55 protein-coding genes and 2 tRNA genes (2 of these 57 only partly in view) are annotated in these 54,763 nt (G+C 69.2%); 28 read left to right on the top strand and 29 right to left on the bottom strand.

The features are described 5' to 3' along the window. Positions 1-1,322 carry the 5' portion of an aspartate aminotransferase family protein gene (locus H4W30_RS13235; protein ID WP_192743116.1) on the bottom strand. Its footprint begins 16 nt before the window's first position, so only the first 1,322 of its 1,338 coding nucleotides appear in the window; it begins with the start codon at positions 1,320-1,322; the stop codon falls past the left edge of the window. A gap of 86 nt (positions 1,323-1,408) precedes the next feature. On the opposite strand from H4W30_RS13235, the gene H4W30_RS13230 reads away from it, so the two are divergent. Beyond that, a complete protein-coding gene (locus H4W30_RS13230; RefSeq protein ID WP_192743115.1) occupies positions 1,409-2,305 on the top strand; it encodes a LysR family transcriptional regulator in 897 nt (298 codons plus the stop codon). On the opposite strand, the gene H4W30_RS13225 is transcribed toward H4W30_RS13230, so the two are convergent. Then, complete coding sequence (locus H4W30_RS13225; RefSeq protein WP_192743114.1) at positions 2,226-3,452, bottom strand: MFS transporter; 1,227 nt, start codon at positions 3,450-3,452, stop codon at positions 2,226-2,228. The genes H4W30_RS13230 and H4W30_RS13225 overlap by 80 nt on opposite strands. Before the next feature lie 64 nt (positions 3,453-3,516). On the opposite strand from H4W30_RS13225, the gene H4W30_RS13220 reads away from it, so the two are divergent. Together H4W30_RS13220 and H4W30_RS13215 are read left to right on the top strand one after the other, a co-directional pair. Continuing rightward, positions 3,517-3,888: a MerR family transcriptional regulator gene (locus tag H4W30_RS13220; RefSeq protein ID WP_192743113.1), complete on the top strand. Its 372-nt coding sequence runs from the start codon at positions 3,517-3,519 to the stop codon at positions 3,886-3,888. A gap of 88 nt (positions 3,889-3,976) precedes the next feature. Beyond that, complete coding sequence (locus H4W30_RS13215; RefSeq protein WP_192743112.1) at positions 3,977-5,116, top strand: Gfo/Idh/MocA family protein; 1,140 nt, start codon at positions 3,977-3,979, stop codon at positions 5,114-5,116. On the opposite strand, the gene H4W30_RS13210 is transcribed toward H4W30_RS13215, so the two are convergent. Further along, positions 5,113-5,856, bottom strand: a complete 744-nt coding sequence (locus H4W30_RS13210; RefSeq protein WP_192743111.1) for a GAF and ANTAR domain-containing protein — start codon at positions 5,854-5,856, stop codon at positions 5,113-5,115. The two genes, H4W30_RS13215 and H4W30_RS13210, sit on opposite strands and share 4 nt — an antisense overlap. A 294-nt stretch (positions 5,857-6,150) precedes the next feature. On the opposite strand from H4W30_RS13210, the gene H4W30_RS13205 reads away from it, so the two are divergent. The 6 genes from H4W30_RS13205 (at position 6,151) to H4W30_RS13180 (ending at position 13,381) form a co-directional block, all read left to right on the top strand. Further along, positions 6,151-9,717, top strand: coding sequence for a discoidin domain-containing protein (locus H4W30_RS13205; protein ID WP_192743110.1), 3,567 nt, complete (start codon positions 6,151-6,153; stop codon positions 9,715-9,717). A gap of 88 nt (positions 9,718-9,805) precedes the next feature. After that, positions 9,806-10,732, top strand: a complete 927-nt coding sequence (locus H4W30_RS13200; RefSeq protein ID WP_192743109.1) for an NAD(P)/FAD-dependent oxidoreductase — start codon at positions 9,806-9,808, stop codon at positions 10,730-10,732. A 29-nt stretch (positions 10,733-10,761) separates the two neighbouring features. Then, positions 10,762-11,361 carry a TetR/AcrR family transcriptional regulator gene (locus tag H4W30_RS13195; RefSeq protein ID WP_192743108.1) on the top strand — a complete coding sequence of 200 codons (600 nt, stop codon included), beginning with the start codon at positions 10,762-10,764 and terminating at the stop codon, positions 11,359-11,361. Beyond that, positions 11,351-12,232, top strand: coding sequence for a crotonase/enoyl-CoA hydratase family protein (locus H4W30_RS13190; protein WP_192743107.1), 882 nt, complete (start codon positions 11,351-11,353; stop codon positions 12,230-12,232). Before H4W30_RS13195 ends, H4W30_RS13190 begins: the two co-directional genes overlap by 11 nt. Then, complete coding sequence (locus tag H4W30_RS13185; RefSeq protein WP_192743106.1) at positions 12,229-13,119, top strand: AurF N-oxygenase family protein; 891 nt, start codon at positions 12,229-12,231, stop codon at positions 13,117-13,119. Before H4W30_RS13190 ends, H4W30_RS13185 begins: the two co-directional genes overlap by 4 nt. Positions 13,120-13,135: 16 nt before the next feature. Further along, positions 13,136-13,381 (top strand): hypothetical protein, encoded by a 246-nt coding sequence (locus tag H4W30_RS13180; RefSeq protein WP_192743105.1) that lies wholly within the window; start codon positions 13,136-13,138, stop codon positions 13,379-13,381. Between the two features lie 266 nt (positions 13,382-13,647). On the opposite strand, the gene H4W30_RS13175 is transcribed toward H4W30_RS13180, so the two are convergent. Continuing rightward, positions 13,648-13,720 (bottom strand) — tRNA-Lys (locus H4W30_RS13175). Positions 13,721-13,914: 194 nt separating this feature from the next. On the opposite strand from H4W30_RS13175, the gene H4W30_RS13170 reads away from it, so the two are divergent. Next, entirely contained in the window at positions 13,915-15,135 is a 1,221-nt protein-coding gene (locus H4W30_RS13170) for a L,D-transpeptidase (protein WP_192743104.1), read from the top strand. A gap of 46 nt (positions 15,136-15,181) precedes the next feature. Here the strand turns inward: H4W30_RS13170 and H4W30_RS13165 are convergent, their stop codons facing one another. The 3 genes from H4W30_RS13165 to orn all read right to left on the bottom strand — a co-directional run bounded on the left by H4W30_RS13165 (position 15,182) and on the right by orn (position 16,448). Further along, positions 15,182-15,571 (bottom strand): hypothetical protein, encoded by a 390-nt coding sequence (locus H4W30_RS13165; protein ID WP_192743103.1) that lies wholly within the window; start codon positions 15,569-15,571, stop codon positions 15,182-15,184. A gap of 114 nt (positions 15,572-15,685) precedes the next feature. Then, a tRNA-His gene (locus H4W30_RS13160) sits at positions 15,686-15,761 on the bottom strand. A 78-nt stretch (positions 15,762-15,839) separates the two neighbouring features. Then, positions 15,840-16,448 (bottom strand): oligoribonuclease, encoded by a 609-nt coding sequence (orn, locus tag H4W30_RS13155; RefSeq protein WP_126732813.1) that lies wholly within the window; start codon positions 16,446-16,448, stop codon positions 15,840-15,842. Between the two features lie 112 nt (positions 16,449-16,560). On the opposite strand from orn, the gene H4W30_RS13150 reads away from it, so the two are divergent. Both H4W30_RS13150 and H4W30_RS13145 read left to right on the top strand, forming a co-directional pair. Further along, a complete protein-coding gene (locus H4W30_RS13150; RefSeq protein ID WP_192743102.1) occupies positions 16,561-18,087 on the top strand; it encodes a helicase HerA-like domain-containing protein in 1,527 nt (508 codons plus the stop codon). A 47-nt stretch (positions 18,088-18,134) separates the two neighbouring features. Continuing rightward, positions 18,135-18,512, top strand: coding sequence for a DUF3224 domain-containing protein (locus tag H4W30_RS13145; protein WP_192743101.1), 378 nt, complete (start codon positions 18,135-18,137; stop codon positions 18,510-18,512). An 85-nt stretch (positions 18,513-18,597) separates the two neighbouring features. Here H4W30_RS13145 and H4W30_RS13140 read toward each other — a convergent pair whose 3' ends face one another. The 3 genes from H4W30_RS13140 to H4W30_RS13130 all read right to left on the bottom strand — a co-directional run bounded on the left by H4W30_RS13140 (position 18,598) and on the right by H4W30_RS13130 (position 21,715). Further along, positions 18,598-19,539, bottom strand: coding sequence for a S1C family serine protease (locus tag H4W30_RS13140; protein ID WP_192743100.1), 942 nt, complete (start codon positions 19,537-19,539; stop codon positions 18,598-18,600). A gap of 80 nt (positions 19,540-19,619) precedes the next feature. After that, positions 19,620-20,948, bottom strand: a complete 1,329-nt coding sequence (locus H4W30_RS13135; RefSeq protein ID WP_192743099.1) for a M20 family metallopeptidase — start codon at positions 20,946-20,948, stop codon at positions 19,620-19,622. Then, complete coding sequence (locus H4W30_RS13130) at positions 20,945-21,715, bottom strand: class I SAM-dependent methyltransferase (RefSeq protein WP_192743098.1); 771 nt, start codon at positions 21,713-21,715, stop codon at positions 20,945-20,947. Before H4W30_RS13130 ends, H4W30_RS13135 begins: the two co-directional genes overlap by 4 nt. A gap of 142 nt (positions 21,716-21,857) precedes the next feature. Here H4W30_RS13130 and H4W30_RS13125 point away from each other — a divergent pair, with 142 nt between their 5' ends. From H4W30_RS13125 to H4W30_RS13115, 3 genes are read left to right on the top strand one after another with little or no spacing between them, the layout of a single operon-like run. Further along, positions 21,858-22,799 carry a DNA-3-methyladenine glycosylase family protein gene (locus tag H4W30_RS13125; RefSeq protein ID WP_192743097.1) on the top strand — a complete coding sequence of 314 codons (942 nt, stop codon included), beginning with the start codon at positions 21,858-21,860 and terminating at the stop codon, positions 22,797-22,799. A gap of 35 nt (positions 22,800-22,834) precedes the next feature. Continuing rightward, positions 22,835-23,548 carry a M50 family metallopeptidase gene (locus H4W30_RS13120; RefSeq protein ID WP_126732820.1) on the top strand — a complete coding sequence of 238 codons (714 nt, stop codon included), beginning with the start codon at positions 22,835-22,837 and terminating at the stop codon, positions 23,546-23,548. 52 nt (positions 23,549-23,600) lie between these two features. Next, positions 23,601-24,833 carry an aldehyde dehydrogenase family protein gene (locus tag H4W30_RS13115; protein ID WP_192743096.1) on the top strand — a complete coding sequence of 411 codons (1,233 nt, stop codon included), beginning with the start codon at positions 23,601-23,603 and terminating at the stop codon, positions 24,831-24,833. A gap of 284 nt (positions 24,834-25,117) precedes the next feature. Here H4W30_RS13115 and H4W30_RS13110 read toward each other — a convergent pair whose 3' ends face one another. From H4W30_RS13110 to ccrA, 4 genes are all read right to left on the bottom strand, one after another. Further along, entirely contained in the window at positions 25,118-26,266 is a 1,149-nt protein-coding gene (locus tag H4W30_RS13110; protein ID WP_192743095.1) for an adenylate/guanylate cyclase domain-containing protein, read from the bottom strand. Continuing rightward, positions 26,266-26,715 carry a universal stress protein gene (locus H4W30_RS13105; RefSeq protein WP_007031721.1) on the bottom strand — a complete coding sequence of 150 codons (450 nt, stop codon included), beginning with the start codon at positions 26,713-26,715 and terminating at the stop codon, positions 26,266-26,268. Before H4W30_RS13105 ends, H4W30_RS13110 begins: the two co-directional genes overlap by 1 nt. A gap of 105 nt (positions 26,716-26,820) precedes the next feature. Next, complete coding sequence (locus H4W30_RS13100; RefSeq protein WP_126732882.1) at positions 26,821-27,930, bottom strand: coiled-coil domain-containing protein; 1,110 nt, start codon at positions 27,928-27,930, stop codon at positions 26,821-26,823. A 104-nt stretch (positions 27,931-28,034) separates the two neighbouring features. Beyond that, a complete protein-coding gene (gene ccrA, locus H4W30_RS13095) occupies positions 28,035-29,375 on the bottom strand; it encodes a crotonyl-CoA carboxylase/reductase (RefSeq protein ID WP_192743094.1) in 1,341 nt (446 codons plus the stop codon). Between the two features lie 204 nt (positions 29,376-29,579). On the opposite strand from ccrA, the gene H4W30_RS13090 reads away from it, so the two are divergent. Beyond that, a complete protein-coding gene (locus H4W30_RS13090; protein WP_192743093.1) occupies positions 29,580-29,948 on the top strand; it encodes an SPW repeat protein in 369 nt (122 codons plus the stop codon). A gap of 16 nt (positions 29,949-29,964) precedes the next feature. Then, a complete protein-coding gene (locus tag H4W30_RS13085; RefSeq protein WP_192743092.1) occupies positions 29,965-30,528 on the top strand; it encodes a TetR/AcrR family transcriptional regulator in 564 nt (187 codons plus the stop codon). Here the strand turns inward: H4W30_RS13085 and mce are convergent. Further along, positions 30,522-30,971: a methylmalonyl-CoA epimerase gene (gene mce / locus H4W30_RS13080; RefSeq protein WP_093937501.1), complete on the bottom strand. Its 450-nt coding sequence runs from the start codon at positions 30,969-30,971 to the stop codon at positions 30,522-30,524. The two genes, H4W30_RS13085 and mce, sit on opposite strands and share 7 nt — an antisense overlap. A 131-nt stretch (positions 30,972-31,102) precedes the next feature. On the opposite strand from mce, the gene H4W30_RS13075 reads away from it, so the two are divergent. Beyond that, the gene (locus H4W30_RS13075) at positions 31,103-32,284 is read left to right on the top strand and encodes an acetyl-CoA C-acetyltransferase (protein WP_126732825.1); all 1,182 of its coding nucleotides are present in this window, start codon (positions 31,103-31,105) and stop codon (positions 32,282-32,284) included. Between the two features lie 5 nt (positions 32,285-32,289). Then, a complete protein-coding gene (meaB, locus tag H4W30_RS13070) occupies positions 32,290-33,258 on the top strand; it encodes a methylmalonyl Co-A mutase-associated GTPase MeaB (protein ID WP_192743091.1) in 969 nt (322 codons plus the stop codon). Positions 33,259-33,261: 3 nt separating this feature from the next. On the opposite strand, the gene H4W30_RS13065 is transcribed toward meaB, so the two are convergent. Then, positions 33,262-33,849 (bottom strand): hypothetical protein, encoded by a 588-nt coding sequence (locus H4W30_RS13065; RefSeq protein WP_192743090.1) that lies wholly within the window; start codon positions 33,847-33,849, stop codon positions 33,262-33,264. 146 nt (positions 33,850-33,995) lie between these two features. Here H4W30_RS13065 and H4W30_RS13060 point away from each other — a divergent pair, with 146 nt between their 5' ends. After that, entirely contained in the window at positions 33,996-34,676 is a 681-nt protein-coding gene (locus H4W30_RS13060) for a peptidylprolyl isomerase (RefSeq protein WP_126732883.1), read from the top strand. Here the strand turns inward: H4W30_RS13060 and pdxR are convergent. Beyond that, the gene (gene pdxR / locus H4W30_RS13055) at positions 34,673-36,052 is read right to left on the bottom strand and encodes a MocR-like pyridoxine biosynthesis transcription factor PdxR (protein WP_192743089.1); all 1,380 of its coding nucleotides are present in this window, start codon (positions 36,050-36,052) and stop codon (positions 34,673-34,675) included. The two genes, H4W30_RS13060 and pdxR, sit on opposite strands and share 4 nt — an antisense overlap. 46 nt (positions 36,053-36,098) lie before the next feature. Here pdxR and H4W30_RS13050 point away from each other — a divergent pair, with 46 nt between their 5' ends. Continuing rightward, positions 36,099-36,563, top strand: coding sequence for a carboxymuconolactone decarboxylase family protein (locus tag H4W30_RS13050; RefSeq protein ID WP_016336647.1), 465 nt, complete (start codon positions 36,099-36,101; stop codon positions 36,561-36,563). Next, entirely contained in the window at positions 36,560-37,303 is a 744-nt protein-coding gene (locus H4W30_RS13045) for an isocitrate lyase/PEP mutase family protein (RefSeq protein ID WP_192743088.1), read from the top strand. Before H4W30_RS13050 ends, H4W30_RS13045 begins: the two co-directional genes overlap by 4 nt. Before the next feature lie 57 nt (positions 37,304-37,360). Here H4W30_RS13045 and H4W30_RS13040 read toward each other — a convergent pair whose 3' ends face one another. The 6 genes from H4W30_RS13040 to H4W30_RS13015 all read right to left on the bottom strand — a co-directional run bounded on the left by H4W30_RS13040 (position 37,361) and on the right by H4W30_RS13015 (position 43,285). After that, positions 37,361-38,989, bottom strand: coding sequence for a solute symporter family protein (locus H4W30_RS13040; RefSeq protein WP_192743087.1), 1,629 nt, complete (start codon positions 38,987-38,989; stop codon positions 37,361-37,363). Beyond that, positions 38,986-39,327 (bottom strand): DUF485 domain-containing protein, encoded by a 342-nt coding sequence (locus H4W30_RS13035; protein ID WP_063272717.1) that lies wholly within the window; start codon positions 39,325-39,327, stop codon positions 38,986-38,988. Before H4W30_RS13035 ends, H4W30_RS13040 begins: the two co-directional genes overlap by 4 nt. Before the next feature lie 67 nt (positions 39,328-39,394). Next, positions 39,395-41,128, bottom strand: a complete 1,734-nt coding sequence (locus H4W30_RS13030; protein WP_192743086.1) for a sodium/solute symporter — start codon at positions 41,126-41,128, stop codon at positions 39,395-39,397. Further along, positions 41,128-41,475: a hypothetical protein gene (locus tag H4W30_RS13025; protein ID WP_192743085.1), complete on the bottom strand. Its 348-nt coding sequence runs from the start codon at positions 41,473-41,475 to the stop codon at positions 41,128-41,130. The genes H4W30_RS13030 and H4W30_RS13025 overlap by 1 nt, the downstream gene beginning before the upstream one ends. Beyond that, positions 41,472-42,242, bottom strand: a complete 771-nt coding sequence (locus H4W30_RS13020; protein WP_034315468.1) for a LytR/AlgR family response regulator transcription factor — start codon at positions 42,240-42,242, stop codon at positions 41,472-41,474. Before H4W30_RS13020 ends, H4W30_RS13025 begins: the two co-directional genes overlap by 4 nt. Then, complete coding sequence (locus H4W30_RS13015) at positions 42,239-43,285, bottom strand: sensor histidine kinase (protein ID WP_192743084.1); 1,047 nt, start codon at positions 43,283-43,285, stop codon at positions 42,239-42,241. Before H4W30_RS13015 ends, H4W30_RS13020 begins: the two co-directional genes overlap by 4 nt. A gap of 71 nt (positions 43,286-43,356) precedes the next feature. Here H4W30_RS13015 and H4W30_RS13010 point away from each other — a divergent pair, with 71 nt between their 5' ends. Then, positions 43,357-43,839: a hypothetical protein gene (locus H4W30_RS13010; protein ID WP_225949312.1), complete on the top strand. Its 483-nt coding sequence runs from the start codon at positions 43,357-43,359 to the stop codon at positions 43,837-43,839. A gap of 27 nt (positions 43,840-43,866) precedes the next feature. Here H4W30_RS13010 and H4W30_RS13005 read toward each other — a convergent pair whose 3' ends face one another. The 5 genes from H4W30_RS13005 to H4W30_RS12985 are packed head-to-tail and all read right to left on the bottom strand — an operon-like array spanning position 43,867 to position 48,743. After that, complete coding sequence (locus H4W30_RS13005) at positions 43,867-44,856, bottom strand: ABC transporter substrate-binding protein (RefSeq protein ID WP_192743083.1); 990 nt, start codon at positions 44,854-44,856, stop codon at positions 43,867-43,869. A gap of 29 nt (positions 44,857-44,885) precedes the next feature. Next, positions 44,886-45,947: an ABC transporter permease gene (locus H4W30_RS13000; protein ID WP_073848166.1), complete on the bottom strand. Its 1,062-nt coding sequence runs from the start codon at positions 45,945-45,947 to the stop codon at positions 44,886-44,888. Continuing rightward, positions 45,944-46,708, bottom strand: coding sequence for an ATP-binding cassette domain-containing protein (locus tag H4W30_RS12995; RefSeq protein WP_192743082.1), 765 nt, complete (start codon positions 46,706-46,708; stop codon positions 45,944-45,946). The genes H4W30_RS13000 and H4W30_RS12995 overlap by 4 nt, the downstream gene beginning before the upstream one ends. Beyond that, complete coding sequence (locus H4W30_RS12990) at positions 46,705-47,760, bottom strand: class I mannose-6-phosphate isomerase (RefSeq protein ID WP_192743081.1); 1,056 nt, start codon at positions 47,758-47,760, stop codon at positions 46,705-46,707. Before H4W30_RS12990 ends, H4W30_RS12995 begins: the two co-directional genes overlap by 4 nt. Next, entirely contained in the window at positions 47,757-48,743 is a 987-nt protein-coding gene (locus tag H4W30_RS12985; RefSeq protein WP_034315485.1) for a LacI family DNA-binding transcriptional regulator, read from the bottom strand. Before H4W30_RS12985 ends, H4W30_RS12990 begins: the two co-directional genes overlap by 4 nt. A gap of 195 nt (positions 48,744-48,938) precedes the next feature. Between H4W30_RS12985 and H4W30_RS12980 the strand changes: the two genes are divergently transcribed. The 4 genes from H4W30_RS12980 to H4W30_RS12965 all read left to right on the top strand — a co-directional run bounded on the left by H4W30_RS12980 (position 48,939) and on the right by H4W30_RS12965 (position 53,978). Beyond that, positions 48,939-49,544, top strand: coding sequence for a TetR/AcrR family transcriptional regulator (locus H4W30_RS12980; RefSeq protein WP_192743080.1), 606 nt, complete (start codon positions 48,939-48,941; stop codon positions 49,542-49,544). Positions 49,545-49,626: 82 nt separating this feature from the next. After that, a complete protein-coding gene (locus H4W30_RS12975) occupies positions 49,627-50,916 on the top strand; it encodes a flavin monoamine oxidase family protein (protein WP_192743079.1) in 1,290 nt (429 codons plus the stop codon). 105 nt (positions 50,917-51,021) lie between these two features. Continuing rightward, entirely contained in the window at positions 51,022-53,409 is a 2,388-nt protein-coding gene (locus tag H4W30_RS12970; RefSeq protein WP_192743078.1) for a GH92 family glycosyl hydrolase, read from the top strand. A 203-nt stretch (positions 53,410-53,612) separates the two neighbouring features. Further along, on the top strand, positions 53,613-53,978 hold the full coding sequence (locus tag H4W30_RS12965) for a DUF3817 domain-containing protein (RefSeq protein WP_034315490.1): 366 nt from the start codon (positions 53,613-53,615) through the stop codon (positions 53,976-53,978). Positions 53,979-54,043: 65 nt separating this feature from the next. Here the strand turns inward: H4W30_RS12965 and H4W30_RS12960 are convergent, their stop codons facing one another. Next, a complete protein-coding gene (locus H4W30_RS12960) occupies positions 54,044-54,544 on the bottom strand; it encodes a MarR family winged helix-turn-helix transcriptional regulator (protein WP_034315493.1) in 501 nt (166 codons plus the stop codon). Between the two features lie 87 nt (positions 54,545-54,631). On the opposite strand from H4W30_RS12960, the gene H4W30_RS12955 reads away from it, so the two are divergent. Further along, a protein-coding gene (locus H4W30_RS12955; RefSeq protein ID WP_192743077.1) for a thiamine-binding protein crosses the window boundary here: on the top strand, positions 54,632-54,763 show its beginning. It continues 171 nt past the right edge of the window; only the first 132 of its 303 coding nucleotides appear in the window; its start codon is at positions 54,632-54,634; its stop codon lies beyond the right edge, outside the window.

The following is a 54,763-nucleotide window of genomic DNA, read 5'->3' as shown; positions in this document are numbered from 1 at the left end:
CTGGAGTCCCCGATAGCCTGGTCCAGCACGGCCAGCCCTTCGGCCAGTTCGTCCTCGGTCGCGGTCAGCGGGGGAGCGATCCGGAAGACCCCGCCCATCCCCGGCAACTGAACGATGTTCATGTGCAGCCCCAGTTCGAGGCACCGCCGCGTGACCAGGGCGCCCAGCTCGTCGGAGCTGCGTTTCGTGGCCCGGTCGACGACGAGTTCCACGCCGACCAGCAGGCCCCGTCCGCGGATGTCGCCGACGACGGGATGACGCGCGGCGAGGTCGTCGAGGCCCCGGCGGAGGAAGGCGCCCAGTTCGGTGGCGCGTTCGTCGAGCCGGTCGCGGGTGAGGACGTCGAGCACGGTGTTCCCGACGGCCGCCACCAGCGGGTCCGCGACGTGCGTGGTGAAGAACAGGTAGCCGCGGTCGTGCGCTTCCTGCTCGATCTCGGCGCTCGTGATCACCGCCGCGAGCGGGAGGCCGGCGCCCAGCGTCTTGGACAGCGTGAGGATGTCGGGGACGACGCCGTCGCGTTCGAACGCGTACCAGTTCCCCGTGCGGCACAAGCCGGTCTGTGCCTCGTCGAGGATCAGCAGCATCCCGCGTTCGCGGCACTTCTCCTGGAGGGCGGCGAAGTAACCCGCGGGCGGCTCGATGATCCCGCCCGAGCTGAGGACCGGTTCGACGATGCACGCCGCGAGGCTGCCGACGGACTGCGCGTCGATCATCTCGAACCCGAAGTCCAGCTGCCGCCTCCAGTCCAGTTCTCCTTCCGGAGTAAGGAAATCCGGCCGATAGGAGTTCGGCGCGGGAATGGCGAAGTTGCCGGGCGCGGTCGGTCCGTAGCCCTTCCGGCCCGCGCTGTAGGTCGCGTTCGCGGCCGCTTGCGTCATCCCGTGCCACGACCGGGCGAACGACACGATCTCGTGCTTCCCGGTGACGAGTTTCGCCATCCGGATCGCGGCCTCGTTCGACTCCGCCCCGGTGGTCAGCAGCAGCGCCTTTTCCAGCGGTGACGGCAAAGTCCCGGCCAGTCGTCGCGCGAGGTCGACGACGGGGCGGCTCAGCATCCCGCTGAACAGATGGTCGAGCGAGCCGATCTGCCGTCGGACGGTCTCGACGATCTCGGGATGCGAATGCCCGAGGATCGCGCTCATCTGTCCCGAAGTGAAGTCGAGGATCCGCCGCCCGGATTCGGTGAACAGGTAGCTCCCGGCGGCGTGGTCGATGATCTCGCGGGTGAAATCGCCGGCCCCGGCGTAGCGCACGAGGTGCCGGTCGGCGTCGGCCCAGAAACGGTCGGCGGTGGACAGGTCGGTGATCGGAGCAGCCATGTCCCGACGGTAAGTCGCCTTCGAGCGACACGTCCAGCTCACGATTCCGGCTGTGCTGTTCGGCCGATCCGTACAACAATGGCCCCATGCTCAACCCCTGGAGGCTCAGCCTGCTGAGCAGGCTCGACACGCTCGGCACCGTCCGCGCCGTCGCGAAAGCGGCCAACCTGAGCGCGTCGAGCGTGTCCCAGCAGCTCGCGGTCCTCGAAGCCGAGACGCGGACGCGGCTGCTGGAGCGCACCGGCCGCCGCGTCCGGCTGACCCCGGCCGGGCGGATGCTGGCCCGCCGCGCGAGGGAGATCCTCGACCACATGGACACCGTCGAGGCCGAGTTGCGCGGTCTCGGCGAGGGCCCGGCGGGCCTGGTCCGCCTCGGCGCCTTCCAGAGCGCGATCCACACCATCGCCGTCCCCGCGGTGAACCGGCTGGCACGCTCGCATCCGCGCCTGCAGATCGAACTCCTCGAGCTCGAACCGCATGTGAGCATGCCCGCGCTCCGCGTCGGCGACGCCGACGTCATCGTCACCACCACGGACTTCGTCGAACAGCCGCTGGGCCCCGACATCGACCTGGTGCCGCTCGCGACCGACCCGATCGTGCTCGTCGTCCCGCCCGGGCACCCGGCGGCGGGCCGCGGGCCCGCCGACCTCGCTGCCTACGCGAGCGAGCCCTGGGCGTTCGACGTCCCCCAGTCGTACATGGCCAATCTCGCCACCCGGCTCTGCCGCGAAGCCGGTTTCGAGCCGCGGGTGATCGCCCGGTTCAGCAATTACATGATGACCTTGCAGCACGTCGAGGCCGGGCTTTCGATCGCGCTCCTGCCCGGCCTCGCCGTCGACCGGCGCTACCGCGTCACCACCCGTGAGCTCGCGACGCCGGTCGACCGCTCCATCACCGCGGCGATCAGGCGCGGGTCCGCGCCTCGCGCCGCGGTCGACCTGGTTCTCGAGGCGATCCGGAGTCATCCGGAACTGCCGCTGTGAACCCGTGCCGCCGCGCCACGAGCACCACGGCCAGCGTCGGCACGAGCAGCACCAGGACACTCCAGGGGAACGACTCCGCGCCGAAGCCGTCGAGGAGGACGCCGCCGGCGATCCCGCCGCCCGCCATCGCCGCGTTCCACAGGGTGACCAGCATGGCCTGCGCGATGTCCGCCGCGCCGCCCTTGTCGCCGGCCTGCGCGGCGGCGGTCTGCAGCAGCGTCGGGATCCCGCCCCAGCCGAGCCCCCACAGGGTCACCGCGACATAGACCAGCGCCGGATTTTCGCCCAGCAGCGCCAAAATCGTCGCTCCGAGCGCCACGAGAAGGGTCCCGGCGACGGTCAGCGGACGCAGCCGCCGGTCGATGAGGAGACCGACGAGCCAGATGCTGACCATCGACGCGAGGCCGAACACCAGCAGGATCCGATCCACCGAGCCGCCCATCGACACGTGTTCGAGGAAGGTGGCGATGTAGGTGTAGAGGATGTTGTGCGCCAGCACGAACGTCAGCGTCACGAACAGGACCGCGGCGACGCCGGGCACGGCGAGCGTCCTGCGCACCGGGAGCCTGCCGCCCTTGTCCTGCCCGGGAAAGTCGGGGACGCCCAGCGCGATCCAGCCCAGCAGGCCGAGCGCGAGCGCCGACATGAGCGAGAACGTCACCTGCCAGCCGAAGAGGCCGCCGAGGAAGGTGCCTGCCGGGATGCCGAGCGAGAGCGCGAGCGGGATACCGGTCATCACGACGGCGATCGCCTTGCCCCGCACCGGTTCCGGCGCCAGCCGCCGGGCGTAACCGGCCAGCAGCGCCCAGACGACGCCCGCCGCGATCCCGGCGACGAACCGCGCGCCGAGGGTCAGGGGATAGTTCGTGGACAGCGCCGTGACCGTGTTGGCGACGGCGAACCCGGCGACTCCGGTCAGGAGCAGACGTTTGCGACGCCAGCCCGCGGTCGCGGCGGAGAGCGGGATCGCGGTCAGCGCGGTACCGATCGCGTACACCGTCACCAGTTGCCCGGTCGCCGCTTCGCCGACGCCGAGCCCGGCGCTCATCGCGGGCAGCACACCGGCGGGCAATGCCTCGGTCAGGACGGTGACGAACGCCGCCGTGGTCAGCGCGAGCAGCGCGCCGAGTGGGAGTTTCGCAGTCATGCTCCGTATGCTCGAACCATCACATAGATGTGAAGGTCAAGTCGGCCGGGGTGAGGTGGCGCACATGCGGATCGGGGAGTTGTCGGAGCGGACGGGCACGTCGCGCCGTCTGCTGCGGTATTACGAGGAGCAGGGTCTCATCGTCTCGGAGCGGCTGCCCAACGGCTACCGCGACTACGCCGAATCGTCGGTCGACCGGGTCATTCAGGTCCGCGGCCTGCTCGACGCCGGGCTCCCGACCAGGATCATCAAGCAGATCCTGCCGTGCCTGGACAAACCCCGGCAGATCTACTTCCCGGACGCGACGCCGGAGATGCTCGAAACCCTGGAGGCCGAACGCGACCGGATGACCCGGCGCGCCGAATGCCTGCTCCGCAACCGGGACGCCATCACCGAGTACCTCGACGCGGTCCGCGCCTACGACCCGGCTTCCTGAGCCGGAGGGACTTTCCTCGCACCGGCCTTGACAGGGTGAGAAAGCGCTTTCAGGATGTGGGCAGGAAAGCGCTTTCAAAGGAGAACGGATGACCACGCGGAAACTCGGCGTCGTGATGAACGGCGTCACCGGGCGGATGGGCTATCGGCAGCACCTGGTGCGCTCGGTCCTGGCGATCAGGGAGGCCGGCGGGGTCGAGCTGGCCGACGGTTCCCGGGTCCAGCTGGAGCCGGTCCTGGTGGGGCGCAACGCGGACAAGCTCGAAGAGATCGCCACCCGGCACGGCCTGACCCGCTGGACCACCGACCTCGACGCCGCGCTCGGCGACGACGACCTCCCGCTCTACTTCGACGCGCAGCTGACCGCGGTCCGCGAGAAGTCGATCGTCCGTGCCATCGACGCCGGAAAGCACATCTACACCGAGAAGCCGGTGGCGGAGTCGGTCGAAGGCGCGCTCGCGCTGGCACGGCACGCCGAAGCTGCCGGGGTCAAGAACGGCGTCGTCCACGACAAGCTGTACCTGCCCGGCCTGCTCAAGCTGAAGCGCCTGATGGACAGCGGCTTCTTCGGCCAGGTGCTGTCGGTGCGCGGCGAATTCGGCTACTGGGTCTTCGAGGGCGACTGGCAGTCGGCGCAGCGTCCCAGCTGGAACTACCGCGCCGAAGACGGCGGCGGCATCGTCGTCGACATGTTCTGCCACTGGAACTACGTGCTGGAGAACCTGTTCGGCGCCGTCAACGCCGTGACCGCGAAGGCCGTCACGCATATCCCGGAGCGCGTCGACGAGAAGGGCGACCGATACACCGCCACGGCCGACGACTCCGCGTACGCGATCTTCGAGCTCGAAGGCGGGGTCATCGCCCAGCTCAACTCGTCCTGGTGCGTGCGGGTCCACCGCGACGAACTGGTCGAGTTCCAGGTCGACGGCACCAAGGGCAGCGCGGTCGCGGGCCTGCACAAATGCGTCATCCAGCCGAGGGAGGCCACCCCGAAGCCGGTGTGGAACCCGGACCTCGCCGAGACGCGGTCGTACCGTTCGCAGTGGCAGGAAGTGCCGGACAACGAGGACTTCGGCAACGGTTTCCGCGCCCAGTGGGAGCAGTTCGTCCGTCACGTCGTGGAGGGTGCGCCGCATCCTTACGACTTCATGGCGGGGGTGCGCGGCATCCGGCTCGCGGAAGCCGGCCTGGAGTCCTCGCGCGAGGGGCGCCGGATCTCGCTGACCTAACGGCCGAAAACCGCTCGGGGGTCTTCCGCGATCAGCACCGAGATCTCCCGGATCTTGCGGTTGGTGTGCTGTGACGCCTCGGTGAGCCAGCGGAAGGCTTCCTCGGCGTTCAGCTCCAGACGTGCCATCACGATCCCCTTCGCGGTGGCGATGGCGTCCCTGGTCTCCAGTGCGGCGACCAGGGTCTCCGCCTGCCGTTCGGCGGCGGCCCAGCGGGACGCGGTCAGGATGATCGCCGAGATCGCCGAGGTGAACATCGCGACCAGGGCCGCCTCCACCGGGTCGAAGGCGTTTTCCTCGAAGCTCCAGACATTGAGCGCGCCGGACAGCGGCTCGGTCTCCCGCCGCTTGAAGTGCGACTCGTCGGGGACGAACAACGGGCAGGACAGCGAGGTCCGCACGCCGAGCAGTTCGGCGGTGGTCGTGAAGTCCGGCCAGCGCGCGGCCGCGTCGGCGTCCAGCAGCGTCCGGACGATCGTCCCGGTCTCGGCGGCCTTGAGACAAGGGCCCTCGTCCGCGCTGTACTGCGCCTTGTCCAGGGGTAGCACGGACTCGTCGGTGGCGGCGACGGTGCTCGGTTCGTTGTCGGTGTACAGCGTCACCGTGGCCGCGTCCGCTCCGGGCAGCAGCCCGACCACCTTCTTCGCCACCCGTTCCAGCAACTCGTCGCGGGGCTCGTCGAGCCGCATCGACTCGGTGAGCTCCCGCAACGCCGAAGCGGTGTCGCGAAACTGATCCATCGTGGCCCTTTCCCTCGGACGGCGGGTTTCGCCGTCCACCAAGAACGTACTCGTTCCGGCTGGCCGGGCATTGACCGATTCGGGCTAACCCGTGGCCGGTGGGCCGCCGGTTCGGAGGTCATGAGGCCTTCGCCACAGGGGACACCGGCGCGGGAAAGCACCTGGTCAGGCGATTTGGCGCCGGGCGTTGACTTGTGGCGCTCCGTGGGCTGTAATTCTTGAACATTTCAGCGCAAGAACATGACAAGAGTCAGGAAGATTCCGCTCAGTCCCCTCCCGGAACAGAGGAATGTCATGAGAACGAAGCGCCCACTGACGTGCGCGGTGGTGTTCGCCACCCTGTCCCTTCTCTTCACGCCACCCGCCATCGCGGCGAACGACGCCCCGGCATCAGCCGCCGCCGAAGCCGCCGACGCGACCTACACCGCCAGCAGTCAGCTGGCCGGCTACGCCGTTTCGAACGTCGGGGACGGCAATCAGGCCACCTACTGGGAAAGCACGAACAACCAGTTCCCGCAATGGATCCAGGCCGACCTCGGCGCGGCCACGAACATCGCCCGGCTCGTGCTCAAGCTGCCATCGGGCTGGGAAGCCCGCACCCAGACCTTCTCGGTGCAGGGCAGCGCGAACGGCACGAGCTTCAGCGACCTCGTGCCGTCGGCAGGCCACCGGTTCGACCCGGCGACCGGCAACACGGTCACCCTCGACGTCACGGGGAACACCAGGTTCGTACGGCTGAACATCACCGCCAACACCGGCTGGCCCGCGGCCCAGCTCTCGGAGTTCGAGGTGCGCGGTCCCGCGGGCGGTGACACGCAGCCACCGTCCGCGCCGGGGAACCTCGCCTACACCGAGCCGTCGAGCGGCAAGATCCGGCTCACGTGGTCGGCGTCGGCCGACAACACCGGAGTCACGGGCTACGACGTGTACGCCAACGGGCAGCTTCGCGGCAGCGTCGCCGGTGACGTCCTGACCTACACCGACGACCAACCCGAGAGCGCGACGATCGCCTATTCCGTGCGTGCCCGCGACGCCGCGGGCAATCAGTCGCCGAGCAGCGGCACGGTGACCAGGACCGGTACGCGGGCGGGGACGAATCTCGCGCTGGGCAAGCCGATCACGGCGTCTTCGGTGCAGCACTCCTACGTCGCGGCCAACGCCAACGACGACTCCACGACCACTTATTGGGAAGGCGCGGCGTATCCGAACCTGCTGACCGTCGCGCTCGGGTCCAACGCCGATCTCGACCGGATCGTCGTCAAGCTCAACCCGGATCCCGCGTGGGCACAGCGCACGCAGACGATCGCCGTCGAAGGGCGTGACCAGGGTGCGGCCGCGTTCACCACGCTGGTGCCCGCGCAGACGTACACCTTCACCCCGTCGAGTGGCAACACCGTCACCATCCCGGCCGGTGGCCGCGCCGCCGACGTCCGCCTGCGGATCACCGCCAACTCCGGTGCCCCCGGCGGACAGGCCGCGGAGTTCCAGGTCTTCGGTGTTCCCGCGCCGAACCCCGACCTGACGGTCTCGGGTGTTTCGTGGTCACCGCAAAACCCGGTGGAAACGGACGCGATCACCGTGTCGGCCACCGTCCGCAACGCCGGAACGGCGGCCTCGGGTGCGACGAACGTGAATCTCTACCTGGGCACCGCGAAGGTCGGCACTGCACCCGTCGGTGTGCTCGCGGCCGGAGCGTCGGCGACGGTGTCGGCGGACATCGGCACCAGGGAGACGGGCAGCCACCAGCTCACCGCGAAGGTCGACGAGGGCAACGCCGTCGTCGAACAGGACGAGGGCAACAACTCCTACACCGGTGCGACGGCACTCGTCGTCAGCCCGGTGGCCAGCTCCGACCTCGTCGCGGCCACCGCCTGGTCGCCGAACAACCCGACGGCGGGTGACACCGTGACGTTCTCCGCCACGGTGCGCAACCAGGGAACGGTCGCTTCGGCCGGCGGCGCGCACGGCGTCACGGTGACGATCACCGACCAGAACGGCGCCGTCGTCAAGACCCTCTCCGGCTCGTACACCGGCGCGATCGCGGCCGGGGCCACGGCACCGCCGGTGAACGTCGGCACCTGGACGGCCGGGAACGGCCGGTACACGGTCAAGACCGTCGTCGCGAACGATGCCAACGAGTTGCCCGCGAAGCAGGGCAACAACACGAGCACGCAAGCGTTGTTCGTCGGTCGCGGCGCGAACATGCCCTACGACATGTACGAGGCCGAAGACGGCGTGGTCGCCGGCGGCGCGTCGGTGATCGGCCCGAACCGGAAGATCGGCGACCTCGCGGGCGAGGCATCGGGCCGCAAGGCCGTGACGCTGAATTCGACCGGCTCCTCGGTCGAGTTCACCACGCGCGCGGCCACGAACACCCTGGTGACCCGGTTCTCGATGCCGGACGCCGCGGGTGGCGGCGGGCAGAACTCGACGCTGAACGTCTACGTCGACGGCACGTTCCTGAAAGCCATCGACCTGACTTCGCGCCACGCGTGGCTGTACGGCCCCGAAGCCTCTCCGCAGAACTCCCCGGGAGCCGGGCCCCCTCGCCGCATCTACGACGAGGCCAGCATGCTGCTCGGCACGACCGTGCCCGCCGGGCACAAGATCAAGCTGCAGAAGGACGCCGGGAACGGCTTGAACTACGCGATCGACTTCGTGAACTTCGAGCTGGCCACCGCGGCCGCGAACCCCGACCCGGCGCGTTACGCCGTCCCGGCCGGGTTCACCCAGCAGGATGTGCAGGCCGCGTTGGACAAGGTCCGCCAGGACCCGAACCTCACCGGTGTCTTCCTGCCGCCGGGGCAGTACCCGATGACGAGCAAGGTCACCGTGTACGGCAAACCGGTCACGGTGCTCGGCGCCGGGCCGTGGTTCACGAGGTTCACCGCGCCCGCCGGACAGGAGAACACCGATATCGGGTTCGACGCGCAGGCGAGTGCGAGCGGTTCGACGTTCGGCGGGTTCGCCGTGTTCGGGAACTACACGTCCCGGATCGACGGTCCCGGCAAGGTCTTCAACTTCACGAACGTCACGAACATGACGATCGACAACATCTGGGTGGAGCACCAGATGTGCCTCCTGTGGGCGACCAATGTGGACAACACGACGGTGAAGAACTCCCGGATCCGCGACATGTTCGCCGACGGGCTCAACTTCACCAACGGCAGCACGGGGAACCGGGTCACCAACAACGAAGCCCGCTCCACCGGTGACGACAGTTTCGCGCTGTTCGCGGCCACGGACCTCAACGCGGGCAACCAGTACGACAACGTGTTCGAGAACCTGACCGTGCTGCTTCCGTGGCGCGCGGCCGGGCTGGCGGTGTACGGCGGGTACAGCAACACCTTCCGGAACCTCTACATCGCGGACACGCTGACGTACTCCGGGATCACGATCAGCTCGCTCGACTTCGGCTACCCGTTCCTCGGGTTCGGCCCGCAGCCGACGACCGTCCAGAACGTGTCACTGGTCCGCGCCGGTGGCCATTTCTGGGGGCAGCAGACGTTCCCGGCGATCTGGATGTTCTCCGCCTCCAAGGAGTTCCGCGGTATCCGGGTGTCCGATGTGGACATCCAGAGCCCGACATACAGCGGCATCATGTTCCAGACCAAGTACACCGGGAACCGGCCGGAGAACCCGGTCGAGGACACGGTGCTGACGAACGTGTCGATCACCGGGGCGCACCGCAGCGGTGACGAGTTCGACGCGAAGTCAGGGATCGGGATCTGGGTCAACGAGCTGCCGGAACCGGGGCAGGGCCCGGCCGTCGGCTCGGCGACGTTCACCGGGCTCACCCTGAGCGACAACGCCGAGGACATCCGGAACACGACGAGCACGTTCACCATCAATCGGAATTGAGCGCGTGGCGCCCGCCGGGAGCAGGTTTCCCGGCGGGCGGCCCGGGTATGCGGGTGCTGCCCCGACTCCCGGACAGAGAGGCCATGCCGTGCGCGATACCGGTTATGACGCGGTGATCGTCGGTGCCGGACCCGCCGGGTTGAGCGCCGCGCTGGTGCTCGGCCGGTCCCGGCGCAGTGTGCTCGTGATCGACGGGGGCGCGGGCCGTAATTCCACGGCCGCGGGCGTGCACGGGCTCCTGGCCTGCGACGGGATGAACCCGGACGCGCTGCGGGCCACCGGTCGCGAGCAACTGGCGGAGTACCCGGAGGTCCGCCTGCGCGAGGGCCGGGTCCTGACCGTCGACGGCGAACGCGGCAGGTTCACCGTCGCGTTCGAGGACGGCGGCCGGGTGAACGCGCGCCGGATAGTGCTGGCCACCGGCGTGATCGAGGACCTGCCCGGGATCGCGGGGCTGGCCGAGCGCTGGGGGAAGAGCGTGCTCGGCTGCCCGTACTGCCATGCCTGGGAATTCCGGGATCGGCCCTTGGCCGTCCTGGCCACCGAGGGGCGGCAGGACGCGATGTTCGCCGCCCAGCTGACCCGGTGGAGTTCGGATGTCACCTTGTGCACCAACGGTTTTACCTTGTCCGCGGACGATCAGGCGCTCCTGCGCAAACGCGCTGTTCGCGTGCGCCAAGAGCCGGTGCGCAGTGTGGAGGGACCCGAGGGCGAGGTCGAACGGATCACGTTCCGAGAAGGCGGCCCGGTGGAATGCGCGGCGGTGTTCCTGCACGCCACCACGCGGCAGGCCGACTCGCTGGCAGAGGAACTGGGCTGCGTGCTCCAGGACGACGGCACCGTGCGGATCGACGACGTCGGCTTCACCGGCGTACCCGGTGTTTACGCCGCGGGTGACCTGGCCCGGCGGGAATCGTGCCCGCCGGGCATGACGTTCGTGGTGACCGCGGCCGCCATGGGTTTCGTGACGGCCACCGCGGTGGATCACGAGCTGTTTGAGGAAGAGCTGGACTGAAGAGCGGAATCCGTGCTTCACTCCTTGGCATGCCCTACCGACGGACCCCGAAGACGCAGGCAAGACTGGACTCGCAGCGAGGCGAGATCCTCGCCGCGGCCGTCGCGCTGCTGGCCGAGACCGGGTACGCGGGCTGCTCCATGGCCGCGGTCGCCGCGCGGGCGGGCGTGGGCACCGGCAGCGTGTACCGGCAGTTCCCGTCCAAGGCCGACCTGGTCGTCGAGGTCTTCCGCGAGGTGGTCTCCCGGGAGGTCGACGCCGTCGAGGCCGCCGCCTCCCAGGGTGACGTCCGCGAGCGGGTGGTCGCCGTGATCGAGACCTTCGCCGGGCGGGCGCTGAAGGCGCCGAGGCTCGCGTATGCGTTGCTGGCCGAACCGGTCGACGCCGTCGTGGAGGCCGAACGCCTGGTGTTCCGCCGCGCGTTCCGCGAGGTCATCGCCAGGAACATCGCCGACGGCGTGACGAGGGGGCTGCTGCCCCCGCAGGACGCGGAAGCGACCGCCGCGGCGCTGGTCGGCGCGGGCGCGGAAATGCTGGTCGGCCCCTTGGCGGGCGAAAGCGGACCGGACACGATCCCGCAGCTGGTCACGTTCACCCTTCGCGCGCTGGGAGGTTCCGATGGCGTTTGAGACGCTCACCTACCGCGTCGAAGACCGGAAGGCGTACCTGACCTTGAACCGCCCCGAGCGGCTCAACGCGATCAACGACGTCATGCCGCGCGAGATCCGGCAGGCCGTGGAGCTGGCGAACGAGGACGACGCGGTCCGGGTGATCGTGGTGCGCGGCGAAGGCCGGTCGTTCTGCGCCGGATACGACCTCAAACAGTTCGCCGAGGACGACGCCGAAGGCCGCTGGAACCAGGGCCCGGTCTGGGATCCGGTCAAGGACTACCGGGTGATGAAGCGCAACACCGACGACTTCTTCAGCCTGTGGCGATCGCTGAAACCCACCCTCTGCCAGGTGCAGGGCCACGCGATCGCCGGCGGCAGCGACATCGCGCTGTCGTGCGACGTGCTGATCATGGCGACCGACGCGCGCATCGGCTATCCGCCCGCACGGGTGTGGGGCTGCCCGACGACCGCGATGTGGGTCTACCGCGTCGGCGCCCAGCGCGCGAAGCGGATGCTGCTCACCGGCGACACCATCGACGGCGCCACCGCGGCCGAATGGGGGCTCGCGCTCGAGGCGGTGGAACCCGGACGGCTCGAAGCGGCCGTCGAGGAACTGGCGGACCGGATGGCGGGCGTGCCGACGAACCAGCTGGTGATGCAGAAACTGATGATCAACCAGGCCTACGACAACATGGGTCTTTCCGGCACCCAGACGCTCGCGACTCTTTTCGACGGCATCACCCGGCACACCCCGGAAGGCCGCTGGTTCCGCGAGTTCGCCGAACGCGATGGTTTCCACGAGGCGGTGGCCTACCGCGATTCCGGACAGGTCATCCCCGACGGCGGCGGACCGCTGCCCGAGCACAAGGATCCAAGGAGGTCGTCATGACCGCGAACACCGAAAGCGAACGCGTCGCCGAGCGCCTGCAGCGCTCCTCCGCGCGGCTGTCCTACGACCCGGACGTCGACGTCGACTGGCTGGCACCGCTGGTCGACGGGGCGTACGGCAAGGCGCCGGAGCGATGTTCCTTGTACGGCACGGAACTCTGGGAACGTCTCGACGAAGGCCAGCGCGCCGAGCTGAGCCGCCAAGAGGCCGCGGCCGCGGCGGCGTCCGGTATCTGGTTCGAGCTGATCCTCATGCAGGGCCTCGTGCGTCACGTCTACAACAGCGACCCGACGACGCACAACGCCCAATACGCGCTCACCGAGATCGCCGACGAATGCCGTCACAGCACCATGTTCGCCCGCTCGATCGAGAAGAGCGGCGGAGTCGTCCGGCGCCCGAGCCGCACGGCACACCGCTCGGGCAAGATCTTCGGCGCGATCTGCGGCCCGGCGCTGCTGTTCGCCGGCGCCATCTACGTCGAAGAACTCGCCGACGGCATGCAACGCGAGATGATGCGCGACGACAGCCTGCAGCCGATGATCCGGATGATCTCACGCATCCACGTCATCGAAGAGGCTCGCCACATCAGCTTCGCCAAGGACGAACTGGGCCGCGCCTGGGCCCGCCACGGCCGGATCGGCCGCGAACTGATCCGCTGGGCGATCGCCGGGATGGCCTACGTCGCGACGTCGGAGCTGTTGCACCCCAAGGCATACACCGCTGTCGGACTCGACCCGCGCGAAGCCCGCCAGGTCGCCACAGCGAACCCGCACTGGCGCCGCACCAAGGCGGCGTGGGCGGCCAAGGCCGTCGAACACTTCACCGAGATCGGCCTCATCGGCGGCCCGAGCCGCCGGCTCTGGCGCCGCGCCGGCGTCCTCGACTGAACAAGGAAGGCACTCCATGTCCAAGCTCCTCGGCCTCGGCATCGCCGCGACCGGCCTCGCCCACTTCGCCGCCCCGGCGGCCTTCGAACCGGTGACGAAGATGGCCTTCGCCGACGACGTCCGCAACTGGACCTACCGCAACGGCGCCACCGAACTCGCCATCGGCCTGGCGATCGCGGCCGCTCCCACGCGGAAGGCCGGGTTCGCGGGTCTGGCCGTCTACGCGGGCTGGCTGGGCAAGCGCGTCCTCGCCCGGCGCTAGTCAGGCGTCGTGCACCACGCGGACTTCGAGACGAAGTCCGCGTGGTGCTGAAAGAAACCGCCGGGTGTTCGGCACTTGGCGTCGAATACCCCTTCGCACACGGCGGCCGGCGTAGGGAAGCGTGACGCCAAGGGGGGGGGGTGTCCCGGCAGTGCCGCAGGCGCGGCTGATGGCGGTCGGTAACTGAACCCGCGCATACGAACAAAGCCCACCGACGGCACCCGGAAACCGGGATAAAACCGTTGGTGGGCTTCGTATCGGAACTGTGCGCCATCAGGGACTCGAACCCCGAACCCGCTGGTTAAGAGCCAGCTGCTCTGCCAATTGAGCTAATGGCGCCTGCTTGTTCCGCCGCTTTGGTGTTCCCCTCGGCGACGTGGAAAACATTAACACAGGGTTGCTGGGGCCCGTTTCAGGGGGTCCCCTAACGACGGACCGGGACGTATTCGGCCATCCGGCCGCGAGCGTTGCGGCCGGTCAGGCAGACTATAGCCAGACGTTGGGGTTGGTACCACGCGAAACGGGCGGTGTGCATGAGGGTCTGGGGAGCGACGGGGCGGTCGCGGGTGGCTGTGGTGGCGCTGGTGGCTGGGTTCACACTGGCCGCGTGCAGCAGTACACCGTCGGGTGAATCGCCGTCGCAGGGTGGTGCTCCTGGGGGTTCGCAGCAGAGCGCCGCGCCCGCGCCGGAGCCGAAGCCGGCCGTGGTGACGCTGACCCCGGCGCAGGGTGCGGCGAACGTGGCGCCCGGCGAGCCGGTCACGGTGGCCGTGGCCGACGGCAAGGTGGGCGAGGTCAAGCTGACCGGTGCCGACGGCAAGGTCGTCGCGGGCAAGCCGAAGGAAGACGGTTCGGGCTGGGAGTCGGCGGAGCCGCTCGGCTACGGCAAGACCTATACCGTCACCGCGGCCGCGACCGGCACCGACGGCAAGCCGGTCACCTCGACCTCGACGTTCTCCACGGCCAAGCCCGGCCGTCAGATCGGCGTCTCGATCAACCTGGTCGAAGGGGAGACGGTCGGCGTCGGCCTGCCGTTGATCTTCACCTTCACCGGCAACGTGCCGGACAAGGCGGCGACCGAGAAGATGCTGAAGATCGTCACCGAGCCGCAGGCCGAGGGCGCGTTCCACTGGTTCGGCGAGAAGACCGTGATGTGGCGGCCCAAGGAGTACTTCAAGCCGGGCACGAAGATCTCGGTCAACGCGGCGATCTACGGCAAGAACCTCGGCAACAACACCTTCGGCCGCGAGGACAAGCCCGCCAAGGTGGTCGTCGGCGACAAGCTGGTCGCGACCGCGGACGGCGGCACGCACCAGATGAAGGTCGTGGTGAACGACCAAGAGGTCAAGCAGATGCCGATCTCGATGGGCAAGCCGTCGAGCAGCACCCCGGCCGGGACCTACACGGTGATGAGCGAGCACAACGGGTACACGATGGACTCCAGCACGTACGGCGTCCCGACGGACAGCAAGGCCGGCTACCGGACGTTCGTGAAGTACGCGGTGCGGATGTCGAACAGCGGCATCTTCTACCACTCGGCGCCGTGGTCGGTCGGTTCCCAGGGCAAGCGGAACGTGAGCCACGGCTGCATCAACCTGTCGACCGAGAACGCGAAGTGGCTGATGGACACTTCGAAGAAGGGCGACATCATCACGGTCACCAACTCGGGCCCGCAGGTGCTGGAGCCGACCGACGGCTGGTCGGTGTGGCAGATGTCGTGGGACGACTGGAAGACCGGCGGCGACCGGAACTGACTCGTAGCCCATGAGGGGTCTCGTTAGGACGTCCTAACGAGACCCCTCATGGCGTTTCCAGGGGCCCGTAGTGGTGTTCCCACTGCACTTCGCCGCTGGTCTTGTAGCGGCACTTCTGGGTGCCGGTGTCCCAGATCTTCGCTGGATCGCGTAGACACCGCTGGTACTCGAGTTCGGCGAGGTACTTCTGAGACTGGGACTTGGTGCAGTTCGGGTAGCCGGGCTCGCAGCGCCACGGTGACTTCTTGGCCGAAGTGGCCGAAGGCTTGGGTGGGCTCACCGTCACGGTCACCGGCGGCGGTACCGAAGTGGACGGCGTCGCGGTCACGGTCGTGACCGGGGTCGACGTGATCGCCGGTACGGGCACTTGGCTCGGTGGAGACGTCGTGCAGGCGCCGGCCGCCACGAAGACTCCCAAGACCAGCCAGCGTCTCATGGCACCCTCCGCGCGAGTTACTTCCTGAACTCGCGCGAGGGCCACGCCGCGTTACCGATACCCGGAAAAAGCGAAACCCCAGCCTGCCGGAAGAACCGGCCGAACTGGGGTTGATGGGGTGAGCGACGGGTTTCGAACCCGCGACCTCCTGGACCACAACCAGGTGCTCTACCAGCTGAGCTACGCCCACCATCGCCGGGCTCGGGGAACTCCCCATCACCTCGGCCGCACTATATTAGCGTGCCCCTTTTCGGGGGCTCGCAACGGGTTACCCTTGGTGGCGTTCCTGCACTTCAGCGGCCGCGGCCTTGGCTTGTTCGGTGGTCGGGCCGGGCTGCGGGACGAAGGCGGCGCGACGGTAGTAGTCGAGCTCCCCGATCGATTCCTTGATGTCGGCGAGCGCGCGGTGCGCGAGGCCCTTCTCGGGCTTGGCGTAGTAGATCCGCGGGTACCAGCGGCGGACGAGTTCCTTCACCGACGAGACGTCGACCATGCGGTAGTGCAGGTGCGCGTCGAGCAGCGGCATGTCCCGGGTGATGAAGCCGCGGTCGGTGGCGATGGAGTTGCCGGCGAGCGGGGCGACATTGGCCTCGGGCACGTGCGCGCGGACGTACTCGAGCACGCGCTGCTCGGCTTCTTCCATGGTCACGGTGGAGCGCCGGACCTCTTCGGTGAGGCCGGAGCGGGCGTGCATTTCGCGGACGACCTCCGGCATGCCGTCGAGGGCTTCGTCGTCGGCGTGGATGACGATGTCGACGCCTTCGCCGAGGACGTTGAGCTCGGCGTCGGTCACCAGCGCGGCTATTTCGATCAACGCGTCCTTGCCGAGGTCGAGCCCCGTCATCTCGCAGTCGATCCAGACTAGGCGGTCGTTCACCCCGAAACCCTAACCCGACCCGGGGATTCGTGGCGCGCGACGTGCGGGTTCGGCGCGTTGCTGGCACCGTGTGCATCCTCAGGTGAGTCATGTCACAGATCGGGGAGCGACAGTGGCCGAACAGGGTCCAGCCCAGGAGATCGCGCAGGGATACGTGAGCGAGGGGGCGGCGGTCGAGCTCGGCGCCGTCGTGATCGATGGCAAGGCCGACGCCGGCGCGGCGGTCCGCTTGCCGCTCGCGACGCTGAACCGGCACGGGCTGGTCGCGGGCGCGACCGGTACCGGCAAGACGAAGACCCTGCAGCTGATCGCCGAACAGCTGTCGGCCGCGGGGGTGCCCGTGGTGCTGGCGGATGTGAAGGGCGACCTGTCCGGGCTCGCCGCGCAGGGCGAGAGCAACGACAAGATCGCCAAACGCGCGGAAGAACTGGGCGACTCCTGGGAGCCCGCCGCGTTCCCGGTGCAGTTCCTGTCGCTCGGCACGGGCGGCAAGGGGTCGCCGATCCGGGCGACGATCACCAGTTTCGGCCCGATCCTGCTGTCGAAGGTGCTGGGGCTCAACGAAACCCAGGAGTCGACGCTCGGACTGATCTTCCACTGGGCCGATCAGCGCGGGCTGGCGCTGCTGGACACGAAGGACCTCCGGTCGGTCATCACGCACCTGACGAGTGACGAGGGCAAGGAGGACCTCAAGGGCATCGGCGGCGTCTCGGCCGCGACGGCCGGGGTGATCCTCCGCGCGCTGTCCAATCTGGAGGCTCAGGGCGGTGAGGACTTCTTCGGCGAGCCCGAGCTGGACGTCCACGATCTGATGCGCGAGGCCGACGGCAAGGCCATGGTGACCTTGCTGGAGCTGGACAACCTCCAGTCGAAGCCGGCGCTGTTCTCGACCTTCCTCATGTGGCTCCTGGCCGAGTTGTTCGAGGAGCTGCCCGAAGAAGGTGACCTCGACAAGCCGAAGCTGGTGTTCTTCTTCGACGAGGCGCACCTGTTGTTCAACGACGCGTCGAAGGCGTTCCTGGAGCGCATCGAGCAGACCGTGAAGCTGATCCGGTCGAAGGGTGTCGGCGTCTTCTTCTGCACGCAGCTCCCGACGGACATCCCGAACAACGTCCTGTCCCAGCTGGGTGCGCGGGTGCAGCACGCGTTGCGCGCGTTCACGCCCGAGGATCAGGCGGCGCTGACGAAGACGGTGAAGACGTATCCGAAGACGAAGCACTACGAGCTGGACTCGGCGCTGACGTCGCTCGGTATCGGCGAAGCGATCGTCACCGTCCTTTCCGAGCGGGGCGCGCCGACACCGGTCGCGTGGACGCGCCTTCGCGCGCCGCGTTCGAAGATGGGTTCCATCGGCGCCGAAGCCATCTCCGCGGCGACGACGTCTTCGGACCTGCACGCTAAGTACGCCGAGACGATCGATCGTGAGTCGGCCTACGAGATGCTCGCCGCGAAGGTGGCCGCGCCGCCCGCCGGCGAGGCGCCGCCGCCCGCGGCCCCCGCTCCGAAGCCGGAGAAGGAAAGCCCCGGCATGGTCGAGCAGGCGATGAAGAACCCGGCGGTGAAGTCGTTCCTCCGCTCGGCGGCGAGCGCGCTGGGGCGGGAAATCACCCGCGGCCTGTTCGGTAACCGGAGGCGGTGAGGAATACCTGACGCGATCTGTCAGGTATGTCCGGCAGGCTCGGCGGCATGACCAACACCGCGACAGCGTCGTTCACCGTGGACGGCTGGGATCCGCAAGCCACCGAGAAGACCGAAGGCACCGAGTTCTCCCGGGTGCTGCTGACCAAGACGTTCACGGGCGACGTCGAGGGGGCCAGCGCCGTGGAGATGCTGACGGCGGTGAACGAGACGTCGTCGGCGTACGTCGCCTTCGAGCGGCTGGCCGTCACCGTCGACGGGCGCAAGGGTGGCTTCGTCCTGCATCACTCGGCGGGGGAGAACGGGCATCACCTGATCGTCTTGCCGGGCTCCGGTCACGGTGACCTGGCGGGTATCACCGGAACGGCGGAGATCGTCAAGGACGACGAAGGCAACCACACCTTCACGCTCACTTACGAACTCTGAAAGTCCGTGAAGGCCTCCTGTCGAAGGAGGCCTTCACGGACAGTGCCTGCTGGGCCGCCCCCTGACAGCGGTCCAGACGGCCGGATCAGCCGACGATCTGCTCGACGATCTTCTTCGCGTCGTTGATGGGGATCGCGAAACCGATGCCGATGCTGCCGGTCGAGGCCGGGTTGTACAGCGCGGAATTGATGCCGATGACGTTCCCCTGCGCGTCCACCAGCGCCCCGCCCGAGTTGCCCTGGTTGATCGGGGCGTCGGTCTGGATCGCGGTGTAGCTCGGACCGGCTTCGTTCGTGGTCCTGCTGTAGGGCGAGCGCCGCTCCTGACCACTGCTCAGCTCGTCGAGCTTGCGGTTCAGCGCGCTCACGATCCCGGTGGTCACGGTGTTCTGCAGCCCACCGGGCGAGCCGATCGCGACGACCTGCTGGCCGACGGCGAGCTTGCTGGAATCGCCCAGCGAAGCCGGGGTCAGCCCACTCGCGTCCTTCGCCTGGAGCACGGCGATATCGGCCTTCGTGTCGGCGCCGACCACGCTGGCCTTGTACTGCTTGCCGTCCGACAACGTGACGGTCACGTCGCCCTCGGCGTCGGCGACCACGTGGGCGTTGGTGAGGATGCGCCCGTCCGCCGTCAGGATGACGCCGGAGCCGACCGCCTCACCCTGCGCGGTGGTCACGTTCACCTGGACGACACTCGGCGTCACCTTCGCGGCGACCCCGCTGACGTCACCCGAAGTGTTGTTCCCGACCAGTTGCCCGTTGGCGACCGCGGACGAACCCGTGCCCGACGCCGACGACGTGGAGCCGAGCCCCGAGATCGCCGCTCCGCCGACACCACCGACGAGCGCGGCGGCGAGCGCCGTCGCGCTGACGAGGACGGCGACCCGGCCGCCCTTCTTGCGTGGTGGCGGGGTGACGAGCGGATTCGGCACGGCCTGCCAAGGGGTGTAACCGGGGTACTGCTGCTGGTGCGGCGGCTGGTGCCCACCGGTTGAGGCGGGGCCTGGCCGACTCTCGTTCTCGGTCATGGAACAAGATTCGCGCCCGTACTTGTGAACCGCCTGTGGAATCCCCCTGTGCTTTCCTGAGAAGAATCACCTGAGAAAACTCAGCCGAAGAACGTCGGCACGTCCAATGCTCCGCCCGACGCCTCGAACTCCTCGTGCACCGCGGCGCGGAGCTTCGCGTCGGCCAGGTAGTCGACGGCGGTCAGCGCCAGCCCCAGCGCGCCGTCGACGACCGCGCGATCGCCGTCCGGTGAACCGGCCGCGGCCGCGAACTCCTTGGTGTGCAAGGCGGTCGTCGGTCCGGCGATGGCGATCATCGGGTGGATCGCGGGCATCCGGTAGGAGAGGTTGCCGAGATCGGTCGAGCCGGTGAGGAATTCGGGCACGATCCCCGGCGGCAGCGGTTTGCGGCCGGCGTCGACCTGGTGCACCGACCAGCGTCCGGCGAGGGTGGTGTTGAACCGGATCGGCAGATACGCGGGCTGGGCGTCCCATTTCAGTTCGACTCCACAGCCGGTCATTTCCGCCGCACCGCGCGCGATCGCCGAAACCCGCTCGGCGAGGTCGCGCAGCGTGTCCGGCTGCGCGGAGCGGAGGTAGAACAGCAGGGCCGCGCGTTCGGGGACGACGTTCGGCCGCGCGCCGCCGTCGGTGAAGACGCCGTGGACGCGGTCGCTGGAGGGCAGATGCTGCCGAAGCGCGGCGACTCCCTGGTACGCGGCGACGGCGGCGTCGAGCGCGTTGCGTCCCATGAACGGCTGAGCCGAGGCGTGCGCGCCGACACCGTGGAACACCATTTCCAGCTGCCGCCTGCCGAGGAACGGGTGCATGGCGATGTCGTGGCTGAACGGGTGCAGCATGAGCACGGCGTCGACGTCGTCGAAAACGCCCGCACGGGCCATCGTCTCCTTGCCGCCACCGCCTTCCTCCGCCGGCGTGCCGATCAGCGACACCCGGCCGCCCAGCCGTTCGGCGACCGCCGCCGCGCCGAGGAAACCGCCCGCACCCGCGGTGCAGATGACGTTGTGACCGCAGCCGTGGCCTAGCCCGGGAAGGGCGTCGTATTCGGAGAGGACCGCGATATGCGGGCCGCTGCCGGGGGTGGTCGCGACCAGGGCGGTGTCGAGCCCGCCCGCGCCGATCGTCACCTCGTGGCCGTGCCGCTCGAGCAGGTCGCCGAGCGCCCGGACCGAGCGGTGCTCGGCGAAACCCTCTTCCGGATGAGCGTGCAGGTCCTGGCTCAGCGCCACCAATTCCGCTTCCAGTGCGCGGATCTCGGTGCCGACGGCGTCTCGCGTCGCGGCGTTCGCGCCGTCGTGGGGCGAACCGAGGGGTTCGGCCGCGGCGACGGCGTCCGCGGTCGCGTCGACCAGCGAGCGGAGGTAGCTGTCGTCGGGCGGAATCGGCGAAGCGTGCTCAGAGCGGATCATTTCCGGATGTTAACTCCTAGCTCGCCCGTGACGATCTGCGTGACACCGGAGTACCGCTCGCCGACGTGGTCGAAGCCGCGCCGGGACAGCTTCGCCCCGATCTCGCCGCGGTCGAACATCCGCTGCCCGCTCAGCCTGCCGAGGACGGTGTCCGCCAGCCGCATCGGCTGATCGCTGTGCCGGGCACTGGTCAGCACCACCAGCGAGCCGCCGGGTTTCAGCACCCGGGCGAACGAATCCAGTGCCGCGTCCGGATCGGCGAACATGTGCAGCGCGGCGAAACAGCAGACGGCGTCCACAGTGGAATCGTCGAGCGGCAGGTCGACGGCGTCGGCGCGCAGATAGGTCACCGAAGGGGGATTGGGCGCGGCGAGGGCCTTCTCCAGCATGGAGACCGAGCCGTCGAGCCCGATGGACAACCCGTCCGGCCCGACCGCTTCGCCGAAGGCACGGGTGAACCTGCCGGTGCCGCAGGCGACGTCCAGCGCGACCTGCCCGGGGCGCAGGCCGAGCGCTTCGAGCGCGATCCGGACCTCGCCTGCCATGCTCGGGCCGTTCAGTCCTTTCGCGACCCTGCCCAATGTCGGACGCCAGTACCGCTCGTAGATCATCGGCACGGCGGAGGTGCGCATCAGCCGCTGTGCGAGTCCGGTCGGGGGGCCCGCTTGCGGGATTTCCCCCAGTAGGTCAAGGAAATCCTTGCGGTCGGCGGCGGGCGTGGTGCCCGGCCGCAGGAGGCTCCTCAGACGTTCGCGATGGTCCGGCATGGCTGCTCCCTTCACGGTCCTCACCGCCAGAATCTGCCATGACCGGCCCGTTCGCGACATTCCCGCCGCCGCGACCCGAAACTGTCGGTGGCCGTCTCTAACGTCGGAGGGAGTCGCCGTTCCCCAGCCGAAGGAGCCCGAAATGACCGGCTCGATCCTGCAGCACACCGCCTCGACCACGCTTCGCATCCCGGTGCGCGGCCCGTTCGACCTCGACAAGTCCATCCGCTTCCTGACCGATTTCCCGCCCGCGTGCCGCGCGGACGCCGCCGCCGAACCCGGCACCCTGCGCTTCGCCTTTCCCGCCGAGGCGGGCTGGGAGCACGTCGGTGCGGCCGTCAGACAGAGATCGCCCGGTTCGATCGAGGTGGAGGTCTTCGCCGAGGAAGGCCTCGCCGTCGAAGTCGGCGCCCAGGTCCGGCGGATCCTGTCGGTGGACGTCGACGGCGTCGGCTTCGCCAAGGTCGGCACGGCGGATCCCGTGGTGCGCCGCCTCCAGCAGGCGCACCCCGGGCTGAGGCCGGTGCTGTTCCATTCGCCCTATGAAGCGGCCTGCTGGGCGATCCTGAGCCACCGGGCGGGGATGTCCCAGGCGGCCACGGTGAAACGACGGCTCGCCGAGGAGTTCGGCAGGCCGGTGGACGTCGGCGGGAAGGTCCTCAGGTCGTTCCCCGCGCCGGACGTCCTGGCCGGGCCGGAGGCCGGGCGGGCGCTGCCGGAGGTGAAGGCCGAGCGGTTGCGCGCGGTGGCCAACGCCGCCAAGGACGGTCTGCTCGACGCCGCGTACCTGCGTGCGATGCCGGTGCCGGACGCGTTGCGCTGGTTGCAGCGCTTGCCGGGGATCGGCCCGTTCTCGGCGCAGCTGATCCTGATCCGGGGCGCCGGGCACCCGGACGTCTTCCCCAGTGGCGAGCCCCGGTTGCAGGAGGCCATGCGGGTCGCGTACGACCTGCCGCTGGCGCCACCCGAGGAGCTGGAAGAGCTGTCCGCGGTGTGGCGGCCCTTCCGCAGTTGGGTGGCTTTCGCCCTGCGCAACGACGGGGAGTTTCGCACGCGCGGGATCGGAGGTTCGATGACCGCCTGACACGGGACATATCCGGCTTGTGGTGAGCTGACGAGGTGAGCTCGTCTCCCGCCGAAACGGTTTCCGACATCGCCCAGTCCACCCCTCCCGGCACGATCACCCTGGTCACCGGTGGCCTCGCGCTGCTCGTGGTGCTTTCGGGCAGGCCTTGGCGGATCGCCCGCAACCTGATCACCCTCGTCCACGAGGCGGGTCACGCGCTGGCGGCGGTGCTGGTCGGGCGCCGCCTGCAGGGCATCAAGCTGCACTCGGACACCTCCGGCGTCACGGTCTCCCGTGGCAAACCGGAGGGCCCGGGGATGGCGTTCACCGCGCTGGCCGGGTACCCGGCGGCGGCGGTGCTCGGGCTGGTCTTCGCGGGGCTGCTCTCGTCGGACCTGATCACCGTCGTGCTGATCACGATGGCGCTGATGCTGCTGGGCGTGCTGGTGATGGTGCGCAACACCTACGGCGTGTTCACCGTGGTCGCCAGCTCGGTGGTGCTCGGGCTGGTCGCGCTGGTGGCGCCCTCGTGGTTCCAGGCGATCTTCGTCTACCTGCTGACCTGGTTCCTGTTGTTCGGTGGTGTCCGGCCGGTGGTCGAGCTGCAGATCAAGCGGCGCCGGGGAGCGGCGCGGGATTCCGACGCCGATCAGCTCGGCAGGCTCACCGGGATGCCCGCGGTGCTGTGGGTGCTGGTGATGGCCGTGCTGACGGTGAGCTGTCTCTTCGCGGGCGGGTTGTGGCTGCTGGAGCCGACCGTCGCCTGACCGGGGCGGTACGGCAGACTGATGGCTCGTTCCGCGCGGAAGGAGTCAGCAGATGGACGAGGTCGCCAAGGCCGTCGAGGAATGCGCTCGATCGGCGAAACGGGCCGCGCCGTCACTCGCCGCCGCGACCGCGGAGGCGATCGACGCCGCGCTGAACGCCATGGCGGACAAGCTGGCCGAGCACGCCGACGTCGTGCTCGAAGCGAACCAGGCCGACATCGCCAAAGCGCGCGAGGACGGCATGAGCGCGGGCCTGCTCGACAGGCTCACCATCACGCCCGAGCGGCTGACCGGGATGGCCGAACAGCTCCGTCTCCTGGCGGGTGCGCCGCATCAGGAGCGGTCCGTCGACGTGTCCACTTTGGACGGAGGCCTGCGGCTGGTGGAACGCCGCCGCCCGGTCGGCGTGATCGGCGCGAACTACGAGGCGCGCCCGAACGTCACGGTGGACGTCGCCTCGCAGCTGGTGAAGTCGCGCAACGGCGGCGTGCTCCGCACGGGTTCCGCCGCGCTCGGCTCGGCGCAGCGCCTGCGCGAGACCGTCATCGCGCCCGCGCTCTCCGAGGCGGGTATCGATCCGGACGTCATCCAGCTGGTGCCGCGCGCCGAACGCGAAGCGGCTTCCGCGCTGGTCCGGTTCCCCGCACTCGTGCCGCTGGTCATCCTGCGCGGCAGCGGTGACAGCACCCGGGCACTGGCCACCGAGGCGGCCGTCCACGGCGTCCGCACGCTGGCGCACGCCGATGGCGGCGGCGTGCTCTACGTCGACGAGGCTGCCGACACCGACAAGGTGCGCGACCTGGTCTTCAACAGTCTCGACCGGCTCGGCGTCTGCAACCGGCTGAATCTGCTGCTGATCCACGAGAGCGCGCACGATCGCGTCTGGCCCGCCATCTCCGGCGCGCTGGCCGAGCGGGGCGTCACCCCGTCGCTCGCGCCGCACGAGCACGCCATCGGCTACGAATGGGCGCTCGACTCCGACCGCGAAGCGACCGTCACCGTCGCGAAGGTCTCCGGCCTGCCCGAAGCGGCGGAGATCGCCAACGAACGGACCTCGGGTCTGGCCGCCGGCATCGCGACCGAAAGCAGCGAAGCGGCCGACGCGTTCTTCGACGCGTACACCGGCACCGGTGTCTTCTGGAACGCCCCGACCCGGCTGCTCGACGGCTTCAAGCTCCTCGCCGTCCCCGAGACCGGCATCAACCTGGACAAGGTCCCCGGTCCGCGCGGCCCGGTCACGTACACCGATCTCTACGTGCGGCAGTACGCCGTGCTGCCCGCCTGACGGGCCTCGCTCCCTGGACTGAACCGGGAGTTCGCGTGACCGGGCGGACGGCACACGTGATCAGATGGACGACACGCGTGACTGGACGGACGACACGCGTCGGCGGCCGGGTCTGCCGAGAGCCGTCCGCCTGATCACGCGTGTCGTCCATCTGATCACGCGTGCCGTCCCTCCAGTCACGCGAAATCGCCCGATCACAGGTCAGCTCCACCTCGAATCGCCACTCACGACCGGCTCGCTCGCGGAAGTGATAGCAAAGGTCCCTTGCTCTCCCCGGCAGGGGATCAGCGCCGCCGCCGCTTCGGCCGAGGCCGGGGCGGCAACGAGTCCGCGGTGGCGTCCTCGACTTCCTCTGGAGCGGGCGCAGGGTCCGGAGCGCTCCCAGGCGTGAGCCCCAGCATCTCCGCGGCGAGCTGCTGCGAAGACGCGAACATGCCCGAAGGCCGGTCCCGCGCCCGGCGGAGCGACGAAGGCCGCAGCCGGCTGTAGCCCCGCACCGAAACCGGCCGCCGCGAGCGAACCTCGTACTGCGGGAAGCCTGAAAGCTCGGCCGCGAGTTCCTTGTCGACCAGGATGGTGCCCGGCCGCGCGGTCGAGGTGAGGCGGGCGGCGAGGTTCACGACCGAGCCGTAGACGTCGCCGAACCGGCTGAGGATCCGGCCCGAAGCCAGCCCGGCGCGCACGGAGGGCAGGGTCTCGTCGGCGTCGGCGCGTTCGGACAGGGCGAGGGCGATCTCGGCCCCGTCGACGGCGGAGTCGGCGACGAACAGGACCTCGTCGCCGATCATCTTCACGATCCGCCCGTGGTGGTCGGCGACCACCTCGGTGGCGACGGATTCGAACCGGTCGAGGATGTCGGTCAGCTCTTCTTCGCCGACCTGCCTGGTCAGCCGGGTGTAGCCGACCATGTCGACGAAGCCGACCACTTCGGTCCTCGCTTCGAGGTCTTCCTCCGGCATGGCCAGCGCCCGGCCGGCGTAGGCGGCCAGGTGGCGACGCCAGACGAACTCCTGCACCTTCTCCAGCTCGGGCAGCAGCCGCTCGACGAGCCGCCCGATCTGGCGTTCGCTCGTGCCGATCTCCTTGTTCTCGGTGATCATCGTCCACAGCATGTGGACCTGCCATTCCGCGAGCCGCGAAAGGTGCTGGCCCAGCGCACGCGTCACGGCCAGTTCGATGCTCGGGTCGATCAGCCCCGAGTTCATCAGCTGATCGGCCGTGCGGATCGCTTCGATGTCGGCGTCGGTGAAGACGACCTCGTCGTCGTCGACCGTCGCGAAGCCCAGCGCACGCCAAAGCCGCCGAGAGCGTTCTTCGGGAACGCCTGCCTTCTCGGCGACTTCGAGCCGGGTGTACTTGCGCCTTCCACCGAGCAGGATCCGTTCGAGGCGCTGTTGCAGCGCGTCGGGCGAGATCTCGCCGGGTTCGGGCATCAGGTGGTGTGGACGATGAGCACGTCCACCCCGGACTTCCGCGCGACCTCGGACGGCACGGAGCCGAGGATGCGGCCCGCGAGCGTGTTCAGCCCGCGGTTGCCGACCACCAGCAGGTCCGCGGAGCGCTCGGCGACGACCTTGCGCAGCGAGTCGACCGGGTCGCCCACGACCGCGGCGGTCTCGATGGTCTTCGCGCCGGCCTTCGCCGCCCGGTCGCGGGCGGACAGGAGGGTGTCCTCGGCGGGCGCCGAGCCGACGACCTGGTACGCCTCGTCGCCGAGGACGTCCTGCGCCTTTTCCACGTCGCCCTTGTTGGCGGGGTAGTAGGCGCACACGATGACCAGGGTCGCTCCGGAGTCCCCGGCGACACCCGCCGCCCGGTCGACCGCGGCGAACGAGGAATCCGATCCGTCCGTGCCCACGACCACGGTCCGATATGCAGCCATCCGCAACCTCCACCGATCTGACAGCCCGCACCTGCGCGCGAGCAGCGACGATAACCGCTCGTCGGCGGCCTCGCAGGCCGTCGTGAGCACGGTCGGGTGAAAAGGTTACTCGCCAGTCGGTTTCTGCGCTGCCGCAGGTCGCGGTGAAGGCTTCGCGCCGGATGTGGCCTTCGGCACATCGGCCGTCCGGAGCTGCACGGTGGCTTCCGAGTCGGGCGACGGCTTCGCCTTCAGGTCCGCCGGGACATGCGGTTCGTCGCCGAGCACGTGCGTCGCCTCGGCGAGCGCGGTCCGCGCGGAGCGGACCTGCTCGGCCAGGCTGGAGCGCACCTTGCGGAGCGCTTCGACCCGTTCGGTGGCCTGCGTGATCCGCCGGTTGGACTCTTCGGTGGCCTGCCGGACGCGGCGGCGTGCCTCGTCGGCCGCCTCGGCGAGCCGGGCGTTGGCCTCGGTGATCGAGTCCTGCTTGCGCTTGTTGGCGTCGGCGACGGACTCGCGCTGACGGCGTTCGATGTCGGCCTTGGCCGCCGTCTCCTCTTCGAGCACCTTCGCGCGGATGGCGGCGGCGTCCTCGGTGGCCTCGCGGACGCGGCGGGCGGCCTCGGCCTTGCTCGCGGCCTCCTGCTCGGCCAGCGCGTGCATGGCCTCGGTACGCCGCGACGCCATCGCGATCTCGAAGTCCTCTTCGACCTGTGTGCGGCGCTGCTGCGACTCGGCGTCGAGCTTGTCGCGCTCGGCCTTCGCCTTGTCGATGATGTCCTTCGCCTCGGCGCGGGCCTTCTCGAGCACGCCGCGGTGCTCGGCCTCCATCTCCTTGCGACGGAGGTCGAGCTCGTTGAGCAGCTGCTCGTAGCGGGCCCGCATGGCGCTCGCGTCGGTCTCCGCCTTCGCGCGGATATGCCCGGCTTCGGCTTCCGCGCGCGCCTTGGTGTCGGCGGCCTCGTCCTGCGCGAGCCGCAACATGCGCTGCAGGCGCTCGGAAAGGCCTTCGACGCTGGTCGGCGGCTGGGCGAGCCGGTCGACCTGCCCGCGCAGGTCCGCGATCTCACCGCGTGCGATCTCCAGCTGCCGTGCCAGGTCGCCCGCCTGTGCGATGGCGGCATCGCGATCGGCGGTGAGCATCTTCAGATCGGCGTCCAGCCGTTCGAGATGTTCGTCGACCTGCGCACGGCTGTAACCGCGCTTCGCCACGTCGAAGCCGGCTCCCAGCGGCACTAGCTCCCGTTCCTCGCCAAGGCTCATTCTTCTACCGTAGTCGAGCTGGAGTCACGGAAGGGTGAGCACCCACGCAACGCGCGGCGAAAGCACGTTCCGGCGCGCTAAACGTTCCGGAAGGCGTTGATCCCGTCGATGTGCTTTTCGCGCAGCTCGTGGTTCCGGACACCCAGACCTTCTTCCGGCGCAAGGGCGAGCACGCCGACCTTGCCCTGATGCGCGTTGCGGTGGACGTCCAGCGCGGCCTGCCCGGTCTCTTCGAGCGAGTAGGTCTTCGACAGCGTCGGGTGGATCAGACCTTTCGCGATCAGCCGGTTCGCTTCCCACGATTCGCGGTAGTTGGCGAAGTGGCTGCCGATGATCCGCTTGAGGTTCATCCACAGGTAACGGTTGTCGTACTGGTGCATGTAGCCGGAAGTCGACGCGCACGTGACGATCGTGCCGCCCTTGCGCGCGGCGTAGACGGAAGCGCCGAAGGTTTCGCGGCCCGGGTGCTCGAAAACGATGTCCGGGTCCTCGCCGCCGGTCAGCTCGCGGATCTTCTTGCCGAACCGCTGCCACTCCTTCGGGTCCTGGTTGTTCTCGTCCTTCCAGAACTTGTAGCCCTCGGCGTTGCGATCGATGATCAGCTCCGCGCCCAGCTTCCGGCAGATCTCCGCCTTCTCGGGGCTGGAGACCACGCACACCGGGATCGCGCCGCCGTTGAGCGCGTACTGCGTCGCGTAGGAGCCGAGGCCGCCCGAAGCGCCCCAGATCAGCACGACGTCGCCCTGCTTCATGTCGGCGCCGTTGCGCGAGACGAGCTGGCGGTAGGCCGTGGAGTTCACCAGACCGGGGGAGGCGGCCTCCTCCCAGGTGAGGTGTCCCGGCTTCGGCATCAGCTGGTTCGCCTTCACCAGCGCGATCTCCGCGAGCCCGCCGAAGTTCGTCTCGAAACCCCAGATCCGCTGCTCGGTGTCGAGCATCGTGTCGTTGTGCCCGTCCGGGCCCTCGAGTTCGACGTTGAGGCAGTGCGCGACGACCTCGTCGCCCGGCTTCCAGTTGTGCACGCCGGGACCGGTGCGCAGCACGACACCGGACAGGTCCGAGCCGACGACGTGATAGGGCAGGTCGTGGCGCTTCGACAGCGGCGAAAGCCGCCCGTAGCGCTCCAGGAACTTGAACGTCGAGACCGGTTCGAAGATCGAGGTCCAGACGGTGTTGTAGTTGATCGCGCTCGCCATGACCGCGACCAGCGCCTCGCCCGGGCCGAGTTCCGGCGTCGGGACCTCGTCGACGTGCAGCGACTTGCGCGGGTCCTTGTCCCGGCTTTCGAGGCCTTCGAACATGCCGGCCTCGTCCTTGTGCACGGTCACCCCGCGATAGGACTCCGGCACGTCGAGCGACGCCACGGCGCCGAGGTCATCGTTCAGAATGGCCTGCTGGATCTCGCCGAGCTGCGACATCGGAACCTCCGCGAATGGGGGGACGGCGTGTGGCGCCCTAAATTACTCATGGGTAACCAGGTCCACAACTGTACGAGACGTGGAGCACGTACACATCCCGAAGCGTTATCGACCGGTCTTGACCGGCCGGCCAACCAAGCGCACCATGGGCGGTGGAGATCTCTCCGACCTGCAGGTTCAGCCGATATTCGGAGGTGAGCACGCATGAACGAACCCACGACGCGCCCTTGGACCCGTCCCCATGACTGGGCGGAGGTGGTCATCGGTGTCGTGGTCGCTCTTTCACCCCTCTGGATGACCACGGACAACATGGCCGTGTGGTCGCTCGTCGTCCTCGGCGCACTGATCGCGCTCGACGGCCTCGCGTCGCTCGCGATGCCTGGCATGGTCTATGGCGAAGGCATCCAGATCGTCCTGGGCGCGCTGCTGTTCATTTCGCCATGGGTGATGGGATACGCCGACTTCATGGGCGCGTCCTGGACCGCTTGGATCGGTGGCGTCCTGACCGTGGTGGCCGGGGCGGCGGCGATGCCGATCGCCCAGGCGACGCACCGGACGGCGGGGCAGCACTGACCCAGGAGGAAACGGCGTGAAAGAGGATTCGGCGAAACAGCGCATCCTGCGGGCCGCGGAGGCGCTCTTCGCCGAATCCGGTTTCGACGCCACGCCCACTTCGCGGATCGCGGAGCGGGCGGGCGTGCCGAAAGGCCTGGTGCACTACTACTTCCGGCGTAAGTCGGATCTGCTGGCCGCGCTGGTCGCCGAACTGCCCGACGCCCGGATCGAACCGGCCGTCGTGGTCGTCCCCGGCGACCTCGCGGGCAGTCTTCGCGGCCTCGTCGTCGAACTCGACAGGCGCTTCAACCGGTCCTTGGCGCTGTCACACCTTTTGTGGCGCGAGGCCGACACGCACCGCGCGGTCCGCGACGCGCTGGCCGAACGCTTCCAGCAACTGGTCCGGCAGGTGAAGGCCGTGATCGTCGCCGCGACGGGCGGCAAGGTCGCCAATGCCGACGTCGATTCGGCGTCGGGACTGCTGGCGCGGGCGGTCAGCCATCGTCACGCGACGGCACGGCACAGCGAGGACGGGGACCCCGCCGAGATCGACCGCGAGGTCCTCTTCATCGCTTCAGCGTTGACGCGGGGTCAGTGACCGTCCTTCGCGGGCTCCACCAGCTCGACGAGCACGCCGCCGGCGTCCTTGGGGTGCACGAAGTTCACCCGGCTGTTGGACGTACCGCGCTTCGCCTCGTCGTAGAGCAGCCGCAGTCCCTGCGCGCGCAGCGCCGCGGCGGCCGCGTCCACATCGGACACTCGGTACGCCAGCTGCTGCAGCCCGGGGCCGCTCTTCGCGAGGAACTTGCCGATCGCGGAGTCGTCACGCAGCGGCGCGAGGAGCTGGATCGCGGTCTCGGTCCCCGCGGTGCCCGGCGCGCGCAGCATCGCCTCGCGGACGCCCTGCTCCTCGTTGACCTCCTCGTGCGCGACCTCCAGGCCGAAATGCTCGGCGTGGAAGGCGATCGCGGCGTCGAGGTCGGGTACCGCGATGCCGACGTGGTCGATGGCGGTCACGAACGGTTTCAGCGCCTGGTTCATGCAGAGCAGGATAGGTGCGCGGGCGGGCGGACCGGCGTGCGCCGCCTCACACTGGCTCCATCAAGAGACCCGCGACCCGGGTATGGTCGCGAAGACCCCCTTTGCCCTTGCGCCGATGCTTGGAGGACGCCGTGTCCGGTTCCGTGATCCTGGGTGCCGCCCGTACACCGATCGGGCGATTGCTCGGTTCCCTGAAGGATTTCTCGGGCGCGCAACTCGGCGGATTCGCCATCAAGGCGGCGCTGGAACAGGCCGGTGTCTCGCCGGACGCGGTCCAGTACACGATCATGGGACAGGTCCTCACCGCCGGCGCGGGCCAGATCCCGGCCCGGCAGGCCGCGGTCGCCGCCGGTATCCCGATGAGCGTCCCGGCGCTGACCATCAACAAGGTCTGCCTCTCCGGTCTCGACGCCATCGCGCTGGCCGACCAGCTCATCCGCGCGGGCGAGTTCGACCTGATCGTGGCGGGCGGCCAGGAGTCGATGACCCAGTCGCCGCATCTGCTGCCGAAGTCCCGCGCGGGCTTCAAGTACGGCGACACCACGCTCGTCGACCACATGGCCTACGACGGTCTGTTCTGCGCTTTCGACCAGGTCGCCATGGGTTCGTCGACGGAGAAGTACAACAGCCGCTACGGGATCACCCGTGAGCAGCAGGACGAGTTCTCCGCGCGGTCGCACCAGCGTGCCGCCGCCGCGATCGCCGAGGGCCGCTTCGACGCCGAGATCGCGCCGGTGTCGATCCCGCAGCGCAAGGGTGACCCGGTCGTCTTCTCGCAGGACGAAGGCGTCCGCGCCGACACCACCGCCGAAGGCCTCGCGAAGCTGCGCCCCGCCTTCGCCTCCGACGGCACCATCACCGCCGGCTCGGCTTCGCAGATCTCCGACGGCGCGGCCGCGGTGATCGTCGCGAGCAAGGCCAAGGCCGAGGAACTGGGCCTGACCCCGCTCGCCGAGATCGGCGCGCACGGCGTGGTCGCCGGTCCGGACGCCAGCCTGCACGAGCAGCCGTCGAACGCGATCCTGGCCGCGCTGGCCAAGGCGAACCTGACCGCGGACGCGCTCGACCTCGTCGAGATCAACGAGGCGTTCGCCGCCGTCGGCCTCGTTTCGGCCGACAAGCTCGGGCTCGACCCGGAGAAGGTGAACGTCGACGGTGGCGCCATCGCGCTCGGTCACCCGATCGGCGCGTCCGGCGCGCGGCTCGCCGTGCACCTGGTCCACGAGCTCCGCCGTCGCGGCGGTGGCCTCGGCGCGGCCGCCCTCTGCGGTGGTGGCGGCCAGGGCGACGCGCTGCTCATCCGCGTTCCGTAAAGCCCTTGCCGGTACAGCTGGACATCGACGAACTGGTCGGTCGCGCGCGGGACGGCGTCCCCCGCGCGATCGCCCGGTTGCTGTCGCTGGTCGAGGACGCTCATCCACGGTTGCCCGAGGTCGCGGCGAAGCTGACGCCGCACACCGGCAACGCGCGGGTCGTCGGCCTGACCGGTCCGCCGGGTGTCGGTAAGTCGACATCGACGTCCGCGCTGCTCACGGCCCTGCGGGCGCGGGGCCTGCGGGTCGGGGTGCTGGCGATCGACCCGTCGTCGCCGTTCTCCGGCGGCGCGCTGCTCGGCGACCGGATCCGGATGACCGAACACGCCACCGATCCGGGTGTCTTCATCCGTTCGATGGCCACACGCGGCCATCTCGGCGGGCTGTCGTGGGCGACGCCGCAGGCCGTCCGGGTGCTCGACGCGGCCGGGTTCGACGTCGTGCTGATCGAGACCGTCGGCGTCGGTCAGTCCGAAGTGGACGTCGTGAAACTGGCCGACACCACGGTGGTCCTGCTCGCGCCGGGAATGGGCGACGGGATCCAGGCGGCCAAGGCGGGCGTGCTGGAGATCGCGGACGTGTTCGTGGTCAACAAGGCCGACCGCGAGGGCGCGGACGCGACCGTGCACGACCTCAAGCAGATGATCTCCTTGGTACGCCGGGAGATTCGCGGTCCGAGCTGGCGGCAGCCGATCGTGCGAACGGTCGCTTCGCGGGGCGAAGGCGTCGAGGACGTCGTCCGGGCGTTGGACGAACACCACGACTGGCTGGTCCAGCGCGACGAACTGCCCCGACGTCGTGCGGCGCGGGCCCGGGACGAGGTCGAGGCGATCGCCGTGCAGCGGCTGCGCGCGGAAATCGTCGACCTGCGCTCCGGGGACCGGCTCACCGAATTGGCCGAACGCGTGGTCGCGCGGAAACTCGACCCGTTCGCGGCGGCCGAAGAACTCATCGCGGACCTTCGCGGCTCGTGAGGATCAGAATTCGACGTACATCTTGATGTCGCCGAAGTCGCTGTCGAGATTGTCCAGATGGGCGATCGCGTCCTCTTTCCAGACCTCGAGCTGGTTCGTCTCGCCGTAGGTGAGCTCTTCGCCGTCGGCCACCTTGTGGGCGTAGTTCGTGATCGTGACGGTCTGGCCCCGGCAGAACTCCACGCGTTCCAGGAACCTGTCGGCCATGTCGGGATCGAACACGCGGCCCATCCGGACGTAGCCGTTGTTGATGTGCTCCTCGCAGTAGAAGTGCGCCGCGGCCGAGGCGATCCACTCGGTCAGCGACGCGTCGCGAGGCGGCCACTTCTCCCGGACGTGCGACTTGATCTCCCTGGCGAGGCGGATGACGCGGCGCCGTTCGAGATCGCTCAGCCCGTCCTCCTTGCGGAAGTCGAGGATCATGTCGTCGACGACCTTGGCGAGCCTGAGCATGCGCGGCTTGTCGAGTTCGGCCGGTTTCTCCGGCGGCAGCCCGGCCATGACCCGCTCGTGCACGAGGACGTACTGCGTGTACGCGTACAGGAAGGTCAGGGCGTTCAGCTGCCATTGGTGTCGTTCGGCGATCTCCACGGCTTCGACCCTAACCGCGGACCTACTTCCGGACCTGTGTGAGCGCCGGGGATTCACCCTATGCTCTGCTCTTCGTCCACGGCTGGGAGGCAGGAACCGTGCAGAGGATCGCGAAGGTCTTTGTGGCAGTGCTGGGAGCCGGGCTGATGCTCGCGGCCGGCACCGGAACGGCGTCGGCGGAGGGTGCGCCGCCGAAGGTGACGAAGGGACCGTGCCAGTACACGGAGACGCCGGACGAGCCGGCCGCGCGGCCGGTCCCGCTGCCGCCGGACCCCCGGCACACGCCCGACCGGGGCAAGGTCCCGGTGCAGCTGAAGACCAACCAGGGCAAGATCGACCTGACCCTCGATCGGGCGAAGGCGCCGTGCACGGTGCAGAGCTTCCTGCACCTGGCGAAGCACCGCTTCTACGACCGCACGACGTGTCACCGGCTGACCGCGTACCCGACCTTGAAGGTGCTGCAGTGCGGTGACCCGAGCGGTACCGGCGAGGGCGGCCCCGGCTACAAGTACAAGGACGAGCTGCCCGTGGGCCTGCCGCCCGCGCCGACCGACCCGACCGGCGAGCGCAAGGTGTACGCGCGTGGCGTCCTCGCGATGGCCAACGCGGGCCCGGCGACGAACGGGAGCCAGTTCTTCGTCGTGTACGGCGACTCCGCGCTGCGCCCGAACTACACGATCTTCGGCACCGTCGGTCACGAAGGTCTCGAAACCCTCGACGACGTCGCCGCCGGTGGCATCAAGCCGACCCCGGAGAACCCCGCCCCGGTCGACGGCGCCCCCGCCCTGAAGACCGACATCCTCCGGGCGCGCCCCTGGTTCTGCTAGGTGACCTCGAAGATGGCCTCGCGCAAGGCTTGGGTGGCGCCGCCGAAAGCGTGCTTCGCGGCGGCGCCATACCCGATGATGAGCCCTTCGCGTTGCGGCTCGCCGATCCAGTAGCCGCTGAGGCCTTCGAGCCCGATGGCGCGACGGCGGCAGGCGGCCAGCACCTCCATCTCCCGGGGAAGCTCGCCGGGGAACTGGAGCACCAGGTGCAACCCGGCGGAGATCCCTTGCGGCAGCACGGAATCCGGCAGGGCCGCGAGCAGTTTGTCGCGCCGGGACCGGTATTCGACGCGGCAACGGCGGATGTGCCGGTCGTAGGCGCCGGATTCGATCAGCTCGGCCAACGCCAGCTGGTCCAGCAACGCCGGCCGCGCCCCGCTCTCGGCCAGCGCCGTGCGCACCGGTTCGACCAGGAAGCGCGGCAGCACCATCCAGCCCAGGCGCAGCGACGGCGCAAGGGTCTTGCTCGTCGTGCCCACGTACACGACCCGTTCGGGTGCCAGCGCCTGCAACGCGCCGACCTGCTGATGGTCGAACCGGAACTCGCCGTCGTAGTCGTCCTCGATGACGACGGCACCGGTTTCTTCCGCCCAGCGGGTGAGTTCCGCCCGCCGCCGCGGAGCGAGCGTGACACCCAGTGGGTATTGGTGCGCGGGGGTGACCACCACCGCAGGACTGTCCAAAGAGGACACCCTGACCCCGTGATCGTCGACGGGGACGCCGACCACGCGGGGACCGTTGGCGGCGGCGATGTTCCGGTAGATGTGCAGCGACGGGTTCTCGAACGCGATCTCGTCCGCGCCGCGCGCGTGCAGGACCCGCGCCAGTACCGCGATCGCGTGCGAGAACCCGGAGCACACCAGGATGCGGGCGGGGTCGGCGATCACGCCGCGGCTGCGGGCCAGATACGCGGCGAGCGTTTCCCTCAGTTCCGCCGCGCCGGACTCGGCCGTGTAGTCGAACGCCGACATCGGCGCCTGGTGCAGCGCCCGCCGGGTCGCGGCGAGCCAGGCAGCGCGGGGGAACGCGGACAGGTTCGGCCTGCCGGGGCGCAGGTCCCAGCGAGGCGCCGGATCGCGCGGGACGGGCCTCGGCGCCGACGCGGGCAGCGCGCCCGCCGTCGCGACACGGGTCGGCGCGCCCTGCGTGGTCCGCAGGTATCCCTCGGCGGCGAGGTCGGCGTAGACCCGGGTGACCGTTCCCCTGGCCACGCCGAGGTCCTGCGCCAGTGCCCTGGTCGAGGGCACCGCGGCGCCCGCCTGCCAGCGTCCCTCGCGGATGGCCGCGCGGATCGCCGTCGCGAGCCCGCTCCGGCCGCTTTCGGGCCGCCAGTCCAGGTGGACGTCTATTCCCGAACTGGACCACGAATCTGCCATGACACTGGACCATACTCGTGGGCCAGTCGTCGCTAGATTCGACGGCATGACCGAGCGAATCCACGTGGGCAAGCGAGTGCCCGAGATCTACCAGGCCATGGCCAAACTGCAGGCCGAAGTCGAGAAGGCCGCCGCCAACGCCGGGGTCGATCAGAAGATCCTCGAACTGGTGAAGATGCGGTCGTCGCAGATCAACCACTGCGCGTTCTGCCTCGACATGCACTCCCACGACGCGCTGCAGATGGGCGAGTCGCCGCGGCGGCTGTTCGTGCTGCAGGGCTGGCGCGAGACCGAACTGTTCACCGAGCAGGAGCGCGCCGCCCTCGCGCTCACCGAGGCGATCACGAACGTGGCGACCCTGCACGACGTCCCGGACGACGTCTACGAAGAGGCCACCCGCGTCTTCACCGAGGAGCAGTACCGCGCGATCGTCTGGGAGGCCATCGCGATCAACAGCTGGAACCGGATGTGCGTGACCAGCCACGCGCCGTTGCCCGAGCGTGCCGAATGACGGCGGCCCGGCTGCGGGAACTGCACGTCGCGGGAACCCCGCTGCTCCTGCCGAACGCGTGGGACGCCGACAGCGCGCGGCTCGTGGAAGCCGCCGGGTTCCCGGTCGTGGCGACGAGTTCCTTCGCCGTGGCCAAGGTCCTCGGGTACGACGACGGGGAGGACGCGCCCGCCGACGAGATGTTCGCGGCGGCCGCGAGGATCGCGCGGGCGGTCTCGGTGCCGATGACCGTCGACGTCGAAGGCGGGTACGGGCTCGAAGCGGGAGAGCTCGCGGAGAGGCTGGCCGAAGCGGGTGCCGTCGGCTGCAACTACGAGGACACCGATCACGCTTCAGGTGGAGTACGCCCGCTCGACGCGCAGGCGAAACGGGTCGCGGAGTTGCGCGAGGCCGCCGGGGACGCGCTGGTGATCAACGCCCGTGTCGACGTCTTCCTCGGCGCGTCCGACGAACGAGCGGTACTGGACGACGCGATCTTGCGGGCCAAGGCGTACTTCGAGGCCGGGGCGGACTGCGTCTATCCGATCATGGTGAAGTCGCCGGAGGTACTCGGCGAGTTCGTGAAGGCGGCGGCGCCGGGAGCGGTCAACGCCGCCCCGACGCCCGGAGGCCCCGATCTCTCCGCGCTCACCGCGCTGGGGGTGGCGCGGATCTCGCTGGGCACCGGGCTGTGGAAGTCGGTCCGCGCCGATCTCCGCGCGAAGCTGGCGGAACTGACGGCGGGGAAGCTGCCTTACTGAATGGGAACCGGGACGGTGCGGCCGGGGGCGTTGGTGCCGGCCGCACCGTCCCGGCGACTAGTGGGCGACGGCCTTTTCGGCGCCCGCCCCGGTGAGGGACCGGACCTCCATCTCGGCGTACTTCTTCTGGTTGTGCTCCTTGGACAGCACGGTCCCGAGCCAGCCGAGGAAGAACGCCACGGGGATCGAGACGAGACCCGGGTTGTCCAGCGGGAACCAGTGGAAGTCGACGCCCTGGATCATCGAGGCGCTCTTCCCGGTCTTCGGGTCGACAGGCTTACCCGAGACGGCCGGCGAGAACACGATCAGCACGATGCAGACCGCGAGACCGCCGTAGATGCTCCACAGCGCGCCCTGGGTGTTGAACCGCTTCCAGAACAGCGAGTACAGGATGGTCGGCAGGTTCGCCGACGCCGCCACCGCGAAGGCCAGCGCCACCAGGAACGCGATGTTCTGCCCGTTGGCGAGGATACCGCCGAGGATCGCGACCGCGCCGATCACCAGCGCGGTGATCCGGGCGACCTTCACCTCCGAAGCCGGGCTCGCCTTGCCCTTCTTGATCACGTTGGCGTAGACGTCGTGCGCGAACGACGCCGACGCGGTGATCGTGAGCCCCGCGACCACCGCGAGGATCGTCGCGAACGCGATCGCCGCGATCAGGCCGAGCAGGATCGGGCCGCCCAGTTCGAGCGCCAGCAACGGCGCCGCCGAGTTCACGCCACCGGGCGCGGCCTTGATCTTGTCCGCGCCGACGAGCGCGCCCGCGCCGTAGCCGAGCACCAGCGTGAACAGGTAGAAGACACCGATCAGCGCGATCGCCCACACCACGGAACGACGGGCTTCCTTCGCGGTCGGCACCGTGTAGAAGCGCATCAGGACGTGCGGCAGGCCCGCGGTGCCGAGCACCAGCGCGATGCCCAGCGACAGGAAGTCGAGCTTCGTCGTGCCGGTCTTGCCGTACTGGTTGCCCGGCCCGAGCAGCGCCTCACCGGCCCGGCCCGCCTTGTCCACGGCGCCCTGCAGCAGCGCGGAGAGGTTGAAGCCGTACATGCCCAGCACCCACAGCGTCATCGCCAGCGCACCGGCGATCAGCAGCGCCGCCTTGATGATCTGGACCCACGTGGTGCCCTTCATCCCGCCGATGAGCACGTAGGCGATCATGATGATGCCGACGATCACGATGATCGCGGCCTGCCCGGCCTTGCTCTCGATCCCGAGCAGCAGCGCGACGAGGCCACCGGCACCCGCCATCTGCGCCAGCAGGTAGAAGAACGACACCGCCAGCGTGGACGTCGCCGCCGCGGCCCGCACCGGGCGCTGCTTCATCCGGAACGCCAGCACGTCGCCCATGGTGAACTTGCCGGTGTTGCGCAGCAGTTCCGCGACCAGCAGCAACGCGACCAGCCATGCGACCAGGAAGCCGATGGAGTAGAGGAAACCGTCGTAGCCGTAGATGGCGATCGCGCCCGCGATCCCGAGGAACGACGCGGCGGACAGGTAGTCACCAGCGATGGCGACGCCGTTCTGCGGGCCGGTGAACGCGCGGCCGGCGGCGTAGTAGTCCGACGCCGTCTTCGTGTTGCGGCTCGCCCGGAACACGACGAACAGCGTGACCACCACGAACAGGCCGAAGATGGTGATGTTGAGTACGGGGCTGCTGCCCTCGACTCCGGCGGCGAGGTTCATTTGGCCTCACTCTCGATGTCCGTGCGGATCTTCTCCGCGATGGGGTCGAGTTTCTTGTTCGCGTAGCGGACGTAGAGCCCGGTGATCACGAAGGTCGAAACGAACTGCAGCAGCCCGAAGACGAGGCCGACGTTGATGTTGCCGACCAGCTTCGTGCTCATGAAACCGTGCGCGTAGTCGGCGAGCAGCACGTAGAGCAGGTACCAGAGAAGGAACAACGCCGAGACGGGGAAGACGAACCGGCGCAACCGAGCCCGCAGTTCCTTGAACTCCGCGCTGTCATGGGCTTTGTCCCAGTCCGTCTCCGGTGGACTGGGAGCGTTCGTTTCGGTACTCATCGTGCTCTCCTCGCACCGCGAATGTGTTCCGCGACACGTTAAGGAGAGGTCAAGGAGACCGGAACCTTCAGCGGTTCAAACGTCTGCCGAGACGACGAACGGTCGACGAACGGTGGTCCGACCACGACGAAGGGGTTTCGGCTGTGCGATCGTCCAAGTGCAGCCTCAGCATCGCGGCCGTCGACCAGGCGGGAGGCCTGCCCCGCAAGGAAACCACGATCATTACTCCGAATGCCAGCGGAACCGACCACGGCGCGGGCTGCGACACGAGGATCGCGGGCAGGCCGCTCAGGCTGGGGACGAACAGGGCCACGAGGATCGAGCCCGAAGACGCGACGAGCCCGGCGAGGACACCGCTGATCGCGCCCGCGGCGGTGAGCCGGTTCCACCAGATGCCGAGCACCAGCAACGGGCAGAAAGTGGACGCGGCCACGGTGAAACCCCAGGTGACGAGGACGCCCGCGTCCAATCTGGCCGACGGCAGCGCGAGCAGGACCATCACCGCCGCCGCCCCGAGCACCGACCAGCGCAGTCTTCGCAGGCCGCCGGGCGCCAGGTCGTGCGCGACCGCGCCGGAGATCACCAGCAGCAGCCCGAGCGACGTCGCCAGGAACGCGGCGAACGCGCCCGCCGTCAGCAATCCGGTGAACAACGAGCCCGCCCAGCCGTCGTCGATCTGCGCCGGCAGCGCGACGACGACCGTGTCCGTCGCGCCGGAGACGTACAGCTCCGGCACCAGCACGCGGCCGAAGACGCCGTAAACCCCTGGGAACAGGTAGAAGACGCCGAGCAGGGCGACGGTGATCGCCGCGGTCCGGCGGGCGGCGCGGCCGTCCGGGCTGGTGTGGAAGCGCATCAGGACGTGCGGCAGGCCCATGGTGCCGAGCATGGTGGCGATCAGGATCGCCCAGGTGCCGAGCAGCGGATAACCCTGATCGCCGAGGTCGAGCAGTGGCCGTTGCCAGTCCGGCCCGCCGAGCGGGGCGCCGCCCCGGACGGCCGGAACCGGGGTGCCCTCGGCGAATTCCAGGGTCTCGCCGCTCCTGGCGACCAGCTCACCCGGTGGCACGACGTGTTTTTCCGGTGTGAGCAGGGTGGTCGGCTCGCGCAGGGTCAGCGTCACGTCGATCTCGAAGGACAGCTTGGTGTCGCGGGCGAAGTGGGTGAATTCCACCGGGTGCACCGAAGCCGATCGCTGCTCCGGGGAGACCTGGGAGACCAGCCAGATCGCGGGAACGATGAACAGCAACAGTTTCAGCACGAACTGGAAGGCCTGGACGTAGGTCGCCGCGCGCATCCCGCCGAGCGCCAATGTCGCGCTGACGGCGGTGCCCGCGATGACGACGCCGACCCAGTACGGCGTACCACCGACGGCGGTCAGCACCAGCCCCGCGGTGCGGAATTGCGGGACCAGGTAAAGGGTTCCGATCACGAGGACGACGACGGCGGCGAGACGGCGCAGGGCGGGGGAGGCGAGCCGCGCTTCGGCGAAGTCCGGGACGGTGAGGGCGCCGGAGCGCCGCATCGGCGCCGCCACGAGCACCAGCATCGCGATGTATCCGGCGGTGAAGCCGACCGGATACCAGAGCGCGCCGATCCCGTCCTTCACCACCAGCCCCGCCACGCCGAGGAACGAAGCCGCGGACAGGTATTCGCCGGAGACCGCGGCGGAGTTGACCAGTGGCGAGATCCGGCGCGAGGCGACGAGGAAATCCGACGTCGTGCGCATGGCCGCGACCCCGCGCAACCCGATCAGCAGGGTGACCAGCACGACGGGGGCCACCGAGAGCGCCGTGACCACTACTCGTCCTCGATCTTTTCCGCCCGGCGCAGCTGCCACCACGACAGCAGCGCCATCGCCGGGTACGGGAGGATCGCGATCATCAGCCAGGACAGCGGGATCCCCAGCAGCCGCACCGAATCCAGCCCGGGGAACACGCCGAACACGAGCGGGAGCCCGAAGACCAGCCCGAACATCCCGACCAGGGCGGGGAGCCCGCGACGGCGCTGGGCCCGGTACAGGGCGTCCGCGCGTTCGGCGTCGCCCGCGGCCAGCCGGGGGACGCGCCAGCGCCCGCGTGAACGGCGCCGCGAATGCGCGAGCCGGGTCTGCGGACTGGTGACGGCCACCCGTTTGACGCGGCTCACGGCCGGCTTCCCCGGCCCAGTTCGCCACGTTGCGCGGCGGCGAGCAGCCGGTCGCGCAGATCGCGCGCGTGGCGGCGGCTCACCGGCACGTCACCCGCTTCCGTATGTGCCAGCAGCCCGCCGGTGGTGTCGCTGCGCAGTTCGAGCACCGCGTCCACGGCGAGCAGGAAACCCCGGTGCACGCGGGTGAATCCCGTTCCCTCCCAATACTCTTCGAGCCGGGAGATGGGCATCCGCGTGACGTGGACGCCGGATTTCGTGTGCAGCCGGACGTAGTCGCCGTGCGCCTCGACGAACTGGACGTCGTCGCGGCGGACGTACCGGGTGCGCCCGCCGGATTCCACCGGCAGCGCGGACATCGCGTCCGGCGCGGGCTTCGGCTCGTCGGGCTGGTTGCCCGCCATGCGGACCACTTTGGACAGTGCGGCGGACAGCCGTTCCGCCCGGACCGGTTTGAGCAGGTAGTCGACCGCGCCGATACCGTACGCGGCCACGGCGTGCCCGTCGTGCGCGGTGACGAACACGATCACCGGCGGTTCGCTGAGCCGCGCCAGCAGCGAGGCGAGCTCGAGCCCGTCGAGGCCCGGCATGGAGATGTCGAGGAAGACGGCGTCGAAATGACTACCCTGCAACAGCTTGAGCGCGTTCAGGGCGTCACCGGCGGCGACCACCTCGGCGACCTCCGGTGCCTCGCGCAGCAGGCTGCACAGCTCGTCGAGGGCGGGCGGGACGTCGTCGACCGCCAGCACCCGCAGCCCGTTCGTCACGGCAGCACCCCCGGCTGGAATCGGGGCACGCGCACCACGACCCTGGTGCCCGCGCCGGTCTCGGTCTCGACCGTGAGGCCGTACCACGGCCCGTAGACGCTGCGCAGCCTTCTGTCCACATTGGCCAGTCCGACGCCGCCGTCGTCGCCGTGCCCGGCCAGGATCGCCGCCGCGCGGGCGGGGTCCATGCCGACACCGTCGTCCTCGACGCTGATCACGCAGTCGTTCCCTTCCGCCATTCCCTGAACCTGGATGAACCCCGCCTCGGCGCGTGGCTCGATCCCGTGCCGGATCGCGTTCTCCACCAGCGGTTCCAGCACGAGGTACGGCACCGCGACGGCCAGCACCTCCGGCGCGACACGCACCTGCACCCGCAGCCGCTCACCGAGCACCGCGCGCTGCAAGGCCAGATACGTCTCGATGGCGCGGAACTCCTCGGCGACCATCGTGTACTCGCCGTGCCGGGCGAGGCTGTAGCGCGTGTACTCGGCGAAGTCGAGCATCAGGTCGCGGGCGCGATCCGGGTCGGAGCGGACCAGTGAGGAGATCACGGTGAGCGCGTTGTAGACGAAATGCGGCGAGATCTCGGCACGCAGCGCGCGCAACTCGGCCTCCGCGGCCTGCTCGGCGGAGGCCTCCAGCCTGCCGCGTTCGAGCGCGTGGACGACGAGTTCGGCGGCCTGGCGGGCGACGGCGTTCTTGCCTTCGGTGACCAGGAGGACCCCGGCCAGTTCGTCGTGGACGTGGAGCGGCAGCGCCCACAGCCCGGGTTCGGACACCGGCGTCTCGGAGTGGAGGACCTCGTCGAGCGCGGAGGCGACGACGTCGTCCGCCGCCGGACGGCCGGACCAGACGAGCGAGCCGGACAGGTCGGCGAGACCGAGCCCGGCGACTCCGAACAGCCGCCGGAGGCCATGCGCCGCCTGACGGGCGCGGGGTCCCGCCAGGCCGTCCATGAGATCGTCCGAGACCCGCTGGGCGGCGACGAGCACCGGTACCGGGTCGACGCTCGCGGCGGGACGCCAGGGCAGACGGGTGCTCATCCGGCCTCCTCCACGACGTCGGGGCCTAGATCCTAACGTCGCTGAGTGGTTTCGCCGGTTACGCTCCGGGCATGGTCACTGGGGATGCCGTGGTGCTCCGGCTGGACGTCGTGATGCGCCGGGTCGCGTGGGCTGGGTTCGTGATGTTCGGCGGGGGCGGCCTGGTGGCCGTCGTGCTGTCGCTGTTCTCCGGCTCGGTTTCCGGGGTGGTGTTCAGCCTGCTCAGTGTGGCCTTCGCGGGGCTGATCCTGATCGCGCTCCGGAAGTCGGCCGGCTCGCTGGTGATCTCCGCCGCGGGGATCGCGGTGCCGGAGGTGTTCGATCTCCGGTGGACCGAGGTGACCCGGCTGCGGGTGTACCGGGAGAAGCGGCGCGTGGGGCGGTGGATGCACTGGTGGCACTACCGGCTCGACTGGACCGGCTCGGGGCCCGAAGCGCTGCTTGAGGACGGCGAGTACAGGTACGCGCTGGGGCACCTGGGCGGGGGCGCCCGGCTGTACGGAGCGTTGGAGCGGTTCGCGCCCGCTGGGCTCGTGAGTGGCAAAGACGGTTAGAACCGTCCTTACCACTCACGAGGTGGGTCAGCAGCTCTGCTTGTAGAAGTACTGAGCGTTCGCGTCCATGTTCGCCTTGGTGATCGAGTGCAGCGAAGCGGTCAGGTTCCGGGTCACCGGCTTGCCCTCGAGCGCCGCGATGGCCTGCTGCACACCCTGCTGCCCGATGGCGGCCGGGTCCTGCGCGATGAGGGCCTGGTACTCGCCCTTCTTCAGGCCCTCGACCTCCGACGGCGAAGCGTCGAAGCCGACAAGGTTGACCGTGCCGATCTTGCCCGCGTTCCGCAGGCCGGTCGCGGCGCCCTCACCGGTGTTGAGGTTGGTCGCGAAGATGCCGATCAGGTCCGGGGTCGACGCCAGCGCGGCGGTCACCTTGGACGCGGCCTGGTCGGGCTCGTTCTGGGTGAACTGCACGCCCGCCGACTTCAGGTTCGGGTGGTTCTTCAGCTCGTCCTCGAAGCCCTTCGCGCGGGTGTTCGTGGTCGAGGTGCCGGCGATGGTGTCGAGCACCAGCACCGAGCCGGTCTTGCCCGCGGCCAGTTCCGCCATGGTCTTCGCGGCGAGCTTGCCGCCCTCGGCGTTGTCCGACGAGATGGACGACTCCGCGACACTGGTGTCCTTCAGCGCGGTGTCGACCTCGATGATCTTCGAGCCGCGGTTCTTGACCTGCTGGATCGGCGCGAGCATCGCCTGCGCGTCGGTCGGCGCGATGAGCAGCGCGGCGGGCGGGTTGGAGCCCAGCGCGTTGACCAGCTGGGTCTGCATGGCCGCGTCGAACTTCTGCGGCGCCTGCGTGGTGAGCTCGTAGCCCGCTTTCTTGGCCTCGGCCTCGGCGCCGCACTGCATCGAGATGTAGAACGGCTCGGCCTGCACGCCCGGGATGAGCGAGAGCTTCTTGTTGTTGGTCTTGGCGCCGGAGTCGCCCGACGGCGCCTCGCCGACGGTGCCACCGCCGCACGCGGTGAGCAGGAGGGCCGCGGAAACGGCGGCACCGGCGGCGAGCAGGGTCTTCTTCATGGGGATAGCACCTCTTTGTGCGTAGGGAATCAGCGAGAGTTGCGGCGACGACGGCGCCGCTGGTCGAACCAGACCGCGGCGATCAGCACCGCGCCGACCGCGATCATCTGCCAGAAGTCCTGGACCTGCGTGATGTTGAAGCCCTTCTTCAGCACGGCCGGGATGAACACGCCGATCACCGTGCCCAGCACCGAACCGACACCGCCGAAGAGACTCGTCCCGCCCATCACCGTGGCGGCGATGGCGTTGAGGTTGTCGGTGGTGTGCGCCGAAATGGTGGTCGACGCGTAGTACGCCAGCGAGAGGAAACCGGCGACACCGGCGAGGAAACCGGTGAGCGTGTACACCTTCAGCAGATGCGCGGTCACCCCGATGCCCGCCCGGCGCGCGCCCTCGGCGTTGGAGCCGACGGCGTAGGTGTAGCGGCCGAATTTGGTGGTGTGCAACAGCCATGCGCCGATCAGCGTGATCACCACGGCCACCAGCACCAGGTTCGGCACGCCGCCGAACGACGTCCCGTAGCCGAGCGTCTTGTTGAGCTCGGTCGGCACGCTGCGCACGTCGGACCCGTTGTTCAGCAGGTACGCGGCGCCGAGCGCGGCACCCATCGTGCCGAGCGTGACGATCAGCGGGGGGATGTTCGCCACCGCGATCAGGAAGCCGTTGATCAGCCCCCAGATCGTGCCCGCGACGACGGCCGCCACGAGCCCGGCGGTGATGACGCCCCAGCCCGCCTTGGTGGCGTCGCCGTCCGGGCTCAGCGCCTCCATCGTCTTGCCCGCCACCATGCCCGCGAAGATCAGCACCGAACCGACCGAAAGGTCGATCCCGGACGTGATGATCACGAACGTCATGCCGACCGAGAGCACCAGCAGCACCGAGGTCTCGATGAGCAGCGTCTGGAAGGTGAACAGCGTCGCGAACTCGGCGGGCGCGATCGCGGTGAACACGATGATGAGCGCCAGCAGCACCAGCGCGATCCAGAACGTGTTGGCCCCGATCAGCCGCTGCCCGATCGAGCGTTTGCCGAAGCCACCGTCCACTGAGGTCTGGATCTCGGGGCCGTTTTTCGTCGGAGTGGACACGGTCACGCCGCCTCCTCTTGTACGAGGGCGCCCGTCATCGCGGCGACCAGGTCTTCCAGTTTCGTGTCCGCGCCGGTGAACCGGGCGACGCGTTTGCCGAGGCGCAGCACCTCGATACGGTCGGCCACCGACAGCACCTCGGGCATGTTGTGGCTGATCAGCACGACGGCGATGCCCTTGTCGCGCACCTTCTTGATCACGTCGAGCACCCGCTCGCGCTGCACGACGCCGAGCGCGGCCGTCGGCTCGTCCATGAACACGACCTTCGACGCCCAGACGACCGACCGCGCGACGGCGACGCTTTGCCGCTGTCCGCCCGAAAGCGAGCCGATCGGGACGTCGGTGCTCTGCAGGGTCACGCCGAGCCGCTGGAACTCCTCCACGGCCTGGCGTTTCATTTCCTTCTTGTCCAGCATCCCGAGCTTGCCGAGGATCCCCTTGCGGTGGATCTCCCTGCCCAGGAACAGGTTCGCGGCCGGGTCGAGTTCCGGTGCGACCGCGAGATCCTGGTACACCGTCTCGATCCCCATCCGCCGTGCCGTGGTGGGCGAATCGAGCACCACCTCGGAGCCGTCGAGCAGGATGCTGCCCGACGTCGGCTGTTCCGCGCCGGAAAGGCATTTGACCAAAGTGGACTTCCCGGCGCCGTTGTCGCCGATCAGCGCGGTGACCTCACCGGCCCGCGCCTGGAAGGACGCGCCTCGCAGCGCCTCCACCGAGCCGTAACGCTTGACCAGGTTCTGTGCGTCGAGCAGGAGTTCGCTCACGATCGCTCCCTCTTCTCGGGTGCGGGCGGCCGGCAGCGGATGACGGTGACGTCGCCCTCCAAAGTGGACTGACCGGCGTCGTGCGGGACCACGTACGTCTCGCCCTTGCGCAGCGCGTACTCGCCGCCGTGTTCGGTGCGGAGCGTGCCCGAACCGTCCATGACGACCAGCACCGCGAACGACGGATCGAGTGACAACGTTGTCGACCTACCGGAAAGGCCGGGGCGCAGCTGGTCGGCACGGAAGAACGCGTCGCTGCCATCGGCGAGAAGGTCCACAGTGGACGCTTTGTCGCCCGCGGTGCGTTTGACGATCGAGCCGAGCCGCTCTTCGTCCCAGCCCGAGGTGTCCAGGGTTTCGATGGCGGTCTCGAACCCGATGCCGAGGTGCGCCTTCTCCGGGTTCGCCAGGAAGTCCCGCCATTCCAGGGTCAGCGAGAAGTCGGTCGGCTGCTGGAGCTCGACGACGAAGACGCCTTCGCCGATCGCGTGCGGCAGGCCCGCCGGGATGTAGACCGTGTCGCCGGGGGTGACCGCGACGCTGTTCAGCGCTCCGAGCATGGCGGGCGCGTCCTGGGTGCGGGCCCATTCGTTGACCGTCGCTTTGTCGACAGTCTCCTTGAAGCCGGGGTAGACGCGCGGGTCGTCGCCGTAGGTGCCGACCACGATCCACGCCTCGGTCTTGCCGAAGTGCGAGTCGAAGTGGCGTTTGGCGAACGAATCGGACGGGTGGAAGTGCACCGGCAGGCGCTGGCCCGCGTCGAGCAGCTTCACCAGCAGGCCGGTCGAGTCGCCGAGCGCCTCGACGTGCTTGGCGCCGAGCCAGGCGGACGGGTTCTCGCGGACGGCGTCGCGCAGCCAGACGCCGCTGGGCAGCTTGGTCAGGCCGTTGGTCTCCTGGCCGAACATCGTGGTGGCCGAGCCGACCCAGTCTTCGGGCCCGAATTTGGACTCCGAGGGGGCGCCCCGCAACGCGGCGATGGCGTCGCCGCCGCGGTAGAACTGCGGCGGCTGGTTCGCCGGCAGGCGGATCGGTTCGAGGTGGCCGCTCATGAAGGGGCGACCTCCCCGGAACCGCGGGCTACGAGATGCACGGGCAGAACTACCTTTCTCGGTGCGGATTGATCTCCCTGGACCCGGGCGAACAGCAGTTCCGCGGCCGCCCGGCCCAGTGCGCTCACGTCGTGCGCGATCACGGAGACCGGCGGATCCAGCAGATCCGCCAGCTCGAAGTCGTCGAAACTGATCATCGCGGGACGCCGCTCCGCGTGCGCCAGCGCGCGCAGCAGGTGGACGGCGACCCGGTTGTTGCCCGCGATCACGGCGGTGGCCGGATTCGGCCCGGTGAGCAGCCGCTTCACCGCGTCGCCGACGCTCTCGGCGGTCGGCGTCCGCATCACGACGAGGTGCTCGTCGTAGGGGATCCCGTTGCGGACACAGCCTTCGCGGAAGCCGCGCAGCCGTTCGCCCGCGGTGAAGATGTCCGGGCTGTCGGCGAGGAACGCGATCCGGCGGTGGCCGTGTTTCGCCAGCTGGGCGACCGCTTCGACGGTGCCGCCGATGTTGTCGACCAGCACCGTGTCGGCCACGATGTCGCCGGCGGGCCGGTCGAGGAACACCACGGGCGTGCCCGCGCGCATCTCGGGGACCAGGTAGCCGTGCTGCATCCCGGCGGGGACGACGAGGATGCCGTCGACGCGGCGGGAGCAGAACTCCAGGACCAGTTCGCGTTCGCGGTCGGAGTTCTCCTCCGACGAACCGGTCAGCACCTGGCGGCCGAAGGAGGTCGCGATGCGTTCGACGGCCCGGTTGAGCTCGGAGTAGAAGGGGTTTCCGACGTCTTCGACGATCAGGCCGATCGTCCCGGTCGTCGAGCCGCGCCGCAGGTTCCGCGCGCCGAGGTTGCGCCGGAACCCGAGCTGCTCGATCGCCGCCATGACGCGCTCCGCGGTGTCCGGATGGACGGCGGGCTCGTCGTTCACCACTCGCGAGACGGTTTTGATGCTCACGCCCGCGAGCCGGGCCACGTCACTCATCGTGGCCCGTCGGCCGGTGGTGCGGTGGCCGTTGTCCGGTCCGCTGGAAGACAACGTTGTCATAGTGGCCGGAATTGAACGCCAGCGACGCGGCGATGTCAATGCCCGGTTCGTCCTGGAGGCGGCTTCCGAAGTCGAACCGTTACCCGTGCCGGGGCTGTGGCAAGGTCATGTCCCGATCGAGGGGAGCGCGGAATGCCGTATGTCGAGGCGTCGGTGCGCAGCAGGCAGTTCGTCGCCGCCGCGCGCGAGGTGATGCTGCGCGACGGCGTCGCCGCGACGACCTTGCGGGCGGTCGCCGCCGAGGCGGGCGTCCCGCTCGGCACGCTGCAGTACGTCTTCTCCAGCAAGGAGGCGTTGCTGCGGGCGGTGATCGAGGACGTGGTCGAGGAGATCTCGACCGTGCTGACCGGGACGGTCGAACTCGACCGCGGGCTGGCGCACGCCATCCGCCAGGGCCTGACTAGCTTCTGGACCGAGCTGGTCGCCGATCACGTCAAGCTGCAGCTGATGCAGGGCGAACTGCTGCACTACGCGCTGCGGAAGCCGGGACAGGAAAGCATGGCGAGCTGGCAGTACCGCCGTTACGTCGCGGTGCTGACCGACTGGTGCCGGGAGGCCGCCGTCAACGCGGGCGAGAACTGCGCCCTGTCCTACGACCGGCTCGCCAGGGTCATGCTCGCCGGCGTCGACGGGCTCATCGCGCAGTACGTCTGCGAACCCGACGACGAGCGCGCACGCGCCGATCTCGACACCGTGATCGCGATGCTCGTCACCTCGGCCGACATCCGGCCTGTCTGACCTCTGACCTGCGTCGTTGCGGGTGGCCGCCGGCTGCCCTATGGTCAAGTCATACGACTGACTGAATTGCGGAGGATGGCGAATGGACACGACTGTCGTGGTCGTCGGGGCTGGTTTGTCCGGGCTGGTGGCGGCACGTGCCCTCCACCGGCGAGGCGTCGAAGTCGTCGTGCTGGAGGCCGCGGACCGGATCGGCGGGCGGGTGCTGGGCGAGACGACCGTGCTGGGTTCCCGGCTCGACCTCGGCGGGCAGTGGATCGGGGCCGACCATCACCGGGTCAGGGCGCTGGCGGCCGAATTCGGCGCCACCGAGTTCCCCATGCGCACCGGGACGCTTCCCGGATTGATCGAGGCGGGCAAGCGGGTGCCGCTCTGGTCGCCCGCCCTGTGGCTCGCCGGTCTCGCGCTGGCCGCGGCGGGCGTGCTTGCCCGGACGGGAACGCCGAAGCGGTGGAACCGCACGACGCTCGCTTCGGTGCTGCGCGCGGTGCCGGGTCGCCAGGCGCGTGGGTTGCTGGAGGCTGTCGCCTCCGTGTCGTGGACCGCCGACCTCGACCGGTTCTCCGTCGAAGCGATGACCAGGATGATCCGCGCGCAGGGCGGATTGCGGACCATGCTGTCGACGGCGGGCGGGGCGCAGGAGGCACTGCTCGCCGAGAGCATGGGGGCGCTCGTCGACGGTCTCGCCGCCGAACTCGGCCCACGGGTGCGGACCGGGTCCGCGGTCACCTCGATCGTCCGTGACGGCGACGGGGTCACCGTGCGGACCGGGACGGATCGCTTGCGGGCGGCGAAGGCGGTCATCGCCGTACCGCCGCCGGTCGCCGCGCGGATCTCGCACGAGCCCACGCTTCCGCGACCGCGCCTCGATCTGGAGAAGAACACCTACATGGGGCTCGTGCACAAGGCGATCGCGGTCTACGAGCGGCCCTTCTGGCGGGAACGCGCGAACGGTGAGCTCGTCGTCCTGGACGGCCTCGGGCACGCGGTGTTCGACACGACCGCTCCCGGCGGGCCCGGACATCTGTGCGTGCTCGTGGGCGGTCCCCGGGCGCGGCGGCTCGACGGGCTGGACGCCGCGGCCCGCCGGGACGCGCTGCTGCGCCCGCTGGTCCCGCATCTCGGCTCCGCCGTGCTAGAACCCGTGGGCTGGCACGAAAAGGCTTGGCACCTCGACGAACACGCGGGCGGCGGTTACACCGCGCTTCCCGCGCCGGGCGCGACCGACGGTTTCCCGCCGCTTTCGTCGACCCCGGCCGGGCACCTGCACTGGGCGGGTTCGGAAACCGCCCGCGAGCACCCCGGCTATCTCGACGGCGCTATCGAGGCGGGCGAACGCGCGGCGCGAGAGGTGGCCGAAGCGCTCGGGTGAGCTTGTCCCGAAATGGACAGGGTTCGACGGACCTCTTGACCAGATGGTCGGTTCTTGTCGAAGGTGAGCGGGCAGCGACAACGTTGTCAGGAGGCGGCCTTTCCCATGCCTGCATGCACCTCGACCCGCGTCGCGGGGTTGCTCACCGCGCTGATCGTTCCCGCCGGGCTTCTCACGCCCGTCGCGGCGGCGGCACCCGGTGGCGACCCCGTGGACGCGGTCAACACCTTCATCGGCACCAAGGACGACGGCAACACCTTCCCCGGCGCCTCGGCGCCGTTCGGGATGACGCAGGTCAGCCCGATTTCCTCGCATTACGCCGGCTATCGCTACGACGACACCGCGATCCGCGGCTTCGGGCATTTCTTCCTGTCCGGGGCGGGCTGCTGGGAGCAGGGCGGCCTCGTGTCGTCCCTGCCCACCACCGGCGCGGTCGGACCGGGCGCGGCGTTCGACACCACGAAACCCGAGACGTTCGACCACAAGAGGTACGCCTCGCCGTACACGCACGAGGGCGAGGTCGGCAAGCCCGGCTACTACAAGGTGCGGCTCACCGGTTATGGCGGCGTCGACGCGGAGACCACCGCGACCACACGGACCGGTGTCGAGCGGTACACCTTCGCGAAATCGGGCGACGCAAACGTTTTCGTCAACGTCGGCCAGGCCAACGACAAGGAACCGGTGACAGCGAGCCAGATCCGCGTCGTCGGGGACCGGACGATCGAAGGAATGGTGGAGTCGCAGGCGTTCTGCGGCGGAAAGCCGTACAAGACGTGGTTCACCACGACGTTCGACAAGCCGTTCAAATCCTTCGGCACCTGGTCACCCACGGGCGGCACACCGGGCTCGAAGGAGTCCGCAGGCGGTGAAGGCCTGCGTGGCGCCTGGCTGACCTTCGGCGGCGGGCAGGTCACCGCGACGACCGCGATCTCCCATGTGGACGCTTTCGGTGCCCGGCTGAACCTGGCGGCCGAGAAGGGGCGTTCGTTCGACGCGGTCCGCGACGGTGCCCAGCGTGCCTGGCGCAAGGAACTGTCCTCAGTGGACATCAAGGGCGGGACGAAGGACGACCGCACGGTCTTCTACACCTCGCTCTACCACGCGCTGCTGCAGCCGCTGACCGGCAACGACGCCGACGGGCGGTACCGCGGGTTCGACGACAAGATCCATCGCGCGCTGGGCTGGACGTACTACGAGTTCTTCTCGTTGTGGGACACCTATCGCACGCAGAACCAGTTGCTCGCGCTCTTGCGGCCGGCTCGCGCGAAGGACGTCGCGAAGTCCGTGCTCGCCATCCACGACCAGGGCGGCTGGCTGCCGCGCTGGGCGTACGCGAACCAGGAGACGAACACGATGACCGGCGATCCGGTCACCCCGTTCCTGGTCGACCTGTGGCGGTTCGGCGCGCTGTCGGGTCAGGAGTTCAAGGCATACCAGGCGCTTCTGCAGAACTCGCGCGAGATCCCGCCCGCGTCCTCGCCGTTCCAGGGCCGCTCGGGGAACGCGAGCTACCAGAAGGACGGGTTCGTCCAGTACGACAAGGACTTCCCGAAGAAGGGCCAGGACACCGACCCGAACCACGGCGCTTCGGCCACGCTGGAATACGCGCTCGCGGACTGCTCGCTGTCCATCATGGCCGCCGGGCTCGGCAAGAAGGACGACGCGAAGGCCTTGGCGGAGAAGGGACGCAGCTACCGCACGCTGTGGGACTCCTCGGTGACCGACCGCGGCTTCACCGGGTTCTATCGGCCCAAGGTCGAAGGCGGCGAATGGTTCAGCCCCGCGGACAAGCCGTACACCCCGCAGAGCCAGGACGGCTTCCACGAGGGCACGTCGTGGCAGTACCAGTGGCTGACCCAGCAGGACGTCCCCGGTCTCGTCGAGCGCATGGGCGGCAAGGAGAACGTCGGCAAGCGGCTCGACGACTTCTTCGCCTACGGGGATCTGGTCAAGGATCCCGCGAAGACCGTGCGCGAGGAATGGGTCGTCGGCCCGTACAACTACTACAACCAGTTCCGCTACAACCCGAACAACGAGCCGGATCTGCACTCGCCCTGGATGTACACGCTGACCGGGCAGCCGTGGAAGACCTCCGCCGTCGTCCGCGCCGCGCACACGTTGTTCACCAACGCGCCGAACGGTGTCACCGGGAACGACGACCTCGGGACCATGTCCGCGTGGTACGTCTTCAGCGCGCTGGGGCTGTACCCGGCGGTGCCGGGCACGGGGCAGTTCGTGCTCAACGCGCCGCGGTTCGAGAAGTCCGTGGTGCATCTGGAGAACGGCCGTGACATCACGATCAAGGCCCGTGGCGCCGACGGCTCGAAGCTCCAGTACGTCCAAGGACTGGGAACCGGTTCGCAGCGGGCGTATGTCGGGTTGGAACAGTTGACGCGAGGGACCACTTTGGACTTCCACCTCACGGACGACGCGGCGAAGGCGACCTGGGCGACCGGCCCGGAGGGCGCACCGGCATCGCCCTGCGCCGGGTGATCCGAGTGGTTTAGACCGGTTCGTACCGGGGGTCGTGAGGAGCATCACGGCCCCCGGTGTTCCGGTGAGCGTCGTCACGCCTCACACTGGTATTACCACGTCCGACAGCGCTGTTGACGTTCTTGGCGAGTCCGCCTTGGACAGTGCTCGTCGGACGTAGTCATGTGTGTACGCATAGTGGTGAGACCCCACAGGAGGAGAAAGTGTCCAGCAAGGCCGCTCTAGTATTCCGCGTGGCCGCGGTAGCCGAAGCCCTCTCGTGGGCCGGGCTGCTGGTCGGGATGTTCCTCAAGTACGCCGTCAAGCTCGGCGAGGGCGGCGTTCCCGTCCTCGGCATGGTGCACGGCGTCGTCTTCGTCCTCTACGTGCTGGTCTCCCTGTCCGTGGCGAAGCCGCTCGGCTGGCGCCCGAAGACCCTGATCCTCGCGCTGCTCTCCAGCATCCCGCCGCTGTTCACCTGGCTGTTCGAGTCCTGGGCGCTGCGCAACGGCAAGCTGGACGGCCCGCAGCGGCTGTCGCACGGTGGGGTCGGCCTGTTCGCCAAGACCCCGGAAACCGCCGCCGCCTGATCTTCTCTTAAGCGCGTGAAGGCCCCCTTCCCTCGGCTCAGCCGAGGGAAGGGGGCCTTCACGCGCTATTCGGTGAAGTCGCCGGTGGCCTTGCGGACCTTGGTGAGCAGGTCGGTGAGCTGCTCGGTCTGCTTGCCCGTGAGCCCGGTCAGCCCGAAGTCGATCTCGGTGACCGCCTTTGTGGCCTCTTCGCGGCGTACGCGGCCTTCGTCGGTGATCTCGACCAGCGTGGTCCGGCGGTCGGTCGGATGCGGCACGCGTTTGACCAGGCCGTCCTTCTCCAGCCGGTCGACGATGTTGGTGACACTCGTCGGGTGCAGCTGCAGCCGCTCGCCCATCACGCGCATCGGCAGATGGGACGCGCGGGCGAAGGTCAGCAGCACCAGCGCCTCGTATCGGGCGAAGGTCAGCCCGTGCGGTTTGAGCGCACCGTCCACCGCGGACTGGATGATCTGTTGCACGCGCATGATCCCGGTCACCGCGGCCATGGTCTCGGACGGCCCGATACGGGCCTCCCACAGCTGCGCCGCGCGGGCGATCGGGTCGAACGGCAACGGACGGCTCATGGCGCTCGAAGTTACCAGCGGGTACCCGTGCCATGCCGCACCACCGGGTGTTATGCGTGGGAAAAGCGTCTGAACGAGGAGCAGAAGATGATCGTGGCCTTCAGTGTCAGCCCGTCCGCGGCCGAGGAGGACGGCGGTGTCAGCGAGGCGGTCGCCCGCGCGGTGAAAGTGGTCCGCGAGTCCGGCTTGCCCAACTCCACCAACGCGATGTTTACAAAT

The sequence above is a fragment of the Amycolatopsis roodepoortensis genome, assembly GCF_014873915.1.
Classification (GTDB): Bacteria; Actinomycetota; Actinomycetes; order Mycobacteriales; family Pseudonocardiaceae; genus Amycolatopsis; species Amycolatopsis roodepoortensis.
Note: the sequence above shows the minus strand (reverse complement) of the source record. Positions and strands in the feature narration are given on the sequence as shown.

What these genes read in the sequence shown, in the direction of transcription:
- H4W30_RS13140 (WP_192743100.1), bottom strand. Translation starts at nt 19,539, where the DNA reads ATGACCGAGAACGAGAGTCGGCCAGGCCCCGCCTCAACCGGTGGGCAC.
- ccrA (WP_192743094.1), bottom strand. Translation starts at nt 29,375, where the DNA reads ATGTCGCAGCTCGGCGAGATCCAGCAGGCCATTCTGAACGATGACCTC.
- H4W30_RS13180 (WP_192743105.1), top strand. Translation starts at nt 13,136, where the DNA reads ATGTCCAAGCTCCTCGGCCTCGGCATCGCCGCGACCGGCCTCGCCCAC.
- H4W30_RS12970 (WP_192743078.1), top strand. Translation starts at nt 51,022, where the DNA reads ATGCCTGCATGCACCTCGACCCGCGTCGCGGGGTTGCTCACCGCGCTG.
- H4W30_RS13105 (WP_007031721.1), bottom strand. Translation starts at nt 26,715, where the DNA reads ATGGCTGCATATCGGACCGTGGTCGTGGGCACGGACGGATCGGATTCC.
- H4W30_RS13010 (WP_225949312.1), top strand. Translation starts at nt 43,357, where the DNA reads ATGGTCACTGGGGATGCCGTGGTGCTCCGGCTGGACGTCGTGATGCGC.
- H4W30_RS13230 (WP_192743115.1), top strand. Translation starts at nt 1,409, where the DNA reads ATGCTCAACCCCTGGAGGCTCAGCCTGCTGAGCAGGCTCGACACGCTC.
- H4W30_RS13215 (WP_192743112.1), top strand. Translation starts at nt 3,977, where the DNA reads ATGACCACGCGGAAACTCGGCGTCGTGATGAACGGCGTCACCGGGCGG.
- H4W30_RS13135 (WP_192743099.1), bottom strand. Translation starts at nt 20,948, where the DNA reads ATGATCCGCTCTGAGCACGCTTCGCCGATTCCGCCCGACGACAGCTAC.
- H4W30_RS13205 (WP_192743110.1), top strand. Translation starts at nt 6,151, where the DNA reads ATGAGAACGAAGCGCCCACTGACGTGCGCGGTGGTGTTCGCCACCCTG.
- H4W30_RS13015 (WP_192743084.1), bottom strand. Translation starts at nt 43,285, where the DNA reads ATGAGCACCCGTCTGCCCTGGCGTCCCGCCGCGAGCGTCGACCCGGTA.
- pdxR (WP_192743089.1), bottom strand. Translation starts at nt 36,052, where the DNA reads ATGGCAGATTCGTGGTCCAGTTCGGGAATAGACGTCCACCTGGACTGG.
- H4W30_RS13170 (WP_192743104.1), top strand. Translation starts at nt 13,915, where the DNA reads ATGAGGGTCTGGGGAGCGACGGGGCGGTCGCGGGTGGCTGTGGTGGCG.
- H4W30_RS13050 (WP_016336647.1), top strand. Translation starts at nt 36,099, where the DNA reads ATGACCGAGCGAATCCACGTGGGCAAGCGAGTGCCCGAGATCTACCAG.
- H4W30_RS12975 (WP_192743079.1), top strand. Translation starts at nt 49,627, where the DNA reads ATGGACACGACTGTCGTGGTCGTCGGGGCTGGTTTGTCCGGGCTGGTG.
- H4W30_RS13115 (WP_192743096.1), top strand. Translation starts at nt 23,601, where the DNA reads ATGGACGAGGTCGCCAAGGCCGTCGAGGAATGCGCTCGATCGGCGAAA.
- H4W30_RS12985 (WP_034315485.1), bottom strand. Translation starts at nt 48,743, where the DNA reads ATGAGTGACGTGGCCCGGCTCGCGGGCGTGAGCATCAAAACCGTCTCG.
- H4W30_RS13110 (WP_192743095.1), bottom strand. Translation starts at nt 26,266, where the DNA reads ATGCCCGAACCCGGCGAGATCTCGCCCGACGCGCTGCAACAGCGCCTC.
- H4W30_RS13195 (WP_192743108.1), top strand. Translation starts at nt 10,762, where the DNA reads ATGCCCTACCGACGGACCCCGAAGACGCAGGCAAGACTGGACTCGCAG.
- H4W30_RS13190 (WP_192743107.1), top strand. Translation starts at nt 11,351, where the DNA reads ATGGCGTTTGAGACGCTCACCTACCGCGTCGAAGACCGGAAGGCGTAC.
- H4W30_RS12990 (WP_192743081.1), bottom strand. Translation starts at nt 47,760, where the DNA reads ATGAGCGGCCACCTCGAACCGATCCGCCTGCCGGCGAACCAGCCGCCG.
- mce (WP_093937501.1), bottom strand. Translation starts at nt 30,971, where the DNA reads ATGAACCAGGCGCTGAAACCGTTCGTGACCGCCATCGACCACGTCGGC.
- H4W30_RS13130 (WP_192743098.1), bottom strand. Translation starts at nt 21,715, where the DNA reads ATGCCGGACCATCGCGAACGTCTGAGGAGCCTCCTGCGGCCGGGCACC.
- H4W30_RS13145 (WP_192743101.1), top strand. Translation starts at nt 18,135, where the DNA reads ATGACCAACACCGCGACAGCGTCGTTCACCGTGGACGGCTGGGATCCG.
- H4W30_RS13035 (WP_063272717.1), bottom strand. Translation starts at nt 39,327, where the DNA reads ATGAGTACCGAAACGAACGCTCCCAGTCCACCGGAGACGGACTGGGAC.
- H4W30_RS13225 (WP_192743114.1), bottom strand. Translation starts at nt 3,452, where the DNA reads ATGACTGCGAAACTCCCACTCGGCGCGCTGCTCGCGCTGACCACGGCG.
- H4W30_RS13090 (WP_192743093.1), top strand. Translation starts at nt 29,580, where the DNA reads ATGAACGAACCCACGACGCGCCCTTGGACCCGTCCCCATGACTGGGCG.
- H4W30_RS13045 (WP_192743088.1), top strand. Translation starts at nt 36,560, where the DNA reads ATGACGGCGGCCCGGCTGCGGGAACTGCACGTCGCGGGAACCCCGCTG.
- H4W30_RS13165 (WP_192743103.1), bottom strand. Translation starts at nt 15,571, where the DNA reads ATGAGACGCTGGCTGGTCTTGGGAGTCTTCGTGGCGGCCGGCGCCTGC.
- H4W30_RS13210 (WP_192743111.1), bottom strand. Translation starts at nt 5,856, where the DNA reads ATGGATCAGTTTCGCGACACCGCTTCGGCGTTGCGGGAGCTCACCGAG.
- H4W30_RS13060 (WP_126732883.1), top strand. Translation starts at nt 33,996, where the DNA reads ATGCTCGCGGCCGGCACCGGAACGGCGTCGGCGGAGGGTGCGCCGCCG.
- H4W30_RS12980 (WP_192743080.1), top strand. Translation starts at nt 48,939, where the DNA reads ATGCCGTATGTCGAGGCGTCGGTGCGCAGCAGGCAGTTCGTCGCCGCC.
- H4W30_RS13005 (WP_192743083.1), bottom strand. Translation starts at nt 44,856, where the DNA reads ATGAAGAAGACCCTGCTCGCCGCCGGTGCCGCCGTTTCCGCGGCCCTC.
- H4W30_RS13185 (WP_192743106.1), top strand. Translation starts at nt 12,229, where the DNA reads ATGACCGCGAACACCGAAAGCGAACGCGTCGCCGAGCGCCTGCAGCGC.
- H4W30_RS12960 (WP_034315493.1), bottom strand. Translation starts at nt 54,544, where the DNA reads ATGAGCCGTCCGTTGCCGTTCGACCCGATCGCCCGCGCGGCGCAGCTG.
- H4W30_RS13125 (WP_192743097.1), top strand. Translation starts at nt 21,858, where the DNA reads ATGACCGGCTCGATCCTGCAGCACACCGCCTCGACCACGCTTCGCATC.
- H4W30_RS13220 (WP_192743113.1), top strand. Translation starts at nt 3,517, where the DNA reads ATGCGGATCGGGGAGTTGTCGGAGCGGACGGGCACGTCGCGCCGTCTG.
- H4W30_RS13040 (WP_192743087.1), bottom strand. Translation starts at nt 38,989, where the DNA reads ATGAACCTCGCCGCCGGAGTCGAGGGCAGCAGCCCCGTACTCAACATC.